Origin of the sequence: Demequina salsinemoris (genome assembly GCF_000974805.1) — a bacterium.
Classification (GTDB): Bacteria; Actinomycetota; Actinomycetes; order Actinomycetales; family Demequinaceae; genus Demequina; species Demequina salsinemoris.
Window position 1 is genome coordinate 170,285 of the sequence record NZ_BBQZ01000002.1, and the last position, 54,988, is coordinate 225,272.

At 70.3% G+C, this 54,988-nt stretch carries 59 protein-coding genes and 1 other RNA gene (1 of these 60 only partly in view); 28 read left to right on the plus strand and 32 right to left on the minus strand.

What is annotated here, in order from left to right:
• Positions 1–58: 58 nt before the first annotated feature.
• On the minus strand, positions 59–364 hold the full coding sequence (locus AOP78_RS04340) for a hypothetical protein (protein WP_152659402.1): 306 nt from the start codon (positions 362–364) through the stop codon (positions 59–61).
• 212 nt (positions 365–576) lie between these two features.
• Between AOP78_RS04340 and AOP78_RS04345 the strand changes: the two genes are divergently transcribed.
• The 5 genes from AOP78_RS04345 (at position 577) to AOP78_RS04365 (ending at position 4,639) form a co-directional block, all read left to right on the plus strand.
• Positions 577–1,452, plus strand: a complete 876-nt coding sequence (locus tag AOP78_RS04345; RefSeq protein ID WP_062202001.1) for a potassium channel family protein — start codon at positions 577–579, stop codon at positions 1,450–1,452.
• 9 nt (positions 1,453–1,461) lie between these two features.
• Positions 1,462–2,289 carry a Nif3-like dinuclear metal center hexameric protein gene (locus AOP78_RS04350; protein WP_062202002.1) on the plus strand — a complete coding sequence of 276 codons (828 nt, stop codon included), beginning with the start codon at positions 1,462–1,464 and terminating at the stop codon, positions 2,287–2,289.
• Positions 2,290–2,306: 17 nt separating this feature from the next.
• On the plus strand, positions 2,307–3,038 hold the full coding sequence (locus AOP78_RS04355; protein ID WP_062202572.1) for a zinc ribbon domain-containing protein: 732 nt from the start codon (positions 2,307–2,309) through the stop codon (positions 3,036–3,038).
• A 4-nt stretch (positions 3,039–3,042) separates the two neighbouring features.
• Positions 3,043–3,783 carry a histidine phosphatase family protein gene (locus AOP78_RS04360; RefSeq protein ID WP_062202003.1) on the plus strand — a complete coding sequence of 247 codons (741 nt, stop codon included), beginning with the start codon at positions 3,043–3,045 and terminating at the stop codon, positions 3,781–3,783.
• A 94-nt stretch (positions 3,784–3,877) separates the two neighbouring features.
• Positions 3,878–4,639: an SDR family oxidoreductase gene (locus tag AOP78_RS04365; protein ID WP_062202004.1), complete on the plus strand. Its 762-nt coding sequence runs from the start codon at positions 3,878–3,880 to the stop codon at positions 4,637–4,639.
• A 55-nt stretch (positions 4,640–4,694) separates the two neighbouring features.
• On the opposite strand, the gene AOP78_RS04370 is transcribed toward AOP78_RS04365, so the two are convergent.
• Positions 4,695–5,465 carry a YaaA family protein gene (locus tag AOP78_RS04370; RefSeq protein WP_062202005.1) on the minus strand — a complete coding sequence of 257 codons (771 nt, stop codon included), beginning with the start codon at positions 5,463–5,465 and terminating at the stop codon, positions 4,695–4,697.
• A 251-nt stretch (positions 5,466–5,716) separates the two neighbouring features.
• Here AOP78_RS04370 and AOP78_RS04375 point away from each other — a divergent pair, with 251 nt between their 5' ends.
• The 3 genes from AOP78_RS04375 (at position 5,717) to rnpB (ending at position 10,293) form a co-directional block, all read left to right on the plus strand.
• Positions 5,717–7,021: an MFS transporter gene (locus AOP78_RS04375; RefSeq protein WP_083979833.1), complete on the plus strand. Its 1,305-nt coding sequence runs from the start codon at positions 5,717–5,719 to the stop codon at positions 7,019–7,021.
• Entirely contained in the window at positions 7,018–9,672 is a 2,655-nt protein-coding gene (locus AOP78_RS04380) for an alpha-L-rhamnosidase (RefSeq protein ID WP_062202007.1), read from the plus strand. Before AOP78_RS04375 ends, AOP78_RS04380 begins: the two co-directional genes overlap by 4 nt.
• A gap of 253 nt (positions 9,673–9,925) precedes the next feature.
• Positions 9,926–10,293: RNase P RNA component class A (gene rnpB / locus AOP78_RS04385), an RNA gene on the plus strand.
• 22 nt (positions 10,294–10,315) lie between these two features.
• On the opposite strand, the gene AOP78_RS04390 is transcribed toward rnpB, so the two are convergent.
• Both AOP78_RS04390 and AOP78_RS04395 read right to left on the minus strand, forming a co-directional pair.
• Positions 10,316–10,597: a potassium channel family protein gene (locus tag AOP78_RS04390; protein ID WP_062202008.1), complete on the minus strand. Its 282-nt coding sequence runs from the start codon at positions 10,595–10,597 to the stop codon at positions 10,316–10,318.
• Positions 10,598–10,711: 114 nt separating this feature from the next.
• Positions 10,712–12,841 (minus strand): sensor domain-containing protein, encoded by a 2,130-nt coding sequence (locus AOP78_RS04395; RefSeq protein ID WP_062202009.1) that lies wholly within the window; start codon positions 12,839–12,841, stop codon positions 10,712–10,714.
• A 205-nt stretch (positions 12,842–13,046) separates the two neighbouring features.
• On the opposite strand from AOP78_RS04395, the gene AOP78_RS04400 reads away from it, so the two are divergent.
• Positions 13,047–14,357 carry a S1C family serine protease gene (locus AOP78_RS04400; protein WP_062202010.1) on the plus strand — a complete coding sequence of 437 codons (1,311 nt, stop codon included), beginning with the start codon at positions 13,047–13,049 and terminating at the stop codon, positions 14,355–14,357.
• Between the two features lie 66 nt (positions 14,358–14,423).
• Here the strand turns inward: AOP78_RS04400 and AOP78_RS04405 are convergent, their stop codons facing one another.
• From AOP78_RS04405 to AOP78_RS04425, 5 genes are all read right to left on the minus strand, one after another.
• Positions 14,424–16,031, minus strand: a complete 1,608-nt coding sequence (locus AOP78_RS04405; RefSeq protein ID WP_062202011.1) for a methyl-accepting chemotaxis protein — start codon at positions 16,029–16,031, stop codon at positions 14,424–14,426.
• A gap of 106 nt (positions 16,032–16,137) precedes the next feature.
• Entirely contained in the window at positions 16,138–16,419 is a 282-nt protein-coding gene (locus AOP78_RS04410) for a hypothetical protein (RefSeq protein WP_062202012.1), read from the minus strand.
• A 102-nt stretch (positions 16,420–16,521) separates the two neighbouring features.
• Positions 16,522–18,192, minus strand: a complete 1,671-nt coding sequence (locus tag AOP78_RS04415; protein WP_236685293.1) for an amidohydrolase — start codon at positions 18,190–18,192, stop codon at positions 16,522–16,524.
• Between the two features lie 146 nt (positions 18,193–18,338).
• On the minus strand, positions 18,339–19,523 hold the full coding sequence (locus AOP78_RS04420) for an aminotransferase class I/II-fold pyridoxal phosphate-dependent enzyme (RefSeq protein ID WP_201774751.1): 1,185 nt from the start codon (positions 19,521–19,523) through the stop codon (positions 18,339–18,341).
• A complete protein-coding gene (locus AOP78_RS04425; protein ID WP_062202014.1) occupies positions 19,520–20,419 on the minus strand; it encodes a ketopantoate reductase family protein in 900 nt (299 codons plus the stop codon). Before AOP78_RS04425 ends, AOP78_RS04420 begins: the two co-directional genes overlap by 4 nt.
• Positions 20,420–20,530: 111 nt before the next feature.
• Between AOP78_RS04425 and AOP78_RS04430 the strand changes: the two genes are divergently transcribed.
• Complete coding sequence (locus tag AOP78_RS04430) at positions 20,531–20,983, plus strand: Lrp/AsnC family transcriptional regulator (protein WP_062202015.1); 453 nt, start codon at positions 20,531–20,533, stop codon at positions 20,981–20,983.
• A gap of 165 nt (positions 20,984–21,148) precedes the next feature.
• On the opposite strand, the gene AOP78_RS04435 is transcribed toward AOP78_RS04430, so the two are convergent.
• From AOP78_RS04435 to AOP78_RS04445, 3 genes are read right to left on the minus strand one after another with little or no spacing between them, the layout of a single operon-like run.
• Positions 21,149–22,006: a fumarylacetoacetate hydrolase family protein gene (locus tag AOP78_RS04435; RefSeq protein ID WP_062202016.1), complete on the minus strand. Its 858-nt coding sequence runs from the start codon at positions 22,004–22,006 to the stop codon at positions 21,149–21,151.
• Positions 22,003–22,878: a fumarylacetoacetate hydrolase family protein gene (locus AOP78_RS04440; protein WP_062202017.1), complete on the minus strand. Its 876-nt coding sequence runs from the start codon at positions 22,876–22,878 to the stop codon at positions 22,003–22,005. The genes AOP78_RS04435 and AOP78_RS04440 overlap by 4 nt, the downstream gene beginning before the upstream one ends.
• A gap of 31 nt (positions 22,879–22,909) precedes the next feature.
• Positions 22,910–23,689 carry an SDR family NAD(P)-dependent oxidoreductase gene (locus AOP78_RS04445; protein WP_062202018.1) on the minus strand — a complete coding sequence of 260 codons (780 nt, stop codon included), beginning with the start codon at positions 23,687–23,689 and terminating at the stop codon, positions 22,910–22,912.
• 113 nt (positions 23,690–23,802) lie between these two features.
• Between AOP78_RS04445 and AOP78_RS04450 the strand changes: the two genes are divergently transcribed.
• On the plus strand, positions 23,803–24,357 hold the full coding sequence (locus tag AOP78_RS04450) for a carboxymuconolactone decarboxylase family protein (RefSeq protein ID WP_062202019.1): 555 nt from the start codon (positions 23,803–23,805) through the stop codon (positions 24,355–24,357).
• Positions 24,358–24,426: 69 nt separating this feature from the next.
• The gene (locus tag AOP78_RS04455; RefSeq protein WP_160297593.1) at positions 24,427–25,218 is read left to right on the plus strand and encodes an IclR family transcriptional regulator; all 792 of its coding nucleotides are present in this window, start codon (positions 24,427–24,429) and stop codon (positions 25,216–25,218) included.
• A gap of 26 nt (positions 25,219–25,244) precedes the next feature.
• Here AOP78_RS04455 and AOP78_RS04460 read toward each other — a convergent pair whose 3' ends face one another.
• From AOP78_RS04460 to AOP78_RS04475, 4 genes are all read right to left on the minus strand, one after another.
• A complete protein-coding gene (locus AOP78_RS04460) occupies positions 25,245–26,054 on the minus strand; it encodes an alpha/beta hydrolase (protein WP_062202021.1) in 810 nt (269 codons plus the stop codon).
• A gap of 5 nt (positions 26,055–26,059) precedes the next feature.
• The gene (locus AOP78_RS04465; protein WP_062202022.1) at positions 26,060–26,614 is read right to left on the minus strand and encodes a quercetin 2,3-dioxygenase; all 555 of its coding nucleotides are present in this window, start codon (positions 26,612–26,614) and stop codon (positions 26,060–26,062) included.
• Between the two features lie 117 nt (positions 26,615–26,731).
• Complete coding sequence (locus AOP78_RS04470; RefSeq protein ID WP_062202023.1) at positions 26,732–27,664, minus strand: LysR family transcriptional regulator; 933 nt, start codon at positions 27,662–27,664, stop codon at positions 26,732–26,734.
• A gap of 85 nt (positions 27,665–27,749) precedes the next feature.
• Positions 27,750–28,532 (minus strand): IclR family transcriptional regulator, encoded by a 783-nt coding sequence (locus AOP78_RS04475; protein ID WP_062202024.1) that lies wholly within the window; start codon positions 28,530–28,532, stop codon positions 27,750–27,752.
• 138 nt (positions 28,533–28,670) lie between these two features.
• Between AOP78_RS04475 and AOP78_RS04480 the strand changes: the two genes are divergently transcribed.
• Genes AOP78_RS04480 through AOP78_RS04490 form a run of 3 tightly spaced genes read left to right on the plus strand, consistent with a single transcriptional unit; the run spans position 28,671 to position 31,163 of the window.
• On the plus strand, positions 28,671–29,366 hold the full coding sequence (locus AOP78_RS04480; RefSeq protein WP_062202025.1) for a CoA transferase subunit A: 696 nt from the start codon (positions 28,671–28,673) through the stop codon (positions 29,364–29,366).
• A gap of 1 nt (position 29,367) precedes the next feature.
• Entirely contained in the window at positions 29,368–30,012 is a 645-nt protein-coding gene (locus AOP78_RS04485) for a CoA transferase subunit B (protein ID WP_062202026.1), read from the plus strand.
• Positions 30,009–31,163 carry an acetyl-CoA C-acyltransferase gene (locus AOP78_RS04490; protein WP_062202027.1) on the plus strand — a complete coding sequence of 385 codons (1,155 nt, stop codon included), beginning with the start codon at positions 30,009–30,011 and terminating at the stop codon, positions 31,161–31,163. The genes AOP78_RS04485 and AOP78_RS04490 overlap by 4 nt, the downstream gene beginning before the upstream one ends.
• Before the next feature lie 19 nt (positions 31,164–31,182).
• Here the strand turns inward: AOP78_RS04490 and AOP78_RS04495 are convergent, their stop codons facing one another.
• Positions 31,183–32,085: a helix-turn-helix transcriptional regulator gene (locus AOP78_RS04495; protein ID WP_062202028.1), complete on the minus strand. Its 903-nt coding sequence runs from the start codon at positions 32,083–32,085 to the stop codon at positions 31,183–31,185.
• 101 nt (positions 32,086–32,186) lie between these two features.
• Here AOP78_RS04495 and AOP78_RS04500 point away from each other — a divergent pair, with 101 nt between their 5' ends.
• From AOP78_RS04500 to AOP78_RS15185, 6 genes are all read left to right on the plus strand, one after another.
• Positions 32,187–32,516 carry a carboxymuconolactone decarboxylase family protein gene (locus AOP78_RS04500; protein ID WP_083979836.1) on the plus strand — a complete coding sequence of 110 codons (330 nt, stop codon included), beginning with the start codon at positions 32,187–32,189 and terminating at the stop codon, positions 32,514–32,516.
• 11 nt (positions 32,517–32,527) lie between these two features.
• Positions 32,528–32,929: a cupin domain-containing protein gene (locus AOP78_RS04505; RefSeq protein WP_062202030.1), complete on the plus strand. Its 402-nt coding sequence runs from the start codon at positions 32,528–32,530 to the stop codon at positions 32,927–32,929.
• 52 nt (positions 32,930–32,981) lie between these two features.
• The gene (locus AOP78_RS04510) at positions 32,982–34,037 is read left to right on the plus strand and encodes a zinc-binding dehydrogenase (protein WP_174442375.1); all 1,056 of its coding nucleotides are present in this window, start codon (positions 32,982–32,984) and stop codon (positions 34,035–34,037) included.
• Positions 34,038–34,157: 120 nt separating this feature from the next.
• Positions 34,158–34,538: a DUF2255 family protein gene (locus AOP78_RS04515; protein ID WP_062202031.1), complete on the plus strand. Its 381-nt coding sequence runs from the start codon at positions 34,158–34,160 to the stop codon at positions 34,536–34,538.
• Positions 34,539–34,604: 66 nt separating this feature from the next.
• Positions 34,605–35,279 carry a TIGR00266 family protein gene (locus AOP78_RS04520; protein ID WP_062202032.1) on the plus strand — a complete coding sequence of 225 codons (675 nt, stop codon included), beginning with the start codon at positions 34,605–34,607 and terminating at the stop codon, positions 35,277–35,279.
• A 172-nt stretch (positions 35,280–35,451) separates the two neighbouring features.
• Positions 35,452–35,589: a hypothetical protein gene (locus AOP78_RS15185; RefSeq protein WP_160297594.1), complete on the plus strand. Its 138-nt coding sequence runs from the start codon at positions 35,452–35,454 to the stop codon at positions 35,587–35,589.
• 19 nt (positions 35,590–35,608) lie between these two features.
• Here AOP78_RS15185 and AOP78_RS04525 read toward each other — a convergent pair whose 3' ends face one another.
• The 4 genes from AOP78_RS04525 to AOP78_RS04540 all read right to left on the minus strand — a co-directional run bounded on the left by AOP78_RS04525 (position 35,609) and on the right by AOP78_RS04540 (position 40,432).
• Entirely contained in the window at positions 35,609–36,502 is an 894-nt protein-coding gene (locus tag AOP78_RS04525; RefSeq protein ID WP_062202033.1) for a formate/nitrite transporter family protein, read from the minus strand.
• A 60-nt stretch (positions 36,503–36,562) separates the two neighbouring features.
• The gene (locus AOP78_RS04530; protein ID WP_062202034.1) at positions 36,563–38,458 is read right to left on the minus strand and encodes a leucyl aminopeptidase; all 1,896 of its coding nucleotides are present in this window, start codon (positions 38,456–38,458) and stop codon (positions 36,563–36,565) included.
• Between the two features lie 107 nt (positions 38,459–38,565).
• Entirely contained in the window at positions 38,566–39,537 is a 972-nt protein-coding gene (locus AOP78_RS04535; RefSeq protein WP_062202035.1) for an aldo/keto reductase, read from the minus strand.
• A gap of 10 nt (positions 39,538–39,547) precedes the next feature.
• Positions 39,548–40,432 (minus strand): aldo/keto reductase, encoded by an 885-nt coding sequence (locus tag AOP78_RS04540; protein WP_062202036.1) that lies wholly within the window; start codon positions 40,430–40,432, stop codon positions 39,548–39,550.
• 150 nt (positions 40,433–40,582) lie between these two features.
• Here AOP78_RS04540 and AOP78_RS04545 point away from each other — a divergent pair, with 150 nt between their 5' ends.
• Positions 40,583–41,467, plus strand: a complete 885-nt coding sequence (locus tag AOP78_RS04545) for a helix-turn-helix transcriptional regulator (protein ID WP_062202037.1) — start codon at positions 40,583–40,585, stop codon at positions 41,465–41,467.
• 21 nt (positions 41,468–41,488) lie between these two features.
• Here the strand turns inward: AOP78_RS04545 and AOP78_RS04550 are convergent, their stop codons facing one another.
• A complete protein-coding gene (locus tag AOP78_RS04550; RefSeq protein ID WP_236685294.1) occupies positions 41,489–42,538 on the minus strand; it encodes an alcohol dehydrogenase catalytic domain-containing protein in 1,050 nt (349 codons plus the stop codon).
• 176 nt (positions 42,539–42,714) lie between these two features.
• Here AOP78_RS04550 and AOP78_RS04555 point away from each other — a divergent pair, with 176 nt between their 5' ends.
• The 3 genes from AOP78_RS04555 (at position 42,715) to AOP78_RS04570 (ending at position 45,217) form a co-directional block, all read left to right on the plus strand.
• Complete coding sequence (locus AOP78_RS04555) at positions 42,715–43,095, plus strand: YidH family protein (protein ID WP_062202039.1); 381 nt, start codon at positions 42,715–42,717, stop codon at positions 43,093–43,095.
• Positions 43,092–43,409 carry a DUF202 domain-containing protein gene (locus AOP78_RS04560; protein WP_062202040.1) on the plus strand — a complete coding sequence of 106 codons (318 nt, stop codon included), beginning with the start codon at positions 43,092–43,094 and terminating at the stop codon, positions 43,407–43,409. The genes AOP78_RS04555 and AOP78_RS04560 overlap by 4 nt, the downstream gene beginning before the upstream one ends.
• 842 nt (positions 43,410–44,251) lie before the next feature.
• Entirely contained in the window at positions 44,252–45,217 is a 966-nt protein-coding gene (locus AOP78_RS04570) for an IS481 family transposase (protein ID WP_062202042.1), read from the plus strand.
• On the opposite strand, the gene AOP78_RS04575 is transcribed toward AOP78_RS04570, so the two are convergent.
• The 8 genes from AOP78_RS04575 to AOP78_RS15590 form a co-directional block, all read right to left on the minus strand.
• Complete coding sequence (locus AOP78_RS04575; RefSeq protein WP_062202043.1) at positions 45,170–45,994, minus strand: hypothetical protein; 825 nt, start codon at positions 45,992–45,994, stop codon at positions 45,170–45,172. The two genes, AOP78_RS04570 and AOP78_RS04575, sit on opposite strands and share 48 nt — an antisense overlap.
• A gap of 475 nt (positions 45,995–46,469) precedes the next feature.
• The gene (locus AOP78_RS04580; protein WP_152659403.1) at positions 46,470–46,868 is read right to left on the minus strand and encodes a hypothetical protein; all 399 of its coding nucleotides are present in this window, start codon (positions 46,866–46,868) and stop codon (positions 46,470–46,472) included.
• A 63-nt stretch (positions 46,869–46,931) separates the two neighbouring features.
• On the minus strand, positions 46,932–47,525 hold the full coding sequence (locus tag AOP78_RS04585) for a hypothetical protein (RefSeq protein WP_062202045.1): 594 nt from the start codon (positions 47,523–47,525) through the stop codon (positions 46,932–46,934).
• On the minus strand, positions 47,522–47,788 hold the full coding sequence (locus AOP78_RS04590) for a hypothetical protein (protein WP_062202046.1): 267 nt from the start codon (positions 47,786–47,788) through the stop codon (positions 47,522–47,524). Before AOP78_RS04590 ends, AOP78_RS04585 begins: the two co-directional genes overlap by 4 nt.
• On the minus strand, positions 47,785–47,997 hold the full coding sequence (locus AOP78_RS04595; RefSeq protein WP_062202047.1) for a hypothetical protein: 213 nt from the start codon (positions 47,995–47,997) through the stop codon (positions 47,785–47,787). Before AOP78_RS04595 ends, AOP78_RS04590 begins: the two co-directional genes overlap by 4 nt.
• A complete protein-coding gene (locus tag AOP78_RS04600) occupies positions 47,994–48,191 on the minus strand; it encodes a hypothetical protein (RefSeq protein WP_062202048.1) in 198 nt (65 codons plus the stop codon). Before AOP78_RS04600 ends, AOP78_RS04595 begins: the two co-directional genes overlap by 4 nt.
• Before the next feature lie 403 nt (positions 48,192–48,594).
• On the minus strand, positions 48,595–49,689 hold the full coding sequence (locus tag AOP78_RS04605) for an AAA family ATPase (RefSeq protein ID WP_062202049.1): 1,095 nt from the start codon (positions 49,687–49,689) through the stop codon (positions 48,595–48,597).
• A 135-nt stretch (positions 49,690–49,824) separates the two neighbouring features.
• Positions 49,825–50,058, minus strand: coding sequence for a helix-turn-helix domain-containing protein (locus AOP78_RS15590; protein ID WP_369401076.1), 234 nt, complete (start codon positions 50,056–50,058; stop codon positions 49,825–49,827).
• A gap of 233 nt (positions 50,059–50,291) precedes the next feature.
• Between AOP78_RS15590 and AOP78_RS04610 the strand changes: the two genes are divergently transcribed.
• Positions 50,292–51,437 (plus strand): tyrosine-type recombinase/integrase, encoded by a 1,146-nt coding sequence (locus AOP78_RS04610; protein ID WP_062202050.1) that lies wholly within the window; start codon positions 50,292–50,294, stop codon positions 51,435–51,437.
• A gap of 175 nt (positions 51,438–51,612) precedes the next feature.
• Here AOP78_RS04610 and AOP78_RS04615 read toward each other — a convergent pair whose 3' ends face one another.
• A complete protein-coding gene (locus tag AOP78_RS04615; protein ID WP_236685315.1) occupies positions 51,613–52,179 on the minus strand; it encodes a GTP pyrophosphokinase in 567 nt (188 codons plus the stop codon).
• A gap of 308 nt (positions 52,180–52,487) precedes the next feature.
• Here AOP78_RS04615 and AOP78_RS04620 point away from each other — a divergent pair, with 308 nt between their 5' ends.
• Positions 52,488–53,285, plus strand: a complete 798-nt coding sequence (locus AOP78_RS04620; RefSeq protein ID WP_062202051.1) for an LLM class F420-dependent oxidoreductase — start codon at positions 52,488–52,490, stop codon at positions 53,283–53,285.
• A gap of 5 nt (positions 53,286–53,290) precedes the next feature.
• On the opposite strand, the gene AOP78_RS04625 is transcribed toward AOP78_RS04620, so the two are convergent.
• Positions 53,291–53,767, minus strand: a complete 477-nt coding sequence (locus AOP78_RS04625) for a CoA-binding protein (protein ID WP_062202052.1) — start codon at positions 53,765–53,767, stop codon at positions 53,291–53,293.
• A 163-nt stretch (positions 53,768–53,930) separates the two neighbouring features.
• Here AOP78_RS04625 and AOP78_RS04630 point away from each other — a divergent pair, with 163 nt between their 5' ends.
• Positions 53,931–54,988, plus strand: partial view of an LCP family protein gene (locus tag AOP78_RS04630; protein WP_236685295.1) — the 5' portion only. Its footprint extends 277 nt past the window's final position; only the first 1,058 of its 1,335 coding nucleotides appear in the window; its start codon is at positions 53,931–53,933; the stop codon falls past the right edge of the window.

Below are 54,988 nucleotides of genomic sequence, written 5' to 3' on the forward strand. Positions count from 1 at the left end.
TGCGCGCGAAAGCCGGGCCCGGCGAGACGCCAGGCCCGGCTTCCGGGAAGAGTGGGGCTCAGTCGGCGACGTACGTGCTGACAGGAGCCTCGGTGCGGACGACGTCGAAGCCGGACGGTGCGCGGAAGCGCGACACGTTCCACGCGACTGCGGTCGGGAAGGCGAGACCGCACGTCGCGATGAGCGCGGCGGTCGCGAGCGCGCGGGGCTCATCGGTGCCGGCGACGATCAGGATCGTGGCCGCGGTGGTCAGACCGATGACGGCCGCGGCGAGCGACGGCGCGAGCGTGTCGATCCAGAAGCGGACATGGTCCCGGCGGGTCCAGTGCCGCAGCGAAAGAGTGATCACAGTATCTGAACGCATCGCGTCCCCCCAGTCTGTATGTGCCGCGTCGAGCGGGACCGCCGCGTGGCAGACGGCGGGTCGCCCCGCCCATCGGCAGGTAGGGGGCCGGTGGAAGGACTTAGGGCGCCGTCGTGAGCAATGTCACTCGACGCTGGGACGACGCGGCCTCACTCGCATCGTGGTCGCACCGCGCTAGCCTCGGGGAAGACGGTGAGGACGGGGAGGACTCGATGGCGCTCGACCAGTTGACCGAGCTCACGGACGGCAGCAAGTACGAGGGCTACCGCAAACGCACCGACGCGACGATGGCGGTCCTCGCCTTCGTCTTCCTCGTCGCGTGGTCCACGCGCATCATCGCGTTCGCGGTGCTGCCGTGGGGCGTGCGCACGGGGCTCGAGACCCTTCAGGTGGTCATCTGGGCCGTCTTCCTCGGTGACCTCATCATCAGGACGATGCTGTCCAAGAAGTCCTGGAACTACCTCTGGACGCATCCGCTCGACGTCATCGCGGTCCTGCTTCCCGCGGCGCGGCCCCTGAAGATCCTGACGGTGTTCGCGCAGGGCACGTCGTTCCTGTCCGCCCAGGGTCGCATGAAGACGATGCAGGCCGTCATCGCGTCCACGGTCCTGCTGCTGTGGATCGGCTCCGTGTGGGTGCTCTCGGCGGAGCGCGGTCACGAGGGCGCGCAGATCACGTCGTTCACCGACGCGCTGTGGTGGGCGTTCGTGACCGTCACCACGGTCGGGTACGGCGACTTCGCGCCAGTGACGCTCACGGGCCGCATCGTCGCGGGCGGCATGATGCTCCTCGGCATCGCCCTCATCGGTGTCGTCACCGCGTCGGTGGCGGCCTGGTTCGTGTCCGTGACCGCGGGCGAGGACGAGGAGAAGCGCGATGCCGAGGAGGCCAGCCGCGACGAGCGCGCCTTCAAGGCCGCCGAGCAGCGTCAGGAGGAGCTCGCCGCTCGCATCGGCGCCCTCGAGGCGAAGATCGACGCGCTGCTCGCGCACGGCGAGACGCCGGAGGTCATCCTTGGACGCCGGGCACGAGCATCGTCCATGGACGATGCGAAGGAAGGCGGCGCGCAGGAGTCGCCGGGGCAGTAGCGTGGAGCCATGGTCCAGGTATCCGACGTCGTAGCCGTCCTAGAAGAGCGTTACCCGCCGCGCCTGGCCGAGGCCTGGGATCGCAACGGCCTGGTGCTCGGTCGGCCCGATGCGGTGGTCGAGAAGGTGCTGCTCGCGGTCGACCCCGTCATGGCGCTCGTCGAGGAGGCGATCGACGAGGACGCCGACATGATCGTCACCCACCATCCGCTGCTGCTCAGGGGCGTGCACACGGTGCGCGCCGACACGGGCAAGGGCGCGGTGGTGCACGAGCTGATCGAGCGCGGCATCGCGCTGTTCAACGCGCACACCAACGCGGACGCCGCCGCAGGGGGAGTCGCGGACTCGCTGGCCGCCGACCTCGGCGTGATCGACACCGTCCCGCTCGTGCCCGACGCCGAGGACCCGTCGCTCGGCGCCGGACGGCTGGGCCGGCTTGCGGAGCCCACCACGCTGCATCAGTTCGCGGAGCGTGCGGCCAACGTGCTGCCCCCGACGGCGCACGGGGTGCGGGTTGCGGGCGATCTCACGGGCCGCGTCGAGACGGTCGCGGTGCTCGGCGGAAGCGGGGACTCGTTCCTCGACCTCGTGCGCGCGAGCGGCGCCGACGTGTACGTCACCGCGGACCTCCGCCACCATCCGGCATCCGAGGCGCGCGAGGAGGCGCTGCTGCACGGTGGTCGGCCGTACCTGGTGGATGTGGCACACTCCGCGTCGGAGTGGTCGTGGCTCAAGGGCGCGGCCAAGCACCTCGAGGACACGCTCGGCATCGAGACCTGCGTGAGCACCCTCACCACCGACCCGTGGACCGCGCGCTTCGGCGCGACCGGTTCCTGACCCGCAAGGAGACCCCCGTGGCCACCGCCCCCGCAGCAGACCAGAAGCGTCTGCTCGACGTCCAGGACGCCGACCTCCGCGCGCAGCAGCTGCGCCACAAGCGTGCGACCCTCCCGCAGAACGCGCAGCTCGAGGAGCTGAACGCACGCCTCGCCGACCTGCACGAGGAGCGGATCGCGCGCACCGCCGAGGTGGGGGACCTGCGCCGCGCGGTCACGAAGGCCGAGGACGACGTGCAGACGGTGCGCGGACGCCAGGAGCGCGACCAGAAGCGCCTCGACTCGGGCTCCGGTTCGCCGAAGGACCTCCAGGCGCTGCAGAGCGAGCTCGAGATCCTCGCGCGCCGCCGCAGCGACCTCGAGGATGTCGAGCTCGAGGCGATGGAGAAGGTCGAGGAGGCCGAGTCGGTCCTCGCCTCGGCCGTCGAGCAGGCGACCGCGCTCGAGGCGCAGGTCGCGGAGGTCACCGCCGAGCTCGACGTCGCCGTCAGGGAGATCGACGCCGACCTCGTGACGGTGCACGACGAGCGCGGCACCGCGGCACGCGACCTCGACGAGGGGCTGATGGCGCTGTACGAGAAGCTTCGTGAGCAGAACGGAGGCGTGGGCGCCGCCGCGCTCGTGGGCGGGACCTGCCAGGGCTGCCACATGACGCTCAACGCTGGCGACCTCGCCGAGATCACGAGCGCCGCCCCCGACCGCATCGTCCGCTGCGAGGAGTGCGGTCGCATCCTCGTGCGGAACGCCTGAGCCGGTGACGGGCCAGGCCCCGTCCGCCGGGACGTCGTCGATCACCGAGGCGCCTGCGGATCACCTCGTCGCGCCGCTGATCCTCGTGCTGGTGCGCCACGGCGTCACGCCGATGACGCTCGAGCACCGATTCTCCGGCTCGGGGGTTCCCGGGCCCGCTCTCGCGTCGGCGGGGCGCGTGCAGGCGGCGAAGGCCGCCGATGCCGTGCACCAGATCGGGCGTCGAGCGTGGCTCGACCTGCCGAAGGTCGACCGCGTGATCGCCTCCCCGATGACCCGGACCCAGGAGACCGGCGGCGCGATCGGGCGACGTCTCGGCGCGCACGTCGAGACCGACGCGCGCCTCAAGGAGGTCGACTTCGGCGAGTGGGAGGGTCTGACCGCGCCGGAGATCATGGAACGCGATGGCGGCGAGCTGCTGCGATGGCGCGACGGCGAGGCGAGGCCTCCCGGCGGCGAATCGCTCGACGACGTCGCCGACAGGCTCGAGGCGCTGCTCGTCGATCTCGCCGCCGATCACGCGCGCGCGTGCGTCGGCGGCCGCGACGAGGCTCGCTCGATCGCCCTCGCCTCGCATGCGGTCGCGATCAAGTCGATCGTCGGCAGGTCGCTCGAGGCGCCGCCCGCGCGGTGGTCACGAATCTGGCCCTCACCTGCGTCGATGACCATCCTGCAGGTGCGCGCGACGCGCGACGGAGACCTCGCCGAGAGGCACGTCCTGTGCGTCGGCGCCCCGACGCATTGAGGGCGTGTCGCCTCATTCTCAGTCACGGATCAGGGAACTAGGATGGGCGGCGCAACGTTGCGCAAGTGAACCCACTCACCCCCTGGAGCGACCTATGTCCGACGCCGCCGTGCCCGCCTCCGACCCCTTCCTCGCCTCGCTGCGGGGAACCCGAGTCCTCGTCATCGGGGGCACCTCGGGATTCGGTCTCGAGGTGGCCCGCAAGGCGGCGGGAGCGGGAGCGAGGGTGGTGCTCGTCGGGCGAGACCGAGGGCGGCTCGAAGGCGCGGTGTCCGCGCTGCGGGCCTTCGGCGCCGCCGCCGGCGGCGCCGCTCTCGACGCGACCGCGCCTGGAGCGCTCGAGGCGATGGGCGAGCAGCTCGGCGAGGTCGATCACGTGATCTCGACGCTGGGCGGCGCGATGGGAGGCGGCTTCATCGACGCGGATGTCGCGACGATCCGCGAGACGATCGACGGCAAGCTGTTCGCGAACCTCGAGGTGGCGCGCGCGCTCGCGCCGCGCATCGCCGAGGGAGGCACGCTCACCTTCACCGCGGGCACCGGCGGCTCCCCGGCGACGTCCTCGGGCGCGATCGTCGGCAACGAGGCGATCGCGACGATGGTCAAGGGCCTCGCGGTCGAGCTCGCGCCGCGCGTGCGCGTGAACGCCGTGGCTCCCACCTGGACCGAGACGGGACTGTGGCGTGGCCTCGACCCGCAGGAGCTCGAGGAGACGAAGACCTCGATGGCCGACGCGATCCCGCTGGGACGCACCGCCGAGGCCGCCGAGGTCGCTCAGGCCTACCTGTTCCTCATGACGTGCGGGTTCATCACCGGCCAGACGATCGCTGTCGACGGCGGCATCTCGCTCGCCTGAGGCGGCTCGCTGTCTCGGCGGTCGATGCGACGGCTGTCAGGTGGCGGCTGACTGCTCAGCCTGCGATGACGAGCGTGAGCTCGTCGGGTCCCTTGGACTTCGTGGCGAGCGCGACGTCCACGAGCGCGTCCCCGATCATCCCGGCGGCCGCATCGGCGAGGTCCGAGGCGGTCTCGGGAGCCGCATCGGACCTGACCAGGTGAGCCGCGAGCAGCCCGCGCGTGTGCTTGGCCATGTGGCTCACGACCGCGCGCTTGCCATCGAGCTCCCGCATGACCTTGACCGAGACCCACGGGGCGTCAGGTCGGTAGGCGGCGACGTAGGACGCGCTGCGGCAGTCGACCACGAGGCCACCGTCCGCGAGGGCGTCCAGCTCGGGCGTGAGGCGCGGGCGCCAGAAGGCGGCGAGGCCTCCCAGCCTCCCCAGCGTCGTCCCCATCGACAGGCGGTACGCGGGGATGCGGTCGGCGGGGGAGACGGCGCCCCACAGCGCCGACACCACGCGGACGCGGTCGGCGGACCTGGCGAGCAGCGCATCGTCCCAGCCGGCCATGCCGGCTGCGTCGTACAGGACGCCCGTGTAGACCCGGGACGATGCGTCGGCCGGGTTGTCCCAGACCGTCGTGTTGCGAGCGACCTCGTCGGCGAGGCTCGCGCCCACGTCGAGCGCCTCCATGGCGTTCCTCTGGCGGCTGACCTTGGCGAGCGCGTCGCCCACGCGGCGCCGCGCATCGTCCAGGTCCGGATGGGACAGCGAGGTCAGGTCGACGGGCGCGCCTGATCGGGGAGCGGTCTTGCCTTCGGAGGGCGGGAGGAGCACGAGCACGACGGACAGGGTAGCGCTGGACGGTAGCGGCGGCTGGCGCGTACGGCAGGCGTGGGACCGTGGTCCTGGGCGAGGGGCGATGGCGGCGCCCGCCATTGGATCGTTTCAACAGTCGTGCTCAGAGTTCGTGCAGCGAGTGCCACATCGACTTGACAACCGGTTTGACTGTCGCGTTGAATGCAGGACTTGAAGCGCTTCAATTGCGAGGCGCGGCCCGCAGAGCAGCGGGAGCAACGGAAGAGGATTCAACGATGAGTGCCGAATCAACAAGCAAGATCCCGGGCAAGGTCTGGTACCGCTCCGGAGTCGCAGGAATGGCGTCCTACCTCGATGCCGCCGCGATCATCTCCACGGGTACGGCTCTGGTGCTGTACATGGACCCCATGGGGATCACGGAGGGGCAGGTCGGCCAGCTGTCCGCGATCCTGACGTTCCTCATGGCCCTCGGTGCGCTGGTCGGTGGCCGCCTCGCCGACATGTACGGACGCAAGCGCGTGTTCCTCGCGACCATGTCGCTCTACGTCGTCGGTGCCGGCATCATGGCTCTCGCCCCGTCGGTGACGATCCTCTACCTCGGCGTCGCGCTCCTCGGCTTCGCCGTAGGCGCCGACCTTCCCGCGTCGCTCGCGATGATCGCCGAGGAGGCGCCGCCGGAGCACCGCGGCAAGCTCATCTCGTTCTCTCACATCCTGTGGCTGGTCGGCATCCTCGCCTCGCAGCTTCTCGCCATGGTCATCGGCGGCATGGGGCAGGCCGGCGGCCAGATCCTGTACCTGCACCTCGTGATCGTCGCCGCCGCCGTCCTCATCCTCCGCGCGAGCCTCCCCGAGTCCCACCGATGGGCCGCTCAGCACGAGGCCGCTGCGGCCGCGCCGTCCGCCGAGCTGGGTCTCGGTGGCCTCAAGCAGCTCGTCAAGGGCCCGTACCTGTGGCCCATGGTCACCGTCGCGCTGTTCTACGCGCTCGTCAACATCGGCGCCAACACCGGTGGCCAGTTCACCACCTACATGTACGTCACGCTCGCCGGCTCCACCGTGTCCTTCGCCTCCCTGATCAGCTTCGTGACCTTCGGCATCGCCTTCGTCGCGACCTACTTCCTCATGAGGATCGTCGACGGCAGCAACCGCATGCGGTGGTTCAAGATCATGGCCGTCGCGTACGCGGTCGGCAGCCTCGTGCCCGCGATCTTCGGCGTCCAGGTGTGGTCGCTGGTGCTGATGGGCATCTTCTCCTCGATCGCTGGCGCCGTCGCCGGCGAGCCGATGTTCAAGGTGTGGGCCCAGGAGCTCATCTCCACCACCTACCGCTCGACCGCGCAGGGCTTCATGATCTTCTTCACCCGTGTGGTCGCGGCCCTGGTCGCGCTGTGGACGCCGACGATCCTCGCGGTGAGCCCGAGCGTGCTGTTCATCTTCGTCGCGGTGTGCATCGCGGTGGGTGGCCTGCTCGGAGTCTTCGTCATCGACAAGTTCCCGCGCGTCGCCGACGAGGAGGACTCGATCGACGCCCTCGAGGGCGCGGTCTCCGAGTCCGCGCCCGTGAACGAGGCCCTGTGAGCCTCGTGTCGGGCCCGACTTCGACCGTCCCGGTGCTCCGCTTCGAGCACCGGGACGGTCCCGTCCTCGACCTCGGCGAGGAGCGGCCGCGACTGTCCTGGACCGGAGCAGACCCGTCGGCGCGCCAGGTCGCCTACGAGCTCGCCTGGTCCGTGACCACGCTCGGGGGCATGCGTCTGGACGACGGCGCGGTGCTCGTCGAGTCGTCTACGTCCGTGCTGGTGCCTTGGCCTGGCGCGAACCTCGCCGCGGGGACGCACGCGGAGGCTCGCGTCCGCGTGCGCGGCGCCACAGGGGAGTGGAGCGCCTGGAGCGAGCCCGCGATCGCCGAGCGCTCGCTCGCGCCCGCCGACTGGGTCGCGAGGCTCGTCGGCCCCGGCTACGAGGAGGAGGCCGAGGGCGACCGCACCCCGCCGCTGCTCCGCGCCGACTTCCACATCCCCGGGTCGGAGGTGCGCGCCGCGCGCCTGCACCTGACCGCTCACGGGCTCGTGCGCGCCGAGATCAACGGCCGCCGCACGACCGAGGACACCCTGCTTCCCGGCTGGACCCCCTACGCGGACCGCCTGCGCGTGCACGTCAGCGACGTGACCGACCTGGTGCGCCCCGGCGACAACGCGCTCGGCGTCGCCCTGGCCGACGGCTGGTTCCGCGGCCGCTTCGGATTCGAGGGCGGCACCCGCGACATCTACGGCAGCCACGTGGGCGTGCTCGCCCAGCTGATCGTCGAGACCGACGAAGGCACGAGCGTCGTCTCCTCCGACGGGACGTGGCGCTCCGCGCCGGGGCCGCTGACGCGGGCGTCGCTGTACGACGGCGAACGCTTCGACGCGCGCCTCCAGCCCGTCGGCTGGAGCGAGCCCGGCTTCGACGCATCGTCCTGGAGCCCCGTGGTCGAGCACGAGCTCGACCTGACCGTCCTCGCCGCCCCCGACGGCCCGCCCGTGCGGTGCACCGAGGAGCTGCAGCCCGTGTCCATCACGGCCGACGGGGACGGCTGGCTGCTCGACTACGGCCAGAACCATGCCGGCCGCCCGCGCCTCGCCATCCCCGCGCTTCCCGAGGGCGCCGAGATTCGCATCCGCCACGCCGAGGTCCTTCAGGACGGGACACTGTGCACGCGTCCGCTGCGCCAGGCCGCGTCGACCGACGAGTTCGTCAGCGCCGGCGAGGCCGCGGTCTGGGAGCCCGACTTCACCGTCCACGGCTACCGCTACGCGCACGTCACGGGCTGGCCGGCCAAGCCCGAGCCGGCCGACATCGTCTCGCGCGTCCTGCACACCGACATGAACCGCGTCGGCTGGTTCGAATGCTCCGATCCGGCCCTCAACCGTCTTCACGAGAACGTCGTGTGGAGCCTCAGGTCCAACTTCGTGGACATCCCCACCGACTGCCCGCAGCGCGATGAGCGGCTGGGCTGGACCGGGGACATCCAGGCCTTCGCGCCCACCGCATCGTTCCTGTACGACGTGCAGGGGATGCTCGGCGACTGGCTGCGCACGCTGGCGTCCGAGCAGGAGCGGTACGGGACCGTGTCGGTGTACGTCCCGTGGATCCCCGGCGGCTTCTTCTGGAAGCCCGACCTGGACATCGCGGGCTGGGGCGATGCTTCGACTCTGGTGCCGTTCGCGCTGTACGAGGCGTCGGGGGACGAGGGCCTGCTCGCGCGGCAGTACGAGAGCGCGCGCGGCTGGGTCGAGCATGTCGAGGAGCTTGCGGGCGAGGACCGGATCTGGAACGGGAGCCTGCAGCTGGGCGACTGGCTCGACCCGACCGCGCCGCCGGACAACCCCATGGAGGCCGTCACCGACCCGTACCTCGTGTCGACCGCCTACTTCGCCAAGTCGGCAGCCGTGCTCGCCGAGATCGCGCGCATCCTCGGCCACGAGGACGATGCGGCCCGGTTCGGACTGCTGGCCGCCGAGGTCCGCGAGGCCTTCAACGCCACGTACCGACTGGACCTGGCAGGGGACCAGGACTCCTCGGCCGACACCCAGACGGCGTACGCCCTCGCGATCGCCTACGACCTGCTCGAGGACGATGCGGTCGCGCGGGCCGGCGACAGGCTCGCCGAGCTGGTGCGCGAGTCGGGCCACACGGTCGCCACGGGCTTCGCGGGCACACCGCTCGTGACGTGGGCGCTCAGCGCCACCGGGCACCTCGAGGAGGCGTACGCGCTGCTGCTGAGCCACGAGGCGCCGTCGTGGCTGTCGACTGTGGACCGCGGGGCGACCACGATCTGGGAGCGGTGGGACTCGATGCTCGCCGACGGGACCGTGAACCCCGGTGACATGACGTCGTTCAACCACTACGCGCTCGGCTCGGTCGCGAACTGGATGCATCGGGTGGTCGGCGGGCTCGCTCCCGCCGAGCCCGGGTACCGACGCATCCGCGTCGCTCCGCGTCCCGGCGGCGGGCTGACCCACGCCTCGTCCCGGCACGTGACTCCGTACGGCCTCGCGGACGTCTCGTGGATCCTGGACGACGCGTCGCTCATCGTCTCCTTCGAGGTGCCGGCCGGCACCACAGCCGAGGTCGATATCCCCGGCCTCGCGGTCCGCGAGGCCGGTCCCGGCCGCCACCAGGCGATCGTGCCGCGCGAGGACATGGAGAGGGCGCTCGCCGAGGCATCCTCCGCGGCGGTCGCCTGAGCCGTCTCCACCCGAAGGCGGGTTCCTCTTCTTGGGGCCCGCCTTCGCCGTGTGCCAAGCGCCGGGGAACGGGTCATCTCTCGAGTGCCTCGAGCCCGACGGCGTGCCTCCCTGGACGCTTTCTGACACAGGAGCGCGCGGGCGTTCCGCGTGTCGCGAGCGACACGCCGAGCGGAGCTCTCGCGCTGTGTCAGAAGGCGTCCGCGCTCGCAGCGTGGGCGCGGCGAACAGGCAGGTATCCTGGTCACGCGGATGAGTTGGCCAGGCGGTCGCGTGATCCTTCGGGATCCCGAGGAACGTCCGGGCTTCGCAGAGCAGGGTGATGGCTAACGGCCACCCGGGGTGACCCGCGGGACAGTGCCACAGAGAGAAGACCGCCCTCGCCTCACGGCGGGGGTAAGGGTGAAAGGGTGAGGTAAGAGCTCACCGCGCGACCGGTGACGGGAGCGGCAAGGTAAACCCCACCCGAAGCAAGGCCAGACAGGGAGCGTTCGAGGGCTGCTCGCCCGATGCTCCCGGGTAGGCTGCTCGAGCCCTGGAGCAATCCAGGGCCTAGATGGATGGCCGCCCCTCAGGCTCCGGTCTGAGAGACAGAACCCGGCGTATCGGCCAGCTCATCCGCCCCACTCCCGACGCCGCGCTCCTACTGTCGCCAGTGCCGACGCGCCAGGCGCGTGTTGAGGTAGGAGACGAGGATCGTGACGCCTGTCAGCAGGTAGACGACCGTGAAGAGCTTCGTGATGTCCCGCGTCGGCACGAGATCGCCGAAGCCCACCGTCGTCAGCGCCACGGTGCTGAAGTACAAGGAATCGATCCAGCCCCAGTCCTCAAGCACGTGGTAGGTCACGGTCCCGACCACGAGCAGCAGCGCCGCCGCGAGCTCGAGGCGATGGTAGGTGCGGTCGTTCGGTCCGGTCTCCGACATTGCTTCTCTCGGCGCGGCCATGGCTCCTCCGGGCGTCTCGCAGGGGTCTTCACACGTGAATGACGCTACCCGGGCGAGTCCGGCCCGTCCCGTTCGAGAGCGGGATCGGTCGACTCAGCGTGCGGACGCGGAGGCGTCAGCGAATCCGGGGAGCGCTGCAGGGATCGCGTCGATCGGCCCCGGCCGGGCGAGCAGGTAGCCCTGGCCGTAGACGCACTGCGCGGTGCGTACCTCCTCGAGCTGAGCGGGGGACTCGATGCCCTCGGCCACGGTCGGGAGCCCGAGCGTCCTCGCGAGCCCGATGATCGCGTGCAGGAACGCACTGTCGCCTCCGTCGGAGCCGACGGGGCTCACGAACGCCTGGTCGATCTTCATCATGTCCACCGGGAGGTCGCGCAGTCGGCTGAGCGAGGAGTAGCCCGTGCCGAAGTCATCGATCGCCACGCGCACCCCGTGTGCGCGCAGCGCGCTCAAGGTCGCGCGGCTGCCCTCCTCGAGGAGCAGGCCTTCGGTGACCTCGAGCACGAGGCAGGACGGCTCGATCCCCTGATCGTGGAGGACCATGACGACGAAGTCGGGGAAGGTCTCATCCTCGAGCTGGAGGGGGGAGACGTTGACGGTGACGAAGGCGTCGCCACCGGTGTCCTCGCGCCACCGCGCCAGCTCGGCGCACGCGCGCACGACGACCTGCTTGCCCAGCTCGTGGATGAGGCCCGCCTGCTCCGCGACCGGGATGAAGACCGACGGCGGTACGTATCCCAGCTCGGGGTCGGACCATCGTCCGAGCGCCTCGATCCCCGCGACCTCTCCAGACCGCAGGTCCACGATCGGCTGGAACGCGAGAGCGATCTCGCCTGCGGCGACGGCGCGCTGCAGCGCTTCCGCGAGTCGGAATTGCTCGACCGCTCCCTCATGCATCCCGGGCTCGTAGGTGGCATGGCGACCTCGGCCGCGCGCCTTCGCCTGGTACATCGCCAGATCGGCGTTGCGCAGCAGGGTCTCCGCGGTGTCTCCGGTCTCGGCGACGGCGATGCCGACGCTCGCGCCCACGATGACGGTGCCGCCGGTGAAGGGGATGGGCCGGCCGTTGAGGGAGCCCAGGATCCTGTCGGCGAGCGTCGCGGCCTCGGCCGCGCTCGCCTCTCCGAGCACGAGGGCGAACTCGTCTCCGCCCAGGCGTGCGGCCACGTCGTCCTCGCGGGTGCAGGCCTTGATCCTGCGCGCCGCGGCGACGATGACCTCGTCGCCGCTTGCGTGCCCGAACGTGTCGTTGACGTTCTTGAAGTTGTCGAGGTCGACGAAGAGCACCACGGGGCCACGGTCGCCGTCGACGGACTTCGCGAGCGCCTCGTCGACCCTCTTGCGGAACAGACCGCGGTTGGGCAGTCCGGTGAGCGAGTCGTGGTGGGCCTCGTGGCCGAGCCTCGCCTCGAGGGACTTCTCCGGAGTGACGTCCAGGAGCACTCCTTGCATGATCAGCTCGCCGGCGTGGTTGTGCGTGACGATTGCGTCGTCGCGCACCCACAGCGCGCTCCCGTCGCGGCGGAACATGCGATACGTCGCGCCGCGTCGCTCAGTCGACGGCCCCTCCTCCACCATGCGGCCCTCGATCTCCAGCACGCCGTCCAGCGCTGCGGGATCGACCTGGCGATGCCACAGAGTGGGGTCGTCCATCCACTCTTGTGCGGTGAAGCCGAGCATCGCCTCGATCTGAGGGCTCACATAGAGCCATCGTCCGGACTCGCCGGGCTCCGCCGAGTACACGACCGCCGGCACCCGCTCGACGAGCACGCGGTAGCGCTCCTCCGCTGCGCGCAGCTCGTGCTCGAGGCGCTTGCGTTCGGTGATGTCGGTCGCGATGCCGATCTCGTAGGCGGGGGAGCCGTCAGCATTCCGCACGAGGGAGACGGTCAGCGCGGTCCAGATCCACTCGCCGTCCTTGCGCCTGAACCGTTTCTCCATCTCGAAGCGGTCGATCTCGCCGGCCGCGAGACGGCGCGAGTACTCGGCGTTGATCGGGATGTCGTCCGGATGCGTGTAGTCGGCCCACGACAGCGTCTCGAACTCCTCTGTCGTGTAGCCGAGCATGCGGTGCAGGACGCCATTGGTCATCGTGGTGCGCCCGTGCTCGTCGACGAGGCCGATCCCCACGGGTGCGAGCTTGAGGATCATCTCGAGCTGTGTGAGGCGCGCGACAGTCGCGTCGGCGTGCTCTGTCGCACGCTGTGCCTCCGACTCGCTCACGCCCTACCTCCTCAGCGCCGTGGATTGGCCTCCCCATCGACCGTCTCCGCGAGTGCGTGAGTATCCGGGGTCTCGACCTCCTATCTTGCCGGTCCTGTCAAGAGGCGGACGATGCGGGACTCTGCGCAATCTCCCGGGTTCCTCCAAGCCGGTTCTTCGCAACGGAGAGTGAAGTAGAGGCAGGAGCAAACCTGAGGAGCACACGATGACCATCGAGAACTGGCAGCTGCCCGAGCCGACGCCCACGCCCACCACGACGGCACGTGAGCCCTTCTGGCGCAGTCGCATCGGCCGCTTCCTGGCGCTGACGGGCGTCTCGACCCTCGCGCTCACCGGCGTGGGGCTCGCGTATCTCGAGTCCACGACCGCTTCCAGCACGACAGCGGCGTCGTCGACGGACTCCACCTCCGACTCCGGCACGAACGGCGCCACCTACGGCTACCCCGAGGGCGGGAGCATGACCTACGGCGGCTACACGTACGAGTGGCCGAGCGACGGCGGCTCGGCCTCGGGCGGAGGCACGAGCGGCACGACCACGACCGACTCGACCCAGGAGGATGCGACCACCGCCTCGGATGACGAGTCCGTGGGGCTCGTCATCATCGAGACCGAGCTCGGCTACGAGGAGGCCTCCGCGGCGGGCACCGGCATCGTCCTCACGAGCGACGGCCTGGTCCTCACCAACAACCACGTGATCGAGGACTCCACCGAGATCCAGGTCACCATCGCGTCGACCGGCGAGACCTACACGGCGACCGTGGTCGGCACCGACGCGACGAACGACGTGGCGGTCCTTCAGCTCGAGGGGGCCTCGGGCCTCACGACCGCGACCCTCGACGACGACGTCGACCCCGACGTCGGCGACGCCGTGACCGCGGTCGGCAACGCCGAGGGCGGCGGCGTCCTCATGGCTGCCGACGGCTCGGTCACCGAGCTCGAGTCGACCGTGACGACCTCCTCGGAGTACACGGTCGAGGGCGAGACCCTGGACGGCATGATCGAGTTCGAGGCCGACGTGGTCTCGGGCGACTCGGGCGGCGCGCTGCTCGATGACGAGGGCGAGGTCGTCGGCATCACGACGGCAGCCTCGACGGGCCTCGCCACCACGGTCGCGTACGCCATCCCGATCGACGACGCGCTCGCGATCGTCGACCAGATCCTCGCGGGTGACGAGTCGGGCACGGTCGAGATCGGCTACCCGGCCTTCCTCGGTATCGCGATCTCCTCCGCCGGCACCACGACGTCCGGCACGCTACCCGGCCAGTCGACGGCCACGACAACGACGGACGGCGCTCAGGTCGCCTACGTCTACGACGACACGGCGGCCGCGGCGGCGGGCCTGGTCGCGGGCGACACGATCACCGCGATCGACGGCACGACGATCACGAGCGGCGACGACCTCTCGACCGCGATCTCGGGATATGAGCCCGGCGACTCCGTCACCATCACCTGGACCGACGCGAGCGGCGCGACCGAGTCGGCGACGGTGACGCTCGGCGAGGGCCCCGCGGTCTGACCCGCGCCACGAACGACGACAGCCGCCCTCCCCGCACGGGGAGGGCGGCCGTCGATGCGTCCGGGGTCAGACCGTGAACTTGTCGAGCTCGACGCGAAGCTCGACCGCCATCGTGCGGACCGAGTCGACCGAGCCGCTCATGCGGTGCACGACCTCGACGGAGTTCGCGACGCCCGCGGCGACGCTGTTGATGTTCGACGACACCTCGCCCGATCCGCCTGCGGCGTCCGCGACCGAGCGTGACATCTCGTTCGTGGTCGCGGTCTGCTCCTCGACAGCAGACGCGATCGTCATCTGGTAGTCCGCGATCTGCGCGATGATCGCGGTGATCTGGTCCATCGCGTCGACCGCGACGGTGGTGTCGGCCTGGATCGCCTCGACGCGGTTCGAGATGTCCTCGGTCGCCTTCGCGGTGGCCTGGGCGAGGTCCTTGACCTCGCCGGCGACGACGGCGAAGCCCTTGCCCGCCTCGCCGGCGCGCGCGGCCTCGATCGTGGCGTTGAGGGCGAGCAGGTTGGTCTGCTCGGCGATCTGCGTGATGAGCTTGACGACGTTGCCGATCTCGCGGCTCGAGTCGCCGAGGCGGGCGACCGACGTGTTGGTCTCGTTGACGACCTCGGTGGCCTGCGTGGCGACCTTCGCCGCCTCGTTGGCGTTCTGGGAGATCTCGCGGATCGACGCGTCCATCTGCTCCGCGCCCGAGGCGACGGTCTGCACGTTGAGGGACACCTGGTCGGACGCCGCGGCCACGAGGCCGGCCTGCTCGCTGGCGTGGGTGGACTCCTGCGCGACCTCGTCGGACGCGTTCGCGAGGTCCTCGGCCGCCAGCGCGAGCTGGGTCGCATTGCGGTCGACGCCGTTGAGGGTCGCGCGGATCGAGGCCTGTGCGGTGTCCAGGGCGCGGGACATCTGCCCGAGCTCGTCGCGGGTGTTGATGCCCGTCTCCGTGGTGAGGTCTCCGTCGGCCATCGACTCGAGCGCGGTGACGCACGTGCGCACCGGGCGGACGATGGACTGCACGAGGACGATCGCGATCAGCGCGGCGAGCACGAGCGCCGCACCGGTGACGACGGCCTGCACGATCATCGCGGTGGTCGCGGCGGCGTCCGTCTCCGCGTTCAGGGTGGCGATGTGGTCGCTCAGCAGCGTGTCGAGCGTCTCGGTCGAGGTGACGAGCGAGTCCCACGAGGTCCACAGCTCGTCGTAGAGCATGGCGTAGGCCTGAGCGGCGGACTCGGGAGAGCCCTCATCGAGCAGCGCCATGAAGGTGTCGGAGCTGTCCATGAAGGTCAGCCAGTCCGCCTGCAGGGTCTCGAAGGCCGTGATCTCCTCGCCCTCCCACGGGGTGGCGGCGAGCAGGTCCATCGTCGCCTGGGCCTCGGCGATCGCGGCGAGGGTACCGATCGCGTTGTCCGAGTCGAGGCCCTGGTCCTCACCGAGCATGGCGGCGGCGCCCATGTAGGCCTGCCAGCCGTTGATCTCGGGGTTGAAGACGCGCATGTCCGACACGTTGTCGCGCGCGCCCTGAATGAGGCTGGCCAGGTGCTGCGCGTCCTGCTGCTGCTGGGACGACACGATTCCCGTGACGGCGACGACGAGCATGAGCGCGCCGAGCGTGGCGAGCGCGATGGTGATGCGTGCGCCGACCTTCAGTCGCGATACGAGACCGATCATGGCGGAGTTCTCCTCGGAGGTTGGATGGCGCCACTGCGTCGGGGCGTAGCGCTCACCCACTCAGTCGGCCGAGGAGTGGGGGATGTGAGCGATAGCGGTGCGGACGCTACCAATCGTGAGACTTGTCGCGGCGGGCCACCTCGTCGGTGCCGAGCGCGCCGACGAGCGCCGCGGTCTCGATGTTGCGCAGGAAATGTCGCGCTCCCTGGAGCGCCCTCAGCAGGCCGACGGCGAGCAGCCCGAGGCCGAGGACGACGCCGATCGTCACCATGTCGGGCCAGAACAGCATCGAGACGATGGCGATGGCCGCGTACGTGACCGGGCCTGCGACGAAGGCGATCAGCAGGCCGGAGACGATCTCATCCGTGCCGCGTGTGAGCCTGAGCATCTTCCACTCCTCTTCGAGTAGTCGACAGTCCTGGGGTGGACTACTCCGATGCTAGCGAAACTCACCGCGTTTATCACGGTTTGGTAACGGCCGCGGGCGTCCTCACGCCTCGCGCGCGAACACCTCGACGCCGTCGACGAAGGTGTGGTCGACCTTGGTCAGGCCTATCTCCTCGGTCGGGGCGGCGAGCAGGTCGCGGTCGAGCACCACGAGGTCGGCGGCCGCGCCGATCCGGATCGCGCCCGAGGAGCCCTCGAGCCGGTTGAGCCACGTCGAGCCCGCGGTGTACGCGCGCAGCATCGGAATGAGCGGGATCCCCTGGTCCTTGCCGAGCGGCTCGGTGTCGGACGATGCGCCCGTCTCCTTGCGGTTGACGGCCACGTGGATCGCCTCGAGCGGGTTGGGCGTCGAGACGGGCCAGTCGGAGCCTCCCGCGAACGGCGCGCCCGCGCGCAGCAGCTCGCCGAACGGGTACATGCGCTCCGCCCGCTCCTCGCCGACGTACGGCATGGTGAGGGCATCGGTCTGCGGGTCGTGCGCGGCCCACAGCGCCTGAATGTTCGCGGTGACGCCGAGCTCGCCGAAGCGCGGGATCTCGGCCTCGTCGATGAACTGCAGATGGACGATGTGGTGGCGCAGGTCGCGGTCGCCGTTCGCCTCGCGCGCGGCCTGGTAGGCGTCCAGGGAGTCGCGCACGGCGCGATCGCCGAGGGCGTGGATGTGGACCTGGAAGCCGGCGGCGTCGAGCGCGACCGTCACCCGGGTGAGCAGCTCGGGGGAGAGGAACGGGATGCCTCGGTTGCCGGTCGGGTTCCCCTCGCCGTCGAGGTACGGCTCGAGCATCGAGGCCGTGTACGTCTCCGCGACGCCGTCGACCATGACCTTGACCGAGTGGATCCCGTACCGGGTGCCCGCAGCGTTGGCCTCGTCCCGGATCGCGACCAGGCGCGCGACCTCGTCCGCGACGCCCTCGGCCTGGACGTTGGGGTCCCACCACAGCGACGCCCTCACCTTGGCGGTGAGGGAGCCCGACGCGTCGGCGCGCACGTACGCGAGGTGGGGCTCGGGCTCGACGTCGTAGGGCTTGAGGAAGACGTCCTGCCACCCGACGAGGCCGAGCGACGCGAGGTACTCGGCGGCGGTCGCGAGTCCGGCGTCGTACTGCGCGGGCGTGTACGCGGGCATGACCGCCTCGACCAGCTTCATCGCGTGCTCGTGCAGCATCCCGGTGGGCTCGCCGTCGGGGTCGCGCTCGATGCGGCCGCCGGTCGGGTCAGGGGTGCTGGCGTCGACCCCGGCGAGGCGCAGCGCGTCGGTGCTCACCCATGCGGAGTGGTGGTCCCTGTTGGGCAGGAACGCGGGGCGCGCGCCGACGATCTCGTCGAGGGACTCGCGCCGCGCGAGCCCGTTCGGGAAGGACTCCATCGACCAGCCGCCACCGACGAGCCAGCCGTCGGGGTGAGCGGCGTGGTAGTCGGCGATGACCGTGTAGCACTCCTCCGCGGTGTCCTCGCCGGTGAGGTCGCACGCGTTGCGCTCGCGGCCGCCCTGGAAGGCGTGGATGTGCGCGTCCACGAAGCCAGGCATGAGGGTGCGACCTGCGAGGTCGATCACCCGGTCCGCATCGTCCAGGAAGGCGGCGACCTCATCGTCCCCGATCGCGACGATCACGCCGTCCTTGACGGCGACCGAGGCCGCGTAGGGCGCCTCGACGTCGCCGTCGAGAACGTCCTCGGTGAGGATCGAGCCGTTGCGGAAGATCGTTGTGGTCACAGGCGCTCCCTGTCGTGTCGTGGGGGGACACGATCAACGTAGGGGATCGCGTGTTTCCGTCGCGTGTCGGCGAGTTCGCCCTGGAATCAGCGGCGATCAGTCTCGATCGACGAGGATGTCGGCAGCGCGTGGCCCTCAAGGCCGCGTCAGTCGGCGCGCAGGGACTCCAGCCAGCGGCCCAGGCGCTCGATCCCCTCGACGATGTCCTCGCGCGATGCCGCATACGACAGCCGCACGTGCGTGTCGCCGTGGGTCGGTCCGAAGTCGAGCCCGGGGGTCAGAGACACGTGCGCCTCGGCGAGCGCCCGCGCGCAGAAGGTCGCGGAGTCGAGACCGGTCGAGGAGATGTCAGGGAATGCGTAGAACGCGCCGTTGGGCTCGGAGTCCACGGGAATGCCGATGCGCTCGAGGCCCTCGAGCATGAGCGCGCGGCGCTCGAGCAGGTCGAGACGGCGCTTCTCGGCCTCGGCGAGCACCTCGGGCTCGAAGCACGCGAGCGCGGCGTGCTGCGCGGGCACCTGCGGGCCCAGGAAGAAGTCGACGGCGAGCGCCTCCATGGACTCGAGCAGGGCCTCGGGGACGATGCACCAGCCCAGCCGCCAGCCGGTCATCCCGAAGTACTTGGAGAAGCTGCTCACGACGATCGCGTCGGGGTCGTGCACGAGCGCGGTCTCGGGGGCCGTGCCGTCGGGGCGCGGATCGGCGCCGTCGAGGTAGATCTCGTCGACGATGCGCCACGCGCCGCGCTCCTTCGCGATGTCGCAGATCGCGGCGAGCTCACCGGAGGGCAGCGAGGTGCCGGTCGGATTCGACGGCGACGCGATCATGACCGCCCGGGTGCCGTCCGTCCAGTGCTCGCGCACCATGTCGGCGGTCAGCTGGTAGCGCGACTCGGGCGTGGTGGGCACGGCGATGAGGTTGCCGCCGAAGGCGAGCACGAGCTCGCGGTTCGGCAGGTACGTGGGGTCGGCGAGCATGACGTCGGAGCCGGGGTCCACCGTGGCCGCGGCGATGAGCAGCAGCGCGGAGGATGCTCCCGACGTGATGATGATGCGGCGGGGGTCCACGTCGACGCCGTGGCGGTCCCGGTAGAACTGCGCGATCCTGGCGCGCAGCGCGCGCGAGCCGGTCGGCACGCCGTAGGGCAGGGGGCGGCCGTCCATCGTGTCGATCATCGCCTTGAGGACGGGCTCGGACGCGCCGAAGTCGGGCTCGCCGATGTTGAAGCGGACGACGTGGTGGCCCGCCTGCTCGAGCTCGTCCGCCGCGGCGATGAGCTCCATCGCGTGGAACGGCTCGACGTTCTGGGCGCGCTGGGAGATGCGCATCATGCCTCCTCGGGGCGGAGCGCTCCGAGGAGCGCCAGGATGACGGTGTTCACGGGAACGTCGACGCCGTGCTTGGCGGCGACGCGGACGACGGCGCCGGTGAGCGCGTCGTGCTCGATCGGGCGGCCCGCCATCACGTCCTCGCGCATCGACGACGTGTTGTTGGCGGGCGCTGCGGCCTGAAGCCACGCGACCACCGCGTCGGCCTGCTCGGGCGAGACGTCGGCGCCCTCGGCGCGCGCGACCGCGGCGACCTCGCGCGTGATCTGCCTCGCGACGTCGGCGATCGCGGGATCGAGCAGCACGGGCGCGCGGCGGCGGGTGAGCGCAGTCAGGCTGTTGCCTGCGCAGTTGATCATCATCTTGGTCCACAGGACCTCGAGGAAGTCCTCGGCGGCGTTCGTGCGCATGCCGCCCGCGGTGAGGATCTCGGCGAGTGCCGCGCCCGAGCCCGCTGCGGGAAGGGCGATGTCGTGCTCGCCCACGCGCCGCATCGTCGCTGTGCCTGGGGCGGTCCTCTCGACGTTGAGATACACGATCGCTGGAATCGCCTCGGCATCGCCGATGTGCGGCGCGACGCGGGCGACCTGCTCCACTCCGTTCTGGGCCACGAGGATGGTCGCGCCGGCATCGGCGCCCGCGCGGAGCCAGTCGGCTACCGCATCGGTCGCGTAGGCCTTGACTGCGATCACCATGACGTCGATGTCGCCCAGCTCCGCGGGCGCGTCGACGTGGGTCGCTGACCAGGTCTGCGCGGCACCGTCCTCGACGATCGTGATGCTCTCGACCGGGGTGCGGCCGCCGCACAGGAGGATCGCGCTGCCCGCCCGCGCGAAGGCCGAGCCGATCGCGAGGCCGATAGCCCCGGCTCCCACGATGGCGACTGACGGTGCGGGCACTGCGGACCTCCGAACTCGGCTGGGGACTCACCAGAGAACCTACTCGCGATCCGCTGAAATGTGCTTCCAAGTTCTGTGCGGTGATCGGCGTCAGATGAGAGAATTTGCCCTATGGATGCCATCGACAGGGAAATTCTTGCCACGCTGCAGAACGAGGGGCGTATCAGCGCCACAGAGCTCGCTCAGCGTGTCGGTCTGAGCCTCTCGCCGTGCCATCGCCGGCTCAAGGCGCTCGAGGACGCGGGCGTGATCCGTCGCTACCGTGCCGAGCTGGACCCTCAGCGCGTCGACCTGACCTTCTCGACGCTGGTCTCCGTGACGCTGCAGAGCGTGGTGCCCGGCGACTTCCTCGAGTTCGAGCAGCGGCTGACGGACTTGCCCGAGGTGGTGCAGGCGCAGCGGCTGTTCGGCAACCCGGACTACATGCTCCACGTCGTGTGCAGGGACCTGCAGGCGTTCCAGGAGCTCACCGACACCAGGCTGTCGGCGCTGCCCGGTGTGCAGCGGCTCGACTCGACCCTCGTGATGAAGGACGTGGTCCCGTATCGGGGCCTGCCGGTGTAGCGGCGCAGGGCGGGTGAGTCCAGTCGCGCTGGGCGTCGAGTCTCGAGGCGAGGTCGCCGCCCGCTGACCGGGCGGACGGCGACCTCGGCGCGCCGGCAGGAGTGGCCGGCGCGGAACCCGGCGGCCATGGGGAGGAGAGGATCTCGGCCGTCGGGACGGGTGCGGTCAGCGGAAGCGCGTCGTGATCGTCCCGACCGACTCGATCGCGCTCGTGAGCGTCTCTCCGGGCCGAAGGAAGCGCGGCGGCGTCCTCCTGTTGCCGATGCCGGCAGGCGTGCCCGAGAAGATGAGGTCGCCGGGCATGAGCGTGACGACGGCGGACAGCCGCGCCATCAGCTCGGGGATGTCGTAGATCATCCGCGCCGTCCTGCTGTCCTGCATCGTCTCCCCGTCGATCGCGCACGAGATCGCGAGATCCGTCGGGTCGGGCACCTCGTCGAGCGTGACGATCCACGGCCCGGTGGGGGAGAAGCCCGGATGCGACTTCGCGAGGGAGAACTGCGGCTTGCTGCCCTCGAGCTGGGCGACCCGCTCGGACAGGTCCTGGCCGACCATGAGGCCCGCGACGTGGTCCCACGCCTCGTCGCGGTCGATCGCGTGGCCGCCCAGGCCGATCACGACGACGAGCTCGACCTCCCAGTCGACGTGGCCCTCGGGCAGATCGACCGTCGCGTCGGGGCCCGTGAGGCTCGACGCGAACTTCGTGAACGTCACGGGCATGCTGTCGGGCGGGTAGCCGGCCTCGTCCGCGTGCTCGCGATAGTTCACGCCGATCGCGAAGATCTGCGCGGGTCGGGGGACCGGCGGGCCCAGGCGTGCGGGATCCACCGGTGCTGCCGCATCGTCCCCAGCCGCCGCATCGTCCTGGCCGAGCGTCTCCGCCCAGGCGACGAAGGCCTCCCAGTCGGCGAAGGCCGACATCGGGTCGGGGCCGAAGCGTCCGTCGGACGCGGCGGCGACGTCGACCGCCGCCCCGTCCCCCGTGATGAGGGCGAGGCGACCGTCGAGGTTGGCGACTCTCACCAGTCGACCCTCTGCGGCGCCGGCTCGCCGTGCGCCTCCTCCCAGGAGACGACCTTGTTGCGCAGCGTGCCGATGCCCTCGATCTGAGCCTCGACGACGTCGCCGGGCTGGAGATAGAAGTCGAAGGGGTTGGGCTGCACCGCCGCGACGCCCGAGATGGTGCCCGTGGTGATGAGGTCGCCCGCGGAGTAGATCTGGGGAGAGTGGTACGCGACCAGGTGCGGCCACAAGATGCGGGTCTTGTTGGTGTTGCCCTGCTGGCGGACCTCGCCGTTGACGCGCAGCTCCATGGCGAGGTTGTGCATGTCGGGGATCTCGTCCTTCGTGACGATCCACGGGCCGATGGGGCAGAACGTATCGATGCCCTTCGAGAAGGAGAACACTCCCGACTCCATCTCCTTGCGCTGGATGTCGCGCGCCGTGATGTCGTTGAACACCGTGAAGCCCGCGATGTAGTCCTCGGCCTCCTCGGGGCCGAAGAACTTTCCCGACTTGCCGATGACGATCGCGAGCTCGAGCTCGTAGTCGAGCTCCTTGGTCAGCCCCTCGGGGTAGACGATGTCGTCGTCGGGGCCGATGATCGCGTCGAGGTTCTGGAAGAAGACGATGCCCTTGTGGACCGGGTGCGACCAGTCGACTGCGGTGAGCTCGTTGTGGTGATCGATGAAGTTGCCCGCGGTGTGGAAGAACTTCTTGGGGTGGATCGGTGCGCGCAGGCGCACGTCCTCGTAACGCAGGCGCTCGCCGGTCTCGCCGACCTTGCCCTCGCGTTCGAAGTACTCGCGCGTGGACGGGACGTCGAGCTCGATGACGACGCCCTCCTCGAGCTCGAGGCGGCCGACGCGGCCCTCGTCGAAGGTGATGAGCTTCATGGATGTCTCCTGTTCGATCCGGGGCGTGCGCCTACGCGCCGACCATGTTGAATCCGCCGTCGGCGAGCATGTAGCCGCCCGTGAGGTGCGCCGACTCGTCGGTCGCGAGCCACAGGCACGCGCCCGCGACGAACTCGGGCGGAGGGATGTGTCCCATCGGGGTCTGCGAGATGAGCACCTCGCGGCGGCCGCTCTTCCAGTCCTCGCGCTGCAGAAGACGCTCGGTCTCCATGAAGCCGGGGGCGAAGGTGTTCACGCGCACGGCGGGGGCGAACGCCTTCGCGTAGGACTTGGTGATGCCGAGGATCGCGTACTTGGCCGCGGCGTACTGGGGTGCGCGGGGCGAGCCCTTGACGACGACCGTCGAACCGACGTTGACGATCGCGCCGTGGCCCTGCTCGAGCATGCGGGCGCCGAACTCGTGGGTCATGAGCAGGGTGCCCTTGACGTCGACGTCGATCACCGCGTCGAGGGCCTCCTGGGTGAGCTCCTTCCACGACATCTGCTCGCTCGAGACGTCGCCCACGTTGTTGACGAGCACGTCGAGCGTCCCGAAGGCCTCCCACACCTCGTCGGCCATGCGCTTGATCTGGTCCCAACTGATGATGTCGGCCTGGACCAGGATGCCGTCGCTGCCGGCCTCGCGGACCCTGGCGAGCGTGTGCTCCGCGCCGGCCTTGGAGCTGCGGTAGTGGATGGCGACCTTGGCGCCCTCCTGGGCGGCGCGGACGGCGATCTCGGCGCCGAAGCCCGTGCCTGCGCCCGTCACGAGCACGGTCTTGCCCGCGAACCGGGGGAAGATGTCGGTCATTGCTTCGTCTCCTTACACTTCATTGTGTAAAAGCAGGTTTCGGTGATTAAATCTATGGCGGTAGTCGGGGTGCGTCAACCGCAACCCGCCGCACGACCCGAACGGAGCAGTTCATGGCGAGGATTCCCGCCCTGGCGCCCGGCGCGCTCGACGAGGCGCAGGCGTCGCTTTACGAGGCGATCGCCGGCGGGCCGCGCGCCGCGGGGCCCCAGCACTTCGCGCTCACGCGCTCCGACGGGTCCCTGCGCGGGCCCTTCAACGCGATGCTGCTCGCGCCGGATCTCGGGGCCGCGCTGCAAGCGGTCGGTTCCGCGCTGCGCTACCGCGGCGCGCTCCCGGATCGTGCGCGCGAGATCGCGATCCTGCTGGTCGCGGCTCGGTGGGGCAGCGGGTTCGAGCGCGAGGCGCACGAGGCGGTCGGCGCGGCGTGCGGGCTCGCGCCCGACGAGCTCGTGGCGCTGCGCGCCCAGGACGCGACCGTGTTCGAGGGGGTCGACGGCGTCGTCGCTCGCGTGGCGCTCGCGCTCCTCGACGGCGACCTGGACGATGCGGTCTGGGCGGAGGCCGACGCCTCGCTGGGGGCGGCGGTCGTCTTCGAGCTCACGACGCTCGTCGGGTACTACGCGACGCTCGCGCTCCAGCTCCGCGTGTTCCGGGTCGAGGGCTGACGGCGTGCGCCCCATTGCTGGACCTCGGCAAGCGAGATAGCGTTTCGTTCTATGAAAGCAGGGGGTTCCGTGAAAGCGACTGAGGACGAGAAGGCGGGCAACCGCTACCGGATCGAGGCGCTCGCCAAGGGTCTCGACGTGCTGAGGCTCTTCGACGAGACCGTCACGGGCCTCAAGCTGCGCGAGATCAGCGAGCTCACCGGCATCCCGATGCCGACGGCCTTCCGCGTCGTCGCGACGCTCGAGGAGGAGGGGTTCGTCGAGCGCCTCGAGGACGGCACGGTGCGGCCCGGCGTCGCGGTCCTCACGCTCGGCTCGGCCGCGCTGCGAGGCTCGAGCCTCGTGCAGGCCGCCGAGCGGCCGCTGCGCCGCCTCGCTGAGGGCACGGGGGAGACCGTCAACCTCGGCGTGCTGCTCGGCGACCACGTGCTGTACCTGGTGCGGCTGCGCAACTCGGACCTCGTGACCGCCAACGTCCAGGTCGGCTCCACGCTGCCGGCCGCCTACACGAGCATGGGCAAGCTGCTGCTCGCCTACCTGCCCGAGTCCGAACGGCACGAGGTCCTGCGCGACCACGACTTCGCGGCCGCTGCCGGCCCCAACGCCGTGGACTCGCTCGACGCGCTCGACGCCGATTGCCTCGCGATCCGCACCGAGGGCTACGCCGTGCAGGACCAGGAGGTCGCGATCGGGCTGCGGTCCGTGTCGGTTCCCGTCTTCGGCGTCGGCGGGACGCCGGTCGCGGCCATCAACATCGCGGTCGCGGCCAACCGTCACAGCGCCGACGAGCTCCGAGGGCCGCTCCTCGAGTCGCTGCGCGCGACCGCCCAGGAGATCTCGCTCAGGCTCTCGGCCGGCTGACGCGTTCGGTGTGACGGCGTTGCCGGTCACGGCTCTGTGACGCGGAGGCAGAACTCGATCGCCGTCTCCAGCAGGGCGTCACGGTCGACCTCGCCCTGCCAGAGATGTCCTGCGCCTGGCACCAGTGTCAGCCGCGCGTCGCAGCCCGCGGCGAGCAGCGCCTCGGCGAGCGCCACGCTCTGCGCGGGCGGCACCGCGCCGTCGTCCGTGCCGTGAGTGATGTGGAACGGGGGCGCGCCCGCTCGCACGTGCGTGACCGGGCTCGCGTCCCTCGCGCGCGCGATGTTCGCGCCGACGGCGTGGCCGAGCCACCCGGCCTCGCGGTTGGCGGGGTCATCGAGCGCGCCCTCGGACTCGGCGAGGGCCACCAGATCGGAGGGTCCGTACCAGTCCACGACCCCGACCACGCCTTCGCGTGCCGCCGGATCGTCGTGCAGGGCGACGAGCGCTGCGAGCGTCGCTCCCGCGGACTCGCCCCACAGCACGATGCGCGAGACATCGATGTCGAGCTCCTCCGCGTGGTCCCGCACCCACGACAGGGCGGCGGCCACGTCGTCCACCTGGGCGGGGAAGCACGCCTCGCCGCTCAGCCGATAGTCGACCGACGCGACCGCGAGCCCCGCCGCCGCGATGCGCGCGAACGGGTCGGGTCCCGGCATCGTCGGCGTGAGCGTGGCTCGGCTTCCCACCCTCCACCCGCCACCGTGCACGAACACCACGACGGGCGCGCCTGGGACGGGGGCAGGGTAGAGGTCGAGGGACAGGGGTCGGTAGCCGACCGGCTCCGCGAACACCACATCGCGGAGCGCGGTCGACTCCCGTGGCTCGGTCTTCACCGAGCTCAGTCCTCGAGGAAGTTGTAATCGGGGCGGAACACCGTCCCGTAGAGCTCTCCCGCGGTCCTCATCTGATCGACGGTCGGGATGAAGAACTCGTTCGGCGTCGGGATGCCGGGCTTGTCGGTGGGGCGGCCCATCGCGTGGAAGAAGCGCGCGAAGCCCGCGGAGCTGACGCCCATGATCTTGGAGGTCGCCTCCATGCGGAACGCGTGGATCGTGCCCTTCGGGACATAGCCGAAGCCGCCTGCCGTGAGCACGCGGTCGTCCTTGAAGCCCTGCTCGTCGTCCATCCACAGGTGGACCGCGCCGTCGATGATGAAGAAGATCTCGTGAGTGAACGGGTGGATGTGCGCGGGGATGATGTCGCCCGCGTTGCCCTCGCAGCTGAAGACGTCGTACTGGTCGTCCGTCTCGTCGCCGGTCAGCAGGATCGTGAACAGCGTGTCGAAGACGACCGACTTCTCGCCCTCGCCGTTGTCGAGGTAGAAGGGCTTGGGGCTGCCGGGGAGGATCCCGGTGTGCTGAGGTGCAAGCGTGCTGGAGTCGTTCGGGGACATCGACCCAACCTCCTTGTGGGGTTCAGGGGCGACGCCGTTGTCGCCCCGGTGGCACCAGCATGGCCGGGTGCACAGGCGAACGGAAGTACGTCCTCCTTAACGATCGTGAGGTGTTCCCTAACGATCCGCCGTGGACGTCCCGGGCGCGCCGCCCGCGGCCCAGGCGCGACGCGCCTCGGTCTGCGCGATCCTGGCGAAGCTCTCCGCGATCTCCGTGCGCTGAGCACGCGTGCACAGGAGCACCGTCGCGGGCTCGATGTCCCGGATCGGCACGAACGCGAGCGTCGGCCTGGGGAAGTGCGACGCCGCAGACGCTGCGGCGATGTTCACGCCCACGCCCGCCTCGACGAGATCGAGGATGCCCTCGATGTCGTTCGCGTGCGCACCGATGCGTGGGTGGCTCCCATCCGGCCGAGGGTCGACGAGCCACCACGCGAGCGCGGCGCGGTCGGCGCCGGAGGCCGCGATGAAGGTCTCGTCCGGGATCTCGTCGATCGAGATGGAGTCCCGGTCGGCGAGCGGGTGGCCGGACGGGACGACGAGCACGCGCGGCTCGGTCCAGAGCGGGCTCGTGCTCACGAGGGCGGGGTCGTGCTCGAGTGGGGCCGCGGCGAGGACCACGTCGACGCGATCCGCCAGGAGCTCCGACACGACCTCGAAGAATCCGACGCGCCGCATCTCGAGCCGCAGGTCGGGGATCGACCTGACCGCGTTCATGATGGTCGCGGTGAGCGGCGCGGCGCCGGCCGCGACCACGCCGATGCGGAGCGTCGGCCCCGTGGCCGCGCGCTGCCGCTCCGCCCACCCGCACAGCTCGTCGTGAGCATCGATGACCTTCGCCGCGTACGGCACGAGGGAGGCGCCGAGGCCCGTGAGCGCGACCGAGCGCGACGTGCGCTCGAACAGCTGGCCGCCGACCGACCGCTCGAGCCCCGCGATCTGCTGGCTCAGCGAGGGCGAGGAGATGGAGAGCCTCTCCGCGGCGCGCCCGAAGTGGAGCTCCTCGGCGAGCACGCTGAAGTACCTCAGGGTGTGGATCGCGACGTCCACGGTGATCCTCCGCACTCGAGGCATCGTCGCCTCGATCGTGAGGAACAGCCTATCCGCGCGGGCGCATTCCCACGAGCGAGACCGTTCAGCCCGCCGGACGTCCGACGCCGCGGTCGGCGATCAGCCTGCCCACGGCGTGCGCCTGCTCGAGCAGGATCCGCCCGATCTCCGGCCTCCGATCGGGTCCGAAGCGCGACTCGACGCCCGTGGCGGACAGCGCCCACGCGGGTCGGCCGGACGCGTCGAAGATCGCTGCGGCCATCCCCCAGCTGCCCTCGACGATGAGCCCAGGGTTGACGACATAGCCGGTGCGGCGAGCGCTCTCGAGGCGCTCGCGCAGGGCGTCGGCCGAGTGCGCAGGGCCCCACGCGGCCGCAAGGTCGGCCCGCGCGAGATAGGCCTCGCGCTCGGCGGCGGGGGACATCGCAAGGATGGCCAGGCCGGCCGAGGCGACGCCCAGCGGGAAGCGGATGCCCTCGTAGAGCACGTGCGAGCGCAACGGGAAGGATCCCTCCTCGCGCAGCAGGCACACGGTCTCGTCGCCTCGACGGGCCGAGAGGAAGGCGCTCTCGCCCGTGTGCCGGGCGACCTCGCGCACCGCGCCGGACGCGAGCGCCGTGATGTCGTAGCGCTCCGCCGCCACGGAGCCCAGGATGTACGCCTCCGGTCCGAGCAGCCATCCGCGGTCAGGGTCGCGGTCCACGAGCCCCTCGGCGGCGAGCGCCGCGAGCAGACGATGCGTGGTCGGCCGGGTCAGGTGCGTGGCCTCGGCGACGCGTGAGGTCGGCAGCGGCGCTCCCGCGCTCGCGCTGAGCGTGCGCAGCACGGCGCCGATCCGCGCGACGACCTGCGCTCCCTGCTCGGCCATGCGCGCCCTCCCCGTTCGTCCACAATGTGGTCTCGTGCCGCGTCTCTGACCACATCGTGTCATGTCATTGACGTGTCCTCTACTGCGAACTAGCGTCCGAGGAATCCACGATGTGGTCAGACAAAGGAGTCGGGCGTCATGGGAAAGCTGTACGGGAGCGCGGCCGAGGCCGTCGCGGACGTGGTGCAGGACGGTCAGATCATCGCCGTCGGAGGGTTCGGGCTCAGCGGGAACCCCACCGACCTGATCGAGGCGCTGCGGGACACGGGCGCGCGTGACCTCACCATCGTGAGCAACAACATGGGGGTCGACGGCAAGGGCCTGGGCGTGCTCCTCGAGGCGGGGCAGGTCCGCAAGGTCGTCGCCTCGTACGTCGGCGAGAACAAGCTCTTCGCCGAGCAGTATCTCGCCGGCCGGCTCGACGTGGAGTTCGCGCCCCAGGGGACGCTCGCGGAACGGATGCGAGCCGGAGGCTCCGGGATCGCGGGCTTCTACACGCGCACCGGCGTCGGCACTCCGGTCGCCGAGGGCAAGCCGACCTCCGTGTTCGACGGCGTCGAGTACGTGCTCGAGCGCGGCATCGTCGCCGACGTGGCCTTGGTCAAGGCTCACCGCGCCGACACCGCGGGCAACCTCAGGTACCGCTTCACGGCGCGGAACTTCAACCCGCTCGCGGCGATGTCCGGTCGCGTGACGATCGCGGAGGCCGAGGAGGTCGACCCGCATCCGCTCGACCCCGACACGGTCGAGACCCCTGGCATCTTCGTGCAGCGCCTCGTGCGCTGCGCGCCGCGCGTCAAGGACATCGAGCAGCGCACGACGAGGGAGGCCTGACATGCCGTGGACGCGTGACGAGATGGCGGCCGTCGCCGCCGAGGAGCTCGAGGACGGCCAGTACGTGAACCTCGGGATCGGCATCCCGACGCTCGTGGCGAACCACCTGCCACCCGGCGTGAGCGTGACGCTGCAGAGCGAGAACGGGATGCTCGGCATGGGACCGTTCCCTCTTGCCGGGGACGAGGACGCCGACCTCATCAACGCGGGCAAGCAGACCGTGACGGTGCTTCCCGGGGGAAGCTTCTTCGACTCGGCGACCTCGTTCGCGATGATCCGTGGCGGTCACGTCGACGCCGCGATCCTCGGCGCGCTGCAGGTCTCCCAGGCGGGCGACCTCGCGAACTGGACCATCCCGGGCAAGCTCGTCAAGGGCATGGGCGGAGCGATGGACCTGGTCGCGGGCACCAAGCGGGTCGTCGTCATCACCGACCATGTCGCGAGGGACGGATCGCCGAAGATCGTCGAGCAGTGCACCCTCCCGCTCACCGGCGTCGGGGTCGTCGACCGCATCGTCACCGACCTGTGCGTCCTCGACGTGGTCGACGGCTCCCTGGTGCTGCGCAGGCTCGCCCCCGACGTCACCGAGCAGCAGGTCGTCGAGTCGACGGGGGCTCCGGTGCGCATCGAGCTGGAGGTCGCGTGAGCGTCGTCATCGCGGGCTACGCCCGCACGCCGTTCGTGAAGTACTGCGGGCAGTTCGCGCGTATCCCAGCGACGGCGCTGGGTGCTCACGCGGCCGCGGCGGCGCTCGAACGCGCTGGACTGGCGCCCGCTTCCGTGGACCGGGTGGTCGCGGGCCAGGTGCTCCAGGGAGGCGTCGGTCAGAACCCCGCTCGCCAGGCCGCGGTCGGCGCGGGCGTGCCGATGACCACGCCCGCATCGACGCTCAACGTCGTGTGCCTGTCCGGCACCGAGGCCGTCGCTCAGGGCGCGCGGCTCATCGAGACAGGCGAGGCCGACGTCGTCCTCACGATCGGCATGGAGTCCATGACGCTCGCGCCCCACGCGTACGCGGGGTCGCGCATGGGCGCGAGGTACGGAGCGATCGAGCTGCTCGACACCATGGCTCACGACGGCCTCACCGACGCGTTCGAGCATCGGGCGATGGGTGTCTCGACCGAGGAGCACTCGGAGCGCTACGACCTCACCCGCGAGGAGCAGGACGCGTGGGCCGCCGAGTCCCATCGACGGCTCGCAGACTCGTCCGCATTCCAGGCCCAGGAGATCGCCCCGCTCGAGCCCAAGCCTGGGGCGGAGGCGGTGACGGCCGACGATGGGGTGCGGCCGGGGACGACGGTCGAGTCGCTCGCCCGCCTCCGACCCGCGTTCGGAGGGCGCGGCACGATCACGGCCGGCAACGCGTCCCAGATCTCCGATGGCGCCGCCGCGCTCGTGCTCGCCCGGGAAGGCGTGGCCCCGAATCCGCTCGCGCGCGTCGTGTCCTGGGCGCTCGTCGCGGGGCCCGACGTCTCGCTCCACGTCCAGCCGGCCAACGCTGCACGCGCGGCGCTCGAGCGCGCCGGAAGGACAGTGGACGATGTGGCGGCCTGGGAGATCTCGGAGGCGTTCGCCGCGGTGTCGCTCGCGTCGACCAGGAGCCTCGGCGTCGATCCCGCGCTCGTCAACGCGCACGGGGGAGCGATCGCGCTCGGTCACCCGATCGGAGCGTCGGGAGCACGCATCGTCGGCACGGTCGCGCGGACCGCTGCGGCGGCGGGAGCGGGCGCGCTCGGCGTCGCGGCGATCTGCGGCGGCGGGGGCCAGGGCTCCGCGGTCGTCGTGGAGGCGCTCTGACCGGTCAGGACGCAGGGCGTCACGAGACGGTTCGTGCCGTGGTCGGCTGCTCGGGGATGCGCGCGGGAGCGCCGGGCGACTCCGTGGCCCACCACGCAGCGAGCAGGCCGAGCTTCTCCGCCGACGCAGATCCGGGCGCGGCGGCGTAGACCGTGAGGGACAGATCCTCGTCCGCGGGGAGCGCGAGCGTGTTGTACTCGAGCTCGAGCATGCCTACCTCAGGGTGGTTCACCCGTTTGATCCCCTCGATGTGGAGGCGCACGTCGTGCCGGGCCCACCGCACGCGGAACTCCTCGGAGCGAGTCGACAGTTCGCCGACCAGGTCCGTGATCTCCTTGTCGAAGGGATTGCGGCCGGCCACCGTGCGCAGGCTCGCGACCGACGAGTCGGCGATGTCCTCCCAGTCCGGGTAGAACTGGCGCGCGCTCGGATCGAAGAAGATGTAGCGGGCGTAGCTCACCCGTTCGCCCATCGCCCGGTACAGGGGGTCGTACAGGGCACGTGCGAGGGCGTTCGTCGCGACGATGCCGGAGGTGCGGTCGCCGAGCACGGCCGCTCCGGTGGACACCGAGTCGAGCAGGTGAAGCAGGCTCGGGCGGATCGACGTCCGCGGGGCAGCGCGCTTGCGCGCCCTGGCGCCCGCGTTCGCGGTGCGCGCGAGGTCGAACAGATGGCGGTGTTCGGCCTCGGAGAAGCGCAGCGCGGACGCGATCGCCTCGAGCACCTCGTCCGAGACGCCTCGCAGGTCCCCGCGCTCGAGCTTCGTGTAGTACTCGACGCTGACCCCGGCGAGCACCGCGACCTCGCCGCGCCGCAGCCCCGGCACCCGGCGATTGCCCGCGGAGGGCAGTCCGACCATCTCCGGGGTCACCTTCGCACGGCGGCTCACCAGGAACTCGCGCACCTCGTCTCGGGAAGTCATGAGACCCACGGTACGTGCCGCATCGTCCCGGAAGGGGGTACTGGTGGTGCCACCCCTGACAGCACCTGGTTCATGTGCGCGAGCCGACGTGAACTTGAGTCATGACCAGTTCAGATCAGACCCCGATGCAGAAGATGATGGGCGGATTCGCCCCGACGTTCGTAGGGCTGACGGATGACGTCCTCTTCGGAAAGGTGTGGTCGCGCACCGACGAGCTGTCCCCACGTGACCGCAGCCTCGTGACCATCACGAGCCTCGTGACCGCGGGCAGCATCGAGCAGCTCAAGGCGCACATCCCGATGGGGATCGCCAACGGCCTCACCGAGGACGAGGTCGTCGAGGCCATCACGCACGTCGCGTTCTACACGGGGTGGCCGCGCACCGTGTCCGCGCTCACCCTCGCCAAGCAGCTGTTCGCACAGCACCAGTAGAGGAGCACCTCATGCAGATCCTTCCCACGATTCCGACCATCAAGAATCCGTCCGAGCAGTTCGCGGGCGACGTGTGGCTCGACGTCATCGCGCCGCCGCAGAGCGACGCGCAGCGCGCGTTCGTCGGCACCGTCCGCTTCGGGCCGCACGCGCGCACCGCGTGGCACTCGCACGCGCGAGGTCAGTTCCTCCACGTGACCGAGGGCACCGCGTACTTCGGCGACCGCGACGGCAACCTCATCGAGGTCCGCGCTGGCCAGACGCTGTACACGCCTCCGAACGAGGACCACTTCCACGCTGCGGGTGACTGCTTCATGCAGCACATCGCGGTGGTCGAGAACGCGGACAACCCCGCGGAGTCGACCATCTGGAAGGAGCACGTCGCCGACGAAGACCTGCCCGGCGCTCGCTGATCCCCTCCCGCATCGTCCCTGATACACCCCACCCCTAGGAGAACCACGCCTCATGAAGGCCACCTACATGTACGGCGCCGGCGATGTCCGCATCGTCGACGTCCCCAAGCCCGTCATACAGCAGCCGACCGACGCGATCGTGCGCACCGTGCGCGCGTGCGTCTGCGGCTCCGACCTGCACCCCTACCACTCGCTGCCCGCCATGGAGCAGGGGCTGTCGATGGGCCACGAGCTCATCGCGGTCGTCGAGGAGGTCGGTGCTGATGTGAAGACCTTGAAGAAGGGCGACTTCGTCGTCGTCCCGTTCGCGTTCCAGGACAATACGTGCGTGTTCTGCCAGGAGGGCATGCAGACCGCGTGCGTCCACGGCGGCTGGTACGGAACTCCGCAGGCGGACGGCCTCCAGGCCGAGTACGCCCGCATCCCGCAGGCCGACGGCTCGGCCGTGGCCGTGCCGGGCGTCGACCCCGAGACCGCATCCGAGGATCTGCTCAAGTCGCTGCTCGCGCTGTCCGACGTCTACCTGACCGGCTTCCACGCCGCATACATGGCGAAGATCGAGGCGGGTCAGACCGTCGCGGTCGTCGGCGACGGCGCCGTGGGCCTGTCCGCCGTGCTCGCCGCCAAGCAGCTCGGCGCCGGCAAGGTCATCCTCATGGGCCGCCACGAGGACCGCACCGACCTCGGCCGCGAGTGGGGCGCCACCGACGTGGTCGCCGAGCGCGGCGCCGAGGGCGTCACCAAGGTGATGGAGCTGACGAACGGCGAGGGCGCCCACGTGGTGCTCGAGGCCGTCGGCCACATGCCTGCTTACGAGCAGTCGTACGGGATCGTCCGACCCGGAGGCGTCATCTCCCGCGTGGGCGTGCCGCAGTACGAGGAGGCTCCCATCGGGTTCGGCTCGCTGTTCGGCAAGAACGCCCGCCTCGCCGGCGGCCCCGCACCCGTGCGCGCCTACCTCGAGGACGCGATCCAGCAGGTGCTCGATGGCACGATCGACCCCGGCAAGGTGTTCGACCGCGTCGTGGGTCTGTCCGAGGTGCCGGCTGCGTACGCCGCCATGGATGCGCGCGAGTCCCTCAAGGTGATGGTCGACCCGGCGCTGTGACCTGGACGCGGGCGCGGCACACCCCCCATGCCGCGCCCGCGTTCCGGAAGCCCGGTGCCCCGCCGAGAGGCGCGGCGCCGGGCGTTCCCGCATCCTGAAACTCGAAGAAGGGACACCGACATGACTGCCTGGTCCGCCGACGAGCTCGCGCGCATCGGCGGCGCGAGCGAGCTCCTCATCACCTCCCGCCGTGCCGACGGCACGCTGCGGGGCTTCGTCACCATCTGGGTCGCCCGCGAGGGCGACGACATCTACGTCCGTTCCGCGCACGGCTTCGACAATCCGTGGTTCCGACGCGCTCGGCGTTCGGGCGCCGGCCGCATCGTCGCCGGGGGAGTCGAGCGCGACGTGACGCTCTCTCTGGTGCCTGAGGACGACGCGGTGCAGACCCGCATCGACGATGCGCTCCACGCCAAGTACGACAGGTACGGGCCGGTGTATGTCGGGGCGATCACGGGTGAGTCGACCTACCTGGGAACGTTCCGCGTCGTCCCCGCCTAGCAGGGGTCCCTCCGCTACGGTGAAGGCTCAGGGGCCGATGCGTCCCGATGCCACGAGGGGAAGAGCATGGACGTCACGATCACCTCCGGACCCGCATTCGCGATCGGGTACATCGCGGTGCCGCCGGGAGGCAGCGTCCGGGTCGAGGCCGGCGCGATGGCGATGACCCGCGGTGACATCGCCATCGAGACCTCCACGCGAGGCGGCTTCATGGCGGGCCTCAAGCGCACGCTCGGCGGCGAGAGCTTCTTCGTCAACGACTTCCACTCCGGGTCGGGCGGACAGGTCGGCGTCGCCGCTGCGCTCCCGGGCGACATGGTCGAGGTCTCGCTCGACGGGACGGGGTCGCTGCTCGTTCAGTCCGGGTCCTGGATCGCGTCCGACCCGGCGATCCAGGTCGACTCGTCATGGGGAGGCGGGCGTTCGTTCTTCTCGGGAGAAGGGCTGATCCTGCTGCGCTGCTCGGGCGTGGGAGAGGTGCTGCTCGCCTCCTACGGAGCGATCCAGAGCGCCACTCTCGCTGCGGGAGAGCGGATGACGCTCGACACCGGGCATGTGGTCGCGTTCGACGACACCGTCCAGTACGGCGTCCGCAAGGCAGGCAGCTGGAAGTCCACCATCCTCGGAGGCGAGGGCCTCGTCACGGACTTCATCGGTCCCGGACGGGTGTGGTTGCAGACGCGCTCGAGCGGCGACCTCATCGACTGGATCCGCCGGGTCAACCCTCAGAGCAACAACTAGCGCGACGGCCGGCGGCCGCGACGCGACCGTGTCGGCGGCTCGGACGGGGCGTCCGCCTCGGTCGCTGTGCGCCTGAGATCCCCGTCACATCCGCTGTCGCCGTGCGCCCGCGATCCTCCACGCTGTCACCATGCCGCCGATAGGCAGGGCAGACGACGAAAGGAGCAAGCCCATGAGCGACGAGTCCACCGACCGGCCCACGATCTCCGTGTGGCGAGTGCTCGCGTCCGCGCACGAGCTCACCGCGGAGCAGCAGGCGCTGCTGATCGCGACGCACACCGTGCACGTGCCCGCAGACCAGGCCGCCTGAAGCGGGAGCGGCCCGCGTCTCAGTCCTCGTCCAGCGAGGAGGCATCCACGGCGTCGCCCAGCTGCGGGCCGCGAAGGCTCTGGCTGCGCAGGTACTTGCGGTCGTCGTTCGCGTACGCGTAGTAGTAGCCGATCAGCAGGCCACCGCCGATGAAGTTGCCGACGAGCACGATCGCGAGGTTGCCGAGCGCGAGGCCGACATCGATGCCGTCCTTCATGCCGACCACCGTGAACAGGACCGTGTTCGCGACCGAGTGCTCGAAGCCCACGAACGCGAAGATGAACACGCTCATGATCATCGCGAGCGACTTCATGAAGTCGTCCTTGATGAGGCCGTTGTAGACCAGCAGCATCGCCAGGTTGATCATGAAGTTGCACAGCACCGCGCGGACGAACAGGTCGCCCCAGCCGGCGGCGCCCTCCGACAGGTAGCCGAGCTTGACGTCGACGCTGTGCTGCATCTGCTCGCCGACAGCGCCATCGCCCAGGCTCGAGAAGTAGACCATGAGCGCCACGACGATCCCGCCCACGATGTTCCCGCCGTAGCACAGCAGCAGGATGCGGGTCGCCCTCCAGGGTGTGGTGCGACGGTAGTACGCGCCGATCGAGACGATCATCATGTTCGACGTCAGCAGCTCGGACTTCGAGTAGTAGATGAAGACCAGCGCGAAGCCGAAGATGAGCGCGCCGACGATCTTGCCGATGTCGACGAGCGAGCCGTCGCCGACGCCCGCGAACGCTGCCAGCACCGTGTAGTTGGTGACGTACATGATCCCGATGAGGAGGCCCGCCATGGCCGCCCTCATGAGATAGATGCGTGCCAGACCGCCGCTCATGGTGGTCTTGGTCTCCAGCGCGTCGAGCACCGTCGAGATGAAGTGCTTTCCCGGGAACAGCTGACTGGTATCGGCCATGGCACCCACGCTACCGACAGTGCGTGCCGCGTGCCGGGATGGACGCACTATCGGGCCTGGCTAACGCTCCTCGTCGTCGCCCTCCTGGGTGACAGGGGACCAGTCCGGGCCCGGCGCGGAAGCGTCGTCCTGCTCCGAGCCCGCCTCGGCGCCGGGGGCATCCTCGGGCTCCTGCGCGTTCTCGGCCGCGGGCTCGTCGTCCTCGGCCGCCGGCCCGGCGAGCACCTCGTCGAAGTCGGGGGCGGTGGACTCGTCTGCGGGCGCCTCGTCTGTGGCCAGCTCATCGGCGGACGCCTCGTCCGGGGCGTCGGCGGACGACTCGTCTGCGGCGGAGTCCGCGTCATCTCCCTCGTCGAGTCGTGTCGCGTCAGGCGCTTCCTCTGCCGCGACGGGCTCCGGCTCCTCCGGCGCGTCCTCCGCCTCGGGGGGCTCCGCGCCGACGGCAGTCTCGTCCTCGTCGTCGGGGACCGCGGAGAATCCCGCCGCGACCGTCGCGAGCAGCCGCGCGCCGTAGCCCGTCGCGCCCGAGGGGCGCCACGCGTCGTCCTCCTCGGTCTGCATCGTGCCGGCGATGTCGATGTGCGCCCACGGCGTGTGGTCGACGAACTCCTGCAGGAACAGCGCCGCCGTCGTCGCGCCGGCGTAGGGCCCGCCGATGTTCGCGATGTCCGCGATCTTCGAGTCGATGAGCTTGCGGTACCTCTTCTCGAGCGGCATGCGCCAGACCTGCTCGTCGACCGCGGCGGCGGCGGCCTCGACCTGCGCGGCCATGTCGTCGTCGTTGGCGAAGAACGCGGCACGCGACTTGCCGAGCGCCATGAGCGCCGCGCCGGTGAGGGTCGCGATGTCGATCACGGCGTCGACTTCGGCCTCGACCGCGAGCGACAGGCCGTCCATGAGGACCAGGCGGCCCTCGGCGTCGGTGTTCTTGACCTCGACCGTCTTGCCGTTGCGCGCGACGAGCACGTCCCCGAGCTTGGTCGCGGACCCCGAAGGCATGTTGTCGGTGCACATGAGCCACGCCGACACCTTGGCCTTCACGCCCAGGTCGGCGAGCGCGGTGAAGGCTCCGAGCACCGCGGCGGCGCCGCCCATGTCGATCTTCATGAGCAGGTGCATCGGGTCGGAGGGCTTGAGGCTGATGCCGCCCGAGTCGTACATGATGCCCTTGCCCACCATGCCGAGGTGGCCGATGACCTCGCCCTCGGGGTTGTAGGTGAGCACGATGAGGCGCGGCTCCTCGGCGCTGCCGGCGTTGACGCCCAGCAGGCCCCCGCACCCCATCTCCGCGAGCTCCTCCGGGCCGAGAGCGTCGACCTCGAAGCCGTAGCGGTCGCCGAGCTGCTCCGCGACCTCTCCCATGCGGGTGGCCGTGAGGATCCCGGCGGGCGTGTTGGCGAGGTCGCGCGCGACGACCGCGGCGCGGATCGTCGGCGCGGCCGCGGCGACGCCAGCCTCGATCGCCTCGCGAGACCCGCCGTCGACGAAGACGCCCAGGGCCTCGAGCGGAAGGCACTTCGCCTCGTTCTTGAGCGCGGTGTAGCGGTAGCGCCCCAGGATGGCGCCCTCCACCAGGGACGATGCGGCGGCCGCGGGGTCCAGGTCGGTGGCCGCGACGGCGACGGTCAGGTGCCCCGACTCCTTCGCGAGCACGCGAGCGGCGACCGCCGCCGAGTCGCGGATCGTGTCGAGGCTCACCTCGTCGGCGGACCCGATCCCGGCCAGGATGATCGGCCGGTCGCCGTGGGGGACGACCGCGGTGCTGCCGGCCTCTCCCGTGAAGCCGATGGCTGAGAGGGCGGAGGCATCGACGCCAGGCGCCTTGGCGGGATCGTCGGACGTCACGAGGAAGGCGATCGGCCCCTCCGGGAGGGCGCCGGGCTGAGGCTCCGGCACCGCATCGAGCGAGGAGAGCGGCGCGCTCTCCGGGTCAAGGACATCTTCCGAGGGAGCCATGGACGATCCTTTCCTTCCCCTGCATGCCGACCGGTCTCGTCGTCTTCGACTCTAGCCCCGCGCGGGCCTTTCGCGCCCGGATTTCCCGGGCGTTCGCGGACGCGCCGTCAGTACCCGGCAGGGCTGCGAGCGGTGTAGTGCTCCTCGAGCGAGGCGACCTCCGCGTCGGTGAGCTCCACGTCCACGGCCGCGGCCGCATCGTCCAGGTGATGCGGCTGGGTGGCGCCGACGATGGGTGCGGAGACGACGGGGTTGCGCAGCACCCATGCGAGCGCCACCTGAGCCATCGGGACGCCCCGGTCCGAGGCGATCCTCTCCACCGCTCGCACCACGGGCTCGTCCGCGTCGATGAACGTCGCGTCCGCGACGGCGTCGTTGGTGTTGCGCGAGGTCGTGGTGCCCCAGGGCTTGGTGACCTTGCCCTTCGCGAGCGGCGAGTAGGGGATCGCTCCCACGCCCTGATGAGCGAGCAGGCCCATCATCTCCCGCTCCTCCTCGCGGTACAGCAGCGAGTACTGGTCCTGCATCGACACGAAGCGCGTCCACCCGTTCAGGTCCGCCGCGTGCTGCATCGTCGCGAACTGCCACGCGTGCATCGCCGAGGCGCCGAGATAGCGCGCCTTGCCGGCCTTCACGACGTCATGGAGCGCCTCCATCGTCTCCTCGATCGGGGTCTCGGGGTCGAAGCGGTGGATCTGATAAAGGTCCACGTAGTCGGTGCCGAGCCGCTTCAGGGACGCGTCGATCTGCTCCATGATCGCCTTGCGGGACAGGCCCTGCCCGCCGGGGCCGTCGTGCATCCTGAAGTGGACCTTGGTGGCCAGCACGACCTCGTCGCGAGTGCTGAACTCGCGGATCGCGCGCCCGGTGAGCTCCTCGCTCGCCCCCGCGCTGTAGACGTTCGCGGTGTCCCAGAACGTGATGCCGAGCTCGGCGGCCTGGCGATAGAACGGCGCTGCGTCGTCCCACGCGAGCGCGCCCCACTGGGGGACCGTGGACTCGGGGCTGCCGTAGGTCATGGTGCCGAGCGCGACGCGGCTGATGCGGAGCCCTGAGGATCCGAGTCGGGTGTACTGCATGGCGTTCTCCTTAAGCCTCGGGGATCACGTGATCGAACCACTCGTCGCGCGCGGCCTCGGGGTCCGGGCCGCCGCGCACTCCCGTGTCGAGGGAGTCGATCGCCGCGACCTCCTCCTCGGACAGTGTGAACGAGAGGACGTCGAAGTTCTCGGCGATGCGCGAGGGCGTCACCGACTTGGGGATGGCCGAGCGGCCCTCCTGGAGGTGCCAGCGCAGCATCACCTGGGCGGGCGTCCTGCCGTGCGTCGTCGCGATCGCGGCGATCGTCGCATCGTTCAGCGTGGAGGACCTGCCGTCCGTGAAGCCCGGGTAGAACGTGATGCCTCCGATGGGGGACCAGGCCTGCGTGAGGATCCCATGCGCGGCGTTCGCCTCCTGCGCCTCGCGCTGCTGGAAGTGCGGGTGCACCTCGATCTGGTTCACGGCAGGGACGATGCTGGTCTCGCCGAGCAGTCGCGCCAGGTGGTCGGGCATGAAGTTGCTGACGCCGATCGCGCGCACCTTGCCGTCCGCGTAGAGGGTCTCGAGCGCCTTGTAGGCGGCGACCACCCGCTCCCACCGGGACGGGGCGGGCTGATGCAGGATCAGCAGGTCGAGCTGCTCGACGCCGAGCTTCGCGCTGGCCTTGTCGAACGCGTGGAGCGTCTCGTCGTAGCCGTAGTCGCTGACCCACACCTTGGTCTCGAGGAAGAGGCCCTCGCGGGGCAGGCCCGATGCGGCGATCGCCGCGCCGACGCCCGCCTCGTTGAAGTAGGCCGCGGCGGTGTCGATGTGGCGGTAGCCGACGCGAAAGGCCTCGGCGACCGCGGTCGCGGTCTCGGCGGGCGGTGTCTGGAAGACGCCGTAGCCCAGGGCGGGCATCTCGACGCCGTTGTTCAGGGTGAGAGTGATCATGCGGTCACGGTACGCATGGACGATGCGGGCCAGGGAGGGACTGCCGTTACCCCGAACGGGCGTGCCCCGGTGGAGCCGGTGGGCTTGCCGTCGCGAGGCAGGCACTCGCCGTCCCTCCCTCATCCAGGGCGGTCGCCGTACGGTGATGGCATGACGGACCGGAACGAGATCACCGACTTCCTGCGCAGCCGGCGCGCGCGCATCACGCCGCAGCAGGCGGGGCTGCCCGCCTTCGGCGGCAACCGCCGCGTCCCCGGGCTGCGCCGTGAAGAGGTCGCGATGCTCGCGGGCGTCTCGGTCGACTACTACGTGCGGCTCGAGCGCGGGAACCTTGCAGGCGCCTCCGAGTCGGTCTTGGACGCGCTCGGACAAGCCCTCCAGCTGGACGATGCCGAGCGTGACCACCTGTACGACCTCGCCCGGGCGGCGGGGCCCGCATCGTCCCGTTCCAAGGCGCGACCCGCGTCGACCGTGCGGCCGACGATCCAGGCGATCCTCGACTCGATCTCGGCGCCCGCATGGGTGCGCAACGGGCGGCTGGACCACCTCGCGCACAACCGTGCGTCGCGTGCCCTGTACTCGCCGCTGCTCGACAGCCCCGAGCGTCCGACCAACACCGCGCGGTACGTGTTCCTCGACGAAGGCTCGCGCGAGTTCTTCGTCGATTGGGATCAGGCCGCGGCCGACGTGACCGCGCTGCTGCGCATGGAGGCGGGCAAGCGTCCGCGAGACAAGGCGCTCACGCAGCTGATCGGCGAATTGTCGACCCGTTCCGAGGCGTTCCGCACCCTGTGGGCGCGCCACGACGTCACGTTCCATCGCTCGGGCCGCAAGCGGCTGAAGCACCCCGCCGTGGGCGTGCTCGACCTCGAGTTCGAGGGCATGGAGCTTCCCTCCGATCCCGACCTCACCCTGCTCGTGTACGCGGTCACGCCCGGCACCCCGACCGCCGATCAGCTCACGCTGCTCCAGCACTGGGCCGACGAGCGCGAGGCGCAGGGGCTGCTCGCGGACGTCAGCGGCACCTCGCGCTGAGCTGCGGTGCGCCGCCGGGCGTCAGAACTCGATCATCACCTTGAGCGACTCGCGCTGGTCCATCGCCGCGTAGCCCGCGGGCACGTCCTCGATGCCGATCGTGCGGTCGAAGACCTTGCCGGGGTCGATCACGCCGTTCAGCACGTCCTGGATCGCGTCCTCGAGGTAGGCGCGCACCGGCGCCACGCCGCCCGTGAGCGTGAGGTTGCGGCCGAACAGCGAGCCCCAGCCGACGCCCGCGTCCTCGTACTGCGGCACGCCGACGCGCGAGATCACTCCGCCCGTGCGGGCGATCGAGTGGGACTGGACGTAGGCGGGCATGAGGCCCACGGCCTCGAGCACCACGTGCGCTCCGAGCCCGTCGGTGAGGTCCAGGACCTTCGCGATGCCCTCCTCGCCGCGCTCGGCGACGACGTCCGTCGCGCCCCACGCGAGGCCCAGGTCGGTGCGGTCGGTGTGTCGGCCCATGAGGATGATCCGCTCGGCGCCCATGCGCTTCGCCGCGAGCACTCCCGACAGGCCCACAGCGCCGTCGCCCACCACGGCGACGGTCTTGCCGGGCGCGACCCGGCCCATGAAGGCCGCGTGATAGCCGGTGAGGTAGACGTCGGAGAGCGTGAGGAGCGACTTGAGGAGCGCATCGTCCGCGCTCGCGGCGTCGACGCCGGGAACCTTGACCAGCGTGCCGGACGCCTGGGGGATGCGCGAGTACTCGGCCTGCAGACCGGGAACGCCGTTCGAGCCGTAGTAGCCACCGTGCGGGCACGCGGTGTGGAAGCCGTCGACGCACGTCGGGCACGTGTTGTCGGCGTAGGCGAACGGGACGACGACGAGGTCGCCCTTCGCGACACCCGTCACCTCGGAGCCCAGCTCCTCGACCACGCCGATCTGCTCGTGACCCATGGCCTTCGCGGGAGTGCCCGCGGGCTTCGAGTGGAACGGGTGCAGGTCCGAGCCGCAGATGCAGGAGCGCACCGCGCGCACGATCGCGTCGGTGGGCTCGACGAGCACGGGATCCGGCACGGTCTCCACGCGGACGTCCCCTGCCTCGTACATCACTGCTGCGCGCACTCGTGTTCCTCTCGTCGGGGCGGCCGACGCCGCCAGTGGCACGCTACCCCGGGCGGTGGGGCGCTCATGACCATGCACGGCGGCTCGTCTGCGCCCGTTCCAGTCCGGATGCGCGGCGCACGACCGCCTGCGAACCGCCCGCGGGTGCGAGGATGCTCAGAGGAGAGGAGGCCGAGATGGCCGGCGACGAGGCTCCGGAGCGCCAGCGGTTCCCGCGGGCGGTCTACGACGTGGGCGACGACCCCGACCCGCGTCTCTCGCTCGCCAACGAGCGCACGTTCCTCGCCTGGATCCGCACCGCGCTCGCGCTGCTCGCTGGCGGCCTCGCGCTTGACGCGTTCGAGGTGCCCATCGACGCGACGCTGCGGAGCGTCGCCGCGTTCGCGCTGCTGGCGGTCGGCATCCTCGCCGCGCTGCAGGCCTGGTTCGGCTGGGTCCGCACCGAGCGCGCGATGCGCGAGGGGCGTCCTCTCGGGCCGCCGCGCGTGGCGCTGGTGCTCGTGATCGGGTTCGTCGGCGCGGCGGTCGCCGTCGTGCTGGGCGTCGCGCTGCGATGACGGTCTACGACGAAGGCCTCCAGCTCGAGCGCACGCTGCTCGCGTGGCGGCGCACGTGCCTCGCGATCGCGGTGGGGGCGCTCGGGCTCGCGAAGTACGGCGGCGACACCGCCGGGCCAGCGGTCGTCGCGCTGTCCGCGGTGGGCCTGGTGCTCGCAGTGGTCGCCTACGCGCTCGCGTCTCGCCGCTACCACCGCCGGCACGGCACCCTCACGGGAGGCGAGAGGCTCGGGTCCGGCGGGCGCTCGCACGCGGCGCTCGCGGGCGCCGTCGTCGCGATGGCATCGGCCTGCCTCGTCATGGCGGTGCGCTGAGGCCTGAGATGCCGTGGCCTGAGCGGCGAGGCTCACCGCGTTTCACTTGACCCGATCGCGGCGATGCGCGCGCAGGCTGGGCACGCTCTGACACAGGACGGCCCTGTGCCCCGGCGTGTCGCCCGCGACACGCCGATGAGCGATCCCGCGCTGTGTCAGAAAGTGTCCGCGCGCGGGCCGAAGGGGCCGGCAAGCGGGCTGCCGCGGCGCTCGTGGGCTGCCGCGGCGCTCGCGGACGTCCGCCGCTACTGCGTGCGAGGGCCCCTGATCTGGGAGTGCAGGCGCGTCATCCTCGAGTCGAGCTCGGACGCCGCGACCGCGGCCTCCCTGAGCTCGTCGGTCAGCTCGTCGGGCACGTCCTTGTCGTACTTGTAGTAGGTATTTCATGAAAGTCGATCTACCAGGCGCGATGCACGTCGATTTGCTGTCTGGTCAGCACCAGGTCAGCACCAGCGCGGACAAGGGCCGTTTTCTGGTCCGTTTCGACCCCCTCGACGGTGGTCGCGACGCCCCCTCAGCGCAGCGCGCGAGGTCGGGGTCGATCTACCTGAACCGTACAGTGCGCGGCGGGCACCGTCACCCGCGCCGGTCCAGTTCGCCGCGCAGCGCGTCCAGCCCCGCGACCCACGCCCACGGCTCCGGGGCAGGATCGCTACCCGTGACACACCACGCCGTCAGCCCGTCCAGCATGGGGCGATCCTCCCGACGCTGGCGATAGCCGACGAACTCCAACAGGGACCGCTCTAGCTGTTCTTCCCCGGAGGGTTGTGAACGTGTGAGGTAGGCGAAGGCCTCCGGGACGATGTGGGTTACCACACTCACTTCGTTCCACGGAGGCCTTCGTGACCCACGCTAACGCTCCCTTGACGCCCGAGGGGCGTCGCCGGCTTGCTTCTCTCATCGTTGATGAGCATTGGACGGTGCGCCGTGCCGCCGAACGGTTCCAGGTCTCGCCCGCGACCGCGTCGCGGTGGGCTCGGCGGTATCGCGACGGCGTAGCGCTCACTGACAGATCCTCACGGCCTCGCCACTGCCCTGGACGTCTCAGCGTGCGCAGGGAACGCAGGATCATCGCCTTGCGGTTCACTCGCCGGTGGGGTCCGCACCGCATCGGCTACCACCTGGGAATCCCTCGCTCCACGGTCGGCCGAGTGCTTGAGCGTTACCGGATGCCGCTGCTGCACCATCTTGATCAAGCCACCGGACTCACGGTGCGCAAGCCCAAGCCCGTGCGCTACGCCAAGGACGCTCCGGGCGAGCTGATCCACGTCGACATCAAGAAGCTCGGACGCATCCCCGACGGCGGTGGCTGGCGCAAGCTCGGACGCCAAGCCGGGCGACGCAACAGCCGCACCCGTGGCCGGGGATACGCCTACCTGCATCACGCCGTCGACGACTGCACCCGCCTGGCCTACTCCGAGCACCTCGACGACGAACGCAAGGAGACCGCAGCCGCGTTCTGGATCCGTGCCCGAGCGTTCTTCGCCGACAATGGCATCACCGTGACCGCCGTGATGACCGACAACGGCTCGTGCTACCGCTCACGGCTGTTCGCCAAGACGCTCGGCGAGGACATCAAGCACGTCCGCATCCGCCCCTACCGACCGCAAACCAACGGCAAGGTCGAACGCTTCAACCGCACCCTGGCCACCGAATGGGCCTACGCCGAGACCTACCGCTCAGACGCGGCCCGCGCCGCGACCTACGCGGACTGGCTCCATCACTACAATCACCATCGACCCCACACCGCGCTCGACGGCTCAACACCAGCCGACCGCGTTCACAACCTCACGGGGAAGAACATCTAGCGCGCTGGGGCCGTTGGCCCCCTCGGTGACGTAGGCGCGCTCACACGTCGGGCACAGGAACCCCGCCCGCGCCGCATTGTCCCGGCCCCCAATGGACTTGACGCGGAACGTGTGCGGCGTCCACGGCTTCGAGCGGGTCAGCGCCGTCACCGCGTCCACACCGCAATACAGGCACCCCCCGGACGGGCACGGCTGGCGCGTGGGCCGGTCCACCTTGGCCGCGAGCATGTCCACGTAGGCGGCGCGCGCGTCGTCGCGGTCGTCGTCGCTCACGTGCCCCCACGGGGTCAGCGTCCCCTGCTGCGCGTTCGCGCCCTTGACCGTCACTGGTGACAGGCGTGCGGCGAACTGGGCGGCGGCTCCCGCGTCCATCATCGCGGCGACCACGCGCAGCATGTCCGGGGCCGTCGTCGGCGGTGCCTGGCCCGCCAGTTCGCACCCGTCCAACGCACACCACACGCGCGCCGCCACGATGTCCGGGGAACCGTAGCGGCGTCGTAGCGCGTCGTCGTGCGCCCAACGCTGCGCGAGGTCGCGACGGGCCGCACACGCCTGACACAACGGCAGGACCACCTGCCCGCCACCCTGGGGCGTCAGCCCCATGCTCAGCGTCGTCTCAGTCCCCATCGTGGTGACGGTGACCGTGGGCGGCTCGGTTTCCATCCTGACCGCCAGCCCGCACCGCGCGCACCCGCGCACCCCCTCGGGTAGATCCTTGACCGGCTGTGTCCGGTCCACGGCCTCGAACTCGGCTTGGAACCTGTTGCGCTTGCTCATGCCTGCCCCCTGTTGCGGTGTCGGTTGCTGTGTCGTCTGGGTGCGTTCGTGTCCTGTCGTGGGCGCGCGCCGGGGGCGTCCGTGACGGGTCGCGTGCCGTCCGGCGTTGGGGCGCGCAGCGCGGGGGTGTGGAACTTGGGCGGCGGCGCGCCCGGCTCGGGCTTGGGGTAGCCCGCTGCGGCCATACGATCACCACACATCGCGGTGTGACCCCCGGACGGCCAGCACTCCATGCCAGCGGGCACGTCGTGCGTGGGGCAGCGGGTCGCGAGGATGCGCGCCCACGCGCGGGCGGACTGTTCGGCGGTGCGGGCGCGGGCGGCTTCGTCTCGGGCTGCGCGCTCGGCGTCGGTGGGTTTGTCGCTGTGTCGGGGCATGACGGAATCCAGTGATCCTCAGGCCCGGCCCTTCTGCCAGCGGCGTGCATCGCACCTTCGGGTGGGCGACGCTTGCCCCCCACCGTACGCGCGTGGTGTCAGTCGCGCACGCCAGCCTCGATGCGCTGCCGGGTCAGACGCCGGATCGTGTAGCGCGTGAACCATGCCGTGAAGAAACCCCAGGCGATGAACCACGCCGCTACCGCCCACACTCCAAGTGCCTCGTAAAGCGACCGTTCTGGGAAGAAGGCCGCGATCCAAGCGCCTCGGCTGTACACATTGGAGTCTTTCCAGGAAGCGTTGGCGAACGCGGTGCCAGCGGCCGTGAGCATGCCGATGATCGGCAGCACGGCTGTGGTCGCGGCCACGACTCGGCGTTGCGAATAGCGTTGCGGATTCCGGAAAACGTCGGTGCCGTGGCATAGCCAAACCAGGAAGCCCAACAGACCCCAGAAAGCAAGCATGCCAACCCAGAAAACCACGTGTCCCCAGTTCACGTACGCCCCCAGTCGCGTCCGAGTCGATGCCCGATTCTTTCACGCGGACTCGGCACCTCCGCGCTAACTCGCGTCGGACTCCGCGATGCGGCGCACCACGCCCTCGGCCTCGGCCACGGGTCCACCCAGCCGTGCCTCGGCAGCGTCAGCGGCCTCAGTCGCCTGCCGTGCCGCCAGACGTAGGCGGGCGACGGCCTCGGCGCTCGTGGGCGGGCCTGGCGGCATCTGCACCACGGGAACGTCCTCACTGGTCCCCAGGCCGTAGGCGTCAGCCGTGAGCCGGTCTGCGAGGGCCTGCCAGTGGCGTACCTCGCTCGGGGGCAGGTCCGCGAGGTTCATCGCTTCACGCGCCGTTCTCGCGATGCCTGAGGCGGCTTCGGCGCGGGCCTGCCGCTCGGTCTGCGCGTCGATCACGGCGGCACGGTAGGCACGCTGGCGGGCACGGTCGCACTCGGCGTCCCACCACGCGGCCCGCGACACCCACTCATGCGCGCTCGACCAGCGGAACACGGTGCGATGGGACACGCCCACGGCCTCGGCTGTCGATCTGAGCGAGCGCGTCGGCCCGGCGTCCCGATAGTGGGCGAACGCGCCGAACGCCCTCGGCGTCTCCCCGTCCTGACGCTCCCACCGCTCCGGGTGCTGCATCGTCGTCATGGTCCTTCCCCTTCCCCTCGGGTCAGGCTCTCTAGAGCCTCGGTGTAGCCCGCGAGCATGTCGGGCGTCATGTCGGCGGCGTCGGGCACCGTCTCGGAGAACCAGGCCAGGAACCAGCCGTGGACGTGATCGCGCAGCGCGGGCCGTGCGTCCATCCAGTCCCAGAACCAGTGTCCGGGGTCGTCGCGGGCGGCGAGCAGCGCGGCCACGAACTCGTCCCACGTCAGCACGTCGTGGACGTGATCGCGCTCCCGTCGCCTCACAGCGGCCCCCTGGTGCTCCTCAGCCGCTCTAGCAGCGCCGCCTGGACACCGCGCCTGCTGAGCGTCTCCTCGGGGGCGTCTGTGACGATCAGCGCGGCCCTGTCGAGTAGAGACGCCAAAGGCTCGGCGTCCGGGTCGTCCTGTGCGACGTGGACGGCGAGGAACTCGCGGAACGCCGCCGCGAGGTTGTCGGCGTCGGGGTCGATCACTCGCGCCTCCGTCGTGTGATGTCGGCGCGCTGTACCTCGGCGTCGGTGAACGTGTCGAGCACCTGCCGGACCTCGTGCGTCGTAAGCCGCTGTCCAGCGTCGTGAGCGCGGGTCCGCACCTCCTGGTCGTCGGGATCGGCGGCGAGTGCGCGGATCGCGTGGGCGAGCCGTTGCTGGTCGCGGGTCATGTTCATGCTCGGGTTCCTCTCGTGGTCGTGGTCGTCTCGGTCTGCAAGGTCGCCTTGGGGCGTCCATCCGGCGCGTGAGCATCCGGCCTGCGTCGGGGCGAGTCAAGGGCGGCTTCGCCGTCGCTCCGCGATGGGCCTGCGGCCCACCCTGGACACACCCCGTCTCCGGCCTCTGGTGCTCCGCTATCGGATGGATGCCCCCGGTGTGCTGGTCGGTGTCCCGGTCTCGGCAGGGCATGGCCCGTGTCCGCGTGTCCCCCCTTAAGGGGTGGGACACACGGGACACGGGGCCTTTTGCCGTGTCCCGGACACGGTGGGACACGGTGGGACACGGTATGTACCAGGAAAAATGCGGGACACGCTAACCGTGTCCCGGACACGGGACACGATGGGACACGTCGGGACACGCTCAACGGACCCATTCGGGCACCTCCCCGGACACCTCGAAGCCGTCCCCATCGGGCACGACGTGGCCGTGATCGACAAGCCACCTGCGGGCATCATCGACTGCCGTCCCGCGTCCGCTGACGGCCTTGCGGATCGCGGTCACGTTGGCCCCTGGATGGGCCTCGATGAACCTCCACACGGCGGCAGCTCGAACAGGGCGAGCGGGCGTCGAGGGAGCGGTGCTACCCGAGGTGCTGGGGGCCACGAGACGCGCGTCGAGGCCGTCGTCGTCGGGGGCGAGCCGCAAGTCAGCGACGGCTCGGCCCTCGTCGTGCCAGCCGTCGTTGTCCTTGACGGGCCAGTACCGGAAGGTTCCGGCGTTAGTGCGGGTCGGTGGCTCGATCACGTCGGCGCGGAGGATGGTGCCCTGGATCGCGGCATCCTTCCTAAGCGATCCAGCGGAGTCGCGGGCCTTGGCGTCGCCCTTGGGCGTGTGGTCCACCAGGACGACGGTCGCTCCCACATCGAGCAGGGGAGCGACGTAGCGGGTGTGCCACAGGTCGGCGTCGGGCGCGCTCTCGGTCAGTCGGCCCCCGGCGTACGTGCGGGCCATGCTCGCCCCTCGTGAGTCGATCAGCACGAGCGCGCCGCTGTAGACCTCGACGGACCGCTCGACCTCAGCCTCGACCCATAGCTCGATGCTGTCCGGCATGTGCCTCATCTGCCGGTAGTCGAACCGGCTGAGGATCGTGTCGATGTCGAGTCCCAGGAGCGTCAGCCGCTCGTACGCGCGGCGCGGACGATGCTCCACGTCGAGCATGAACACGGGCCAGCCCTCACGGGCCATGACGGACGCCGCAGAGAACAAGCCCAACCATGACTTGCCCGATCCTCGCGGGCCGATGATCGCGTTGTCCGTGCCCGGCGTCCACAGTGCGGCCCCGGTCGGTGTGCCCGTCTCCCGGTCCTCGACGGGCACGAGCGACGGACCCGGATCACGCTCACCAGCTGCGATCCGGGCGAGCAGGTCGGTCGGGTCGAACCTGGGCGGCATCCCGTACGTCGAGCGCGGGGGACCTCCGTCGCTGTCGGGTGCGTAGGTGCGCGGCTCAGTCATCCTCGACCCCCTCGGCGTCGAGGGCCTGGTCGTTGTCACAGGGATGGGTTACCGTGGTCGCGTCCCACACACCCCGCGTAGTCGTGGACATCTGACGGCGGCCCTTGCACCGGGCCGCCGTCGCCATGTTCGGAGTCATGCGCCGGGCGTCGTCAGGTTCTCCTCGATGTACGTGAGTATGTCCTCGGAGCGGTACCAGATGCGGCGGTCATCGCGAACGAACCTCGGGCCTTGCCCTCGGCGGCGCATGACTCGCAGACCTCCCGGTGTACGCCGCAGATAGCTCGCGGCCTCGGCGTCAGTGAGAAGGATTCCGGGGACCAGCGGACTTGCGGGTGCCTGGTCCGTGCGGGTCGGGATGGCGGTCAAAGCGGGTGCTCCTCGTGCTAGGTGCGCTCATGTCCGTCTCCTTGGTTCGCATGTTGCCTTTTCAGTTGGGGCGCGATGGGTTGGTGGTCGGCGGGGCCTCTCGGCGGTCGCTTTGCTGACCATAATCCCGTTACTGACTGTTTCGCGAACCGACACGCCAGCAAAGTAGCTGGTACACATACATTTTGTATGACCTGTAAGGGGAACTATGAAACTTACTACAAAATGTATTCATGGCATGGATTCGAGACAAGGGCCGCGCAACCAAGGGACGCCGCTGGCTCGTCGTATGGCGCGAGGACAAGCGCGAACGCTCCCGCGCGTTCACCTACAAGGCAGAGGCCGAACGGTTCGCCCGCGAGGTCGATAGCGCCCTCGACCGGGGCGAGACTCCCAGCGCGATCAAACGCACCCCCGACACGATGCCCACCGTCGAGGAGTACGCGACCAGGTGGCAAGCCGCACAGCCCTACGGCCCCAGCGCCACGGCCCAGCGCGCCACCGTCGTACGCCGCCACATCGTCCCCACCTTCGGACCGCTACCCCTGGACGCCCTCACACCCACCCATATCCGCGAATGGCTGGCCGTCATGCCCGGCGCGGAGTCGTCCCGACTGCACCGCTTCCGGGTGCTGTCCGCGATGCTCGGAGCCGCCGTCGATGACGGACTGATCGCGACCAACCCCTGCGCCGCGCGCTCGGTCAAGCCCCCTCGCCCCGTCTCCCGTCCCGTCGAAGTATGGGACGCCGACACCCTCGCCGCCGTCCGCACGGCCCTGCCTGAGCGATACCGGCTCCTGGTGGACCTCGGCGCGGGCCTAGGGCTTCGCCAGGGCGAGACGTACGGCCTCGGCCTACACGACGTAGACCTCGTGAACGGAATGGTCCAGGTCCGTCGCCAAGTACGCCTCGACGCACACCAGCCCGTCTACGCGCTCCCCAAGGGCGAAAAGACCCGCGAGGTCCCGCTCCCCGGCAACGTGGCCGACGCAATCCGAGAGCACCTAGAGAAGTTCCCAGCCCAGCCCGTCACGCTCCCGTGGGCCTCACGCGACCAGACGCTCGACGGCGAGCCGACGACCGTCGCGCTCCTGCTGACCACGCGGCGTCAGCGTCCCCTCGGACATCGCTACATGGTCACGAGCGCGTGGAAACCCGCGCTCAAGGCCGCAGGAGTGCCGCAGACGCGCGCGAACGGCTCCCACGTCCTACGCCACACGTTCGCGTCCCAGCTCCTCGGGGGAGGGGTCGGCGTCGCCGCCGTGTCCAAGTACCTCGGCCACGCCACGAGCGCGATCACGCTGTCCACCTACGCTCACATGCTCCCCAGCGCGGAAGCCGATGCTCGCCAGGTGCTCGACGCGCTCCTCAAACGCTGACGCGCACCTGACGGTCCTCACCGGGGGTCGTGCCGCTCGACAGGGGTGGCGCGGCCCCCTTCGCCGTCTCTGTCGGCTCCTCGCGGGCGTCCGGTCAGCGCGTCGTCAGCGCCTCGGCCCTGAGTCCTGGTCTGGTCAGCACCTAGTCAGCACCAGATGTCCCAGGGAGTAACAGTCAGTAACAACATTCACCGAAATTAGCCCTGGTAATCGCCAGTCTGGTCGGGTGAAAGCGCGGCAACCAGGAGCGATGGGGACACCGCGAATATTCGTAGTAGATCTTGTGCTCGAGGCTCGCCCAGAAGTCCATCGCGATCGTGCGGAACTGGACCTCGACGGGAACGTGCACCGTGGTCGAGGACAGGAAGACCGGCACCTCGACGATCGCGTGCAGGCTCTGGTAGCCGTTCGGCTTCGGCTCCGCGATGTAGTCCTTGACCGCGCGGACCGTCACGTCGTCCTGCTGGGTGAGCAGATCGAACAGACGGTAGACGTCGGACACGAAGGCGCAGGTCACCCGGATCCCCGCGATGTCGGTGATGTTGTCGCGGATCGCCTCGAGGTCGTGCGCGACGCCCTTGCGGTCGATCTTCTCCACGAGGCTCTCAGGCGACTTCACGCGGCTCGTCACATGCTCGATCGGGTTGTAGTCGTGCAGCTCCAGGAACTCATCGCGCAGGATCGACAGCTTCGTCTCGATCTCCCGCATGCCGAACTCGTACTGAAGGAGGAACCGCTGCATCTCGCGTCGCCAGGCCTTCACCTGCTCCGGCCCGCCGATCGGTCCGGCCGAGTACTCCACGAGCGCGAGAGCGTCGGGCGTGTTCAGCGTCATGGTGTCCTTCGTTGGGCGGCGTGGGCCGGTGGGCCCTCTGCATGGATGACGTGCGGCGTCGTCCGGGGGTTCCAGACACGCCGACGACGCGGCGGCCGGGTCGCGCCTGCCCTCCTCCCATCGTCCATGGCTAGGGTGGAGTGAGAGGAAGGGCGCTCCAGCGTACCCGCGCGAGACGCCCGCCCGGAAAGCAGCATCGTCCGCGAGGAGCACCCATGACCGCCGCACGTCCCATCCGCATCGCCGTCCAGATCAAGCCCCAGCACGTGCCCTACGAGCGCATCCGAGACATCGCGACGCAGCTCGAGGACATGGGCGTCGACATCCTGTTCAACTGGGATCACTTCTTCCCCCTCAGCGGGGACAGGGGCGGGCTGCACTTCGAGTCATGGACGATGCTCGCGGCGCTGGCAGAGCAGACCACGCGGGTCGAGATCGGCGCGCTCGTGAACTGCAACAGCTATCGCAACCCCGACCTCCAGGCCGACATGGCCCGCACCATCGACCACATCAGCGCCAAGGGTGGCGTGGGGCGCTTCATCTTCGGCACGGGCTCGGGCTGGTTCCAGCACGACTACGACGAGTACGGCTACGAGTTCGGCACGGTCGGCTCGCGCCTCGACGACCTGGGGGAGGCGCTGCCGCGCATCGAGGCGCGGTGGGAGAGGCTCAACCCCGCGCCCACCCGCAAGATCCCCGTCCTCATCGGCGGCGCGGGGGAGAAGAAGACTCTCAGGCTGGTCGCGAAGCACGCCGACATCTGGCACAGCTTCGCCGACGCGCCCACGCTCGAGCGCAAGCTCGGCATCCTCGCGCAGCACGGCGAGGCCGTCGGACGCGACGTGTCCGAGATCGAGATCTCGACCGAGATCCACAACCGGACGCTCGCGGAGGTCGAGGAGCAGGTGGACCTCGGGGCGTCCCTGTTCACGATCGGGCTCGATGCGCCCGACCCCGACCTCGCGGCCGTCGCCGAGTGGCTGTCGTGGAGGGACGGCCAGAACGCCGGCTGACCCCGTCACACCGTCCGGGGAACCTTCCCGGTGAGCTTCATGAAGGTGCACATCATGCGGTGCCCGCCGTCGGCGGTCCTGCCGAACATGAGCGGGCAGCCACCCGCGATCGCGGTCATGCCGTGCTCACGGCAGTACGTCGCGGCCTCATCGTCCACGCTCCCCGGTCCGAACGAGCGGTGCATCCACACGTCCTTGATGCCGAGCGTCTCGGCCTCCTTGACGGTCGCCAGCGCACGGTCGGCGCGGGTGCCGATGACGACGGCCTCCACGCCACCCGGCACCGCCGCGAGCGACGGATACGCGGGATCGCCCTCGACCTGGTCGGCGCTCGGATTGATGGCGAAGGTCTCGTAGCCGCGCTCCTTGAGGCGCCGGTAGACCAGGTTCGCGCCGTGATCCTCGCCGTGTCGCGACACCCCTGTGACCGCGATGCGCTGGTGGGACAGGAACTCCTCGGCGGCCTCGGCGATGCTAGTCATCTCATGCTCCTTCGCTCAGGCGGCAGGCCCGAGATCCATGGTGCGCCCGCCCAGCGGGCGTCGCAACGGGACCGCGCTGCGGGGCGACGACGCGGGCGGCGCACCTTCTGGCACCGAACGTCGCCTCCCCGACATCCGGGGCGCCCGGCGGTACTCTCGCCCCGTGAGCAACACTGGCGGAGACGACCGGCGCGACGGGTCGAACGGTGCGCCCGGCGCGCGTCGACCACCGTCGATCCAGCCCAAGGGAGGCGTGCCACGGGCCTCCTCGCGGTCCGGCGCGGGGCAGTCCTCGTCCCAGCCCAAGCCGGTGCGACGCTCCACCAGGCCCGCACCGCAGCAGCCCGCCGCGCCCGTCGACCCGCCGACCAAGGTGATGAAGCCGACCCCGGCATCGTCCTCGTCGAGGGTCGCGCCTCCGTCCATCCAGCCAGGCAGCCGGAAGCCCGCGACGCCCGGCACGGCCGAGCAGCGGGCACGGGCCGCCGAGGCCTACCGAGGCTCGGAGCCGGGTTCGACGCCGCCTGGCACGCTCCAGAGCCCTGCCCGGACCTCGAGCAAGAGGCGCAAGAAGCGCCGCCCCGTGCGCACGATTCTCACGGCCGCGCTGCTCGTCCTCGTGATCGGGCTGGGTGTGACCTGGGTATGGGTCGAGTCGAGGCTCAACCATGTGGACGCCCTGAGCGGCGCGGCCGACACCCCGGGCGAGACGTACCTCATCGTCGGCTCCGACTCGCGCGACGGCTGGAAGGATGACGGCACCGAGGGGGCGCGGACCGACACGATCATGGTGCTCCACAAGCCCGAGGACGGCCCTGTGGCGCTCATCAGCATCCCGCGCGACTCCTACGTGGAGATCCCCGGCAACGGCTCGGGCAAGATCAACGCGGCCTACGCGTGGGGCGGGGCACCGCTGCTCGTGGAGACCGTCGAGCAGCTCACCGGACTCACGATCGACCATTACATCGAGGTCGGGTTCTCCGGCGTCGTCGGCATCGTCAACGCGATCGGCGGCGTCGAGCTGTGCCTCGACTACGACGTCGACGACGTGAAGAGCCACCTCGAGTGGAAGGCCGGCTGCCACAAGGTGCATGGCAAGAAGGCGCTCGCCTTCGCCCGCATGCGCTACAGCGACCCGCTCGGAGACATCGGCCGCACCCAGCGTCAGCAGCAGGTGATCGCGGCCGTCGCCGACGGCATCCTGTCGCCCGCCACGTTCCT

Coding starts and splice junctions, on each gene's coding strand:
- AOP78_RS04615 (WP_236685315.1), bottom strand. CDS start 52,179: ATGCAGCGGTTCCTCCTTCAGTACGAGTTCGGCATGCGGGAGATCGAG.
- AOP78_RS04340 (WP_152659402.1), bottom strand. CDS start 364: ATGCGTTCAGATACTGTGATCACTCTTTCGCTGCGGCACTGGACCCGC.
- AOP78_RS04605 (WP_062202049.1), bottom strand. CDS start 49,689: ATGACTGAGCCGCGCACCTACGCACCCGACAGCGACGGAGGTCCCCCG.
- AOP78_RS04400 (WP_062202010.1), top strand. CDS start 13,047: ATGACCATCGAGAACTGGCAGCTGCCCGAGCCGACGCCCACGCCCACC.
- AOP78_RS04535 (WP_062202035.1), bottom strand. CDS start 39,537: ATGCAGTACACCCGACTCGGATCCTCAGGGCTCCGCATCAGCCGCGTC.
- AOP78_RS04625 (WP_062202052.1), bottom strand. CDS start 53,767: ATGACTAGCATCGCCGAGGCCGCCGAGGAGTTCCTGTCCCACCAGCGC.
- AOP78_RS04540 (WP_062202036.1), bottom strand. CDS start 40,432: ATGATCACTCTCACCCTGAACAACGGCGTCGAGATGCCCGCCCTGGGC.
- AOP78_RS04610 (WP_062202050.1), top strand. CDS start 50,292: ATGGCATGGATTCGAGACAAGGGCCGCGCAACCAAGGGACGCCGCTGG.
- AOP78_RS04515 (WP_062202031.1), top strand. CDS start 34,158: ATGACTGCCTGGTCCGCCGACGAGCTCGCGCGCATCGGCGGCGCGAGC.
- AOP78_RS04450 (WP_062202019.1), top strand. CDS start 23,803: ATGGCGAGGATTCCCGCCCTGGCGCCCGGCGCGCTCGACGAGGCGCAG.
- AOP78_RS04420 (WP_201774751.1), bottom strand. CDS start 19,523: ATGATGCGCATCTCCCAGCGCGCCCAGAACGTCGAGCCGTTCCACGCG.
- AOP78_RS04510 (WP_174442375.1), top strand. CDS start 32,982: ATGAAGGCCACCTACATGTACGGCGCCGGCGATGTCCGCATCGTCGAC.
- AOP78_RS04525 (WP_062202033.1), bottom strand. CDS start 36,502: ATGGCCGATACCAGTCAGCTGTTCCCGGGAAAGCACTTCATCTCGACG.
- AOP78_RS04560 (WP_062202040.1), top strand. CDS start 43,092: ATGACGGTCTACGACGAAGGCCTCCAGCTCGAGCGCACGCTGCTCGCG.
- AOP78_RS04410 (WP_062202012.1), bottom strand. CDS start 16,419: ATGCTCAGGCTCACACGCGGCACGGATGAGATCGTCTCCGGCCTGCTG.
- AOP78_RS04345 (WP_062202001.1), top strand. CDS start 577: ATGGCGCTCGACCAGTTGACCGAGCTCACGGACGGCAGCAAGTACGAG.
- AOP78_RS04530 (WP_062202034.1), bottom strand. CDS start 38,458: ATGGCTCCCTCGGAAGATGTCCTTGACCCGGAGAGCGCGCCGCTCTCC.
- AOP78_RS04545 (WP_062202037.1), top strand. CDS start 40,583: ATGACGGACCGGAACGAGATCACCGACTTCCTGCGCAGCCGGCGCGCG.
- AOP78_RS04600 (WP_062202048.1), bottom strand. CDS start 48,191: ATGAACATGACCCGCGACCAGCAACGGCTCGCCCACGCGATCCGCGCA.
- AOP78_RS04465 (WP_062202022.1), bottom strand. CDS start 26,614: ATGTCCCCGAACGACTCCAGCACGCTTGCACCTCAGCACACCGGGATC.
- AOP78_RS04480 (WP_062202025.1), top strand. CDS start 28,671: ATGGGAAAGCTGTACGGGAGCGCGGCCGAGGCCGTCGCGGACGTGGTG.
- AOP78_RS04350 (WP_062202002.1), top strand. CDS start 1,462: ATGGTCCAGGTATCCGACGTCGTAGCCGTCCTAGAAGAGCGTTACCCG.
- AOP78_RS04365 (WP_062202004.1), top strand. CDS start 3,878: ATGTCCGACGCCGCCGTGCCCGCCTCCGACCCCTTCCTCGCCTCGCTG.
- AOP78_RS04500 (WP_083979836.1), top strand. CDS start 32,187: ATGACCAGTTCAGATCAGACCCCGATGCAGAAGATGATGGGCGGATTC.
- AOP78_RS04445 (WP_062202018.1), bottom strand. CDS start 23,689: ATGACCGACATCTTCCCCCGGTTCGCGGGCAAGACCGTGCTCGTGACG.
- AOP78_RS04405 (WP_062202011.1), bottom strand. CDS start 16,031: ATGATCGGTCTCGTATCGCGACTGAAGGTCGGCGCACGCATCACCATC.
- AOP78_RS04505 (WP_062202030.1), top strand. CDS start 32,528: ATGCAGATCCTTCCCACGATTCCGACCATCAAGAATCCGTCCGAGCAG.
- AOP78_RS04620 (WP_062202051.1), top strand. CDS start 52,488: ATGACCGCCGCACGTCCCATCCGCATCGCCGTCCAGATCAAGCCCCAG.
- AOP78_RS04585 (WP_062202045.1), bottom strand. CDS start 47,525: ATGACGACGATGCAGCACCCGGAGCGGTGGGAGCGTCAGGACGGGGAG.
- AOP78_RS04475 (WP_062202024.1), bottom strand. CDS start 28,532: ATGGCCGAGCAGGGAGCGCAGGTCGTCGCGCGGATCGGCGCCGTGCTG.
- AOP78_RS04375 (WP_083979833.1), top strand. CDS start 5,717: ATGAGTGCCGAATCAACAAGCAAGATCCCGGGCAAGGTCTGGTACCGC.
- AOP78_RS15185 (WP_160297594.1), top strand. CDS start 35,452: ATGAGCGACGAGTCCACCGACCGGCCCACGATCTCCGTGTGGCGAGTG.
- AOP78_RS04440 (WP_062202017.1), bottom strand. CDS start 22,878: ATGAAGCTCATCACCTTCGACGAGGGCCGCGTCGGCCGCCTCGAGCTC.
- AOP78_RS04495 (WP_062202028.1), bottom strand. CDS start 32,085: ATGACTTCCCGAGACGAGGTGCGCGAGTTCCTGGTGAGCCGCCGTGCG.
- AOP78_RS04390 (WP_062202008.1), bottom strand. CDS start 10,597: ATGTCGGAGACCGGACCGAACGACCGCACCTACCATCGCCTCGAGCTC.
- AOP78_RS04430 (WP_062202015.1), top strand. CDS start 20,531: ATGGATGCCATCGACAGGGAAATTCTTGCCACGCTGCAGAACGAGGGG.
- AOP78_RS04485 (WP_062202026.1), top strand. CDS start 29,368: ATGCCGTGGACGCGTGACGAGATGGCGGCCGTCGCCGCCGAGGAGCTC.
- AOP78_RS04575 (WP_062202043.1), bottom strand. CDS start 45,994: ATGAGCAAGCGCAACAGGTTCCAAGCCGAGTTCGAGGCCGTGGACCGG.
- AOP78_RS04520 (WP_062202032.1), top strand. CDS start 34,605: ATGGACGTCACGATCACCTCCGGACCCGCATTCGCGATCGGGTACATC.
- AOP78_RS04555 (WP_062202039.1), top strand. CDS start 42,715: ATGGCCGGCGACGAGGCTCCGGAGCGCCAGCGGTTCCCGCGGGCGGTC.